The 55,495-nt window shown below is 71.9% G+C and carries 54 protein-coding genes, 2 tRNA genes and 3 pseudogenes; 35 read left to right on the top strand and 24 right to left on the bottom strand.

Annotation, left to right across the window (positions count from 1 at the left end; genetic code table 11):
* Positions 1 to 98: 98 nt before the first annotated feature.
* The 6 genes and pseudogenes from ISU07_RS23695 to ISU07_RS00270 all read left to right on the top strand — a co-directional run.
* Positions 99 to 725 (top strand): annotated as a pseudogene (locus tag ISU07_RS23695) (PhoH family protein); the annotation flags it as partial.
* A pseudogene (locus ISU07_RS24600) lies at positions 714 to 1,517 on the top strand (LAGLIDADG family homing endonuclease); the annotation flags it as partial. The pseudogenes ISU07_RS23695 and ISU07_RS24600, both read left to right, overlap by 12 nt.
* Positions 1,518 to 1,796: 279 nt before the next feature.
* Positions 1,797 to 2,132, top strand: a pseudogene (locus ISU07_RS23685) (PhoH family protein); the annotation flags it as partial.
* A gap of 55 nt (positions 2,133 to 2,187) precedes the next feature.
* Positions 2,188 to 2,646, top strand: a complete 459-nt coding sequence (gene ybeY / locus ISU07_RS00280; protein WP_194705658.1) for an rRNA maturation RNase YbeY — start codon at positions 2,188 to 2,190, stop codon at positions 2,644 to 2,646.
* Positions 2,647 to 2,650: 4 nt separating this feature from the next.
* Positions 2,651 to 3,943, top strand: a complete 1,293-nt coding sequence (locus ISU07_RS00275) for a hemolysin family protein (RefSeq protein ID WP_194704763.1) — start codon at positions 2,651 to 2,653, stop codon at positions 3,941 to 3,943.
* Complete coding sequence (locus ISU07_RS00270; RefSeq protein WP_194704762.1) at positions 3,936 to 4,253, top strand: cytidine deaminase; 318 nt, start codon at positions 3,936 to 3,938, stop codon at positions 4,251 to 4,253. Before ISU07_RS00275 ends, ISU07_RS00270 begins: the two co-directional genes overlap by 8 nt.
* 15 nt (positions 4,254 to 4,268) lie before the next feature.
* On the opposite strand, the gene ISU07_RS00265 is transcribed toward ISU07_RS00270, so the two are convergent.
* Together ISU07_RS00265 and ISU07_RS00260 are read right to left on the bottom strand one after the other, a co-directional pair.
* Positions 4,269 to 4,409, bottom strand: coding sequence for a hypothetical protein (locus ISU07_RS00265; protein ID WP_194704761.1), 141 nt, complete (start codon positions 4,407 to 4,409; stop codon positions 4,269 to 4,271).
* A gap of 10 nt (positions 4,410 to 4,419) precedes the next feature.
* Positions 4,420 to 4,881, bottom strand: coding sequence for a hypothetical protein (locus tag ISU07_RS00260; protein WP_194704760.1), 462 nt, complete (start codon positions 4,879 to 4,881; stop codon positions 4,420 to 4,422).
* Between the two features lie 158 nt (positions 4,882 to 5,039).
* Here ISU07_RS00260 and ISU07_RS00255 point away from each other — a divergent pair, with 158 nt between their 5' ends.
* Genes ISU07_RS00255 through ISU07_RS00235 form a run of 5 tightly spaced genes read left to right on the top strand, consistent with a single transcriptional unit; the run spans position 5,040 to position 11,672 of the window.
* Positions 5,040 to 7,034, top strand: a complete 1,995-nt coding sequence (locus tag ISU07_RS00255; RefSeq protein ID WP_194704759.1) for a sensor histidine kinase — start codon at positions 5,040 to 5,042, stop codon at positions 7,032 to 7,034.
* On the top strand, positions 7,031 to 7,675 hold the full coding sequence (locus ISU07_RS00250; RefSeq protein ID WP_194704758.1) for a response regulator: 645 nt from the start codon (positions 7,031 to 7,033) through the stop codon (positions 7,673 to 7,675). Before ISU07_RS00255 ends, ISU07_RS00250 begins: the two co-directional genes overlap by 4 nt.
* Positions 7,676 to 7,717: 42 nt before the next feature.
* Positions 7,718 to 9,022, top strand: coding sequence for a hypothetical protein (locus ISU07_RS00245; protein WP_194704757.1), 1,305 nt, complete (start codon positions 7,718 to 7,720; stop codon positions 9,020 to 9,022).
* A complete protein-coding gene (locus tag ISU07_RS00240; RefSeq protein ID WP_194704756.1) occupies positions 9,019 to 10,392 on the top strand; it encodes an FAD-binding oxidoreductase in 1,374 nt (457 codons plus the stop codon). The genes ISU07_RS00245 and ISU07_RS00240 overlap by 4 nt, the downstream gene beginning before the upstream one ends.
* Positions 10,393 to 10,406: 14 nt before the next feature.
* A complete protein-coding gene (locus ISU07_RS00235; RefSeq protein WP_323742334.1) occupies positions 10,407 to 11,672 on the top strand; it encodes a cyclopropane-fatty-acyl-phospholipid synthase family protein in 1,266 nt (421 codons plus the stop codon).
* Here the strand turns inward: ISU07_RS00235 and ISU07_RS00230 are convergent.
* Complete coding sequence (locus ISU07_RS00230; RefSeq protein ID WP_194704754.1) at positions 11,600 to 12,670, bottom strand: phosphatase PAP2 family protein; 1,071 nt, start codon at positions 12,668 to 12,670, stop codon at positions 11,600 to 11,602. The two genes, ISU07_RS00235 and ISU07_RS00230, sit on opposite strands and share 73 nt — an antisense overlap.
* Positions 12,661 to 13,392, bottom strand: coding sequence for a hypothetical protein (locus ISU07_RS00225; protein ID WP_194704753.1), 732 nt, complete (start codon positions 13,390 to 13,392; stop codon positions 12,661 to 12,663). The genes ISU07_RS00230 and ISU07_RS00225 overlap by 10 nt, the downstream gene beginning before the upstream one ends.
* Before the next feature lie 37 nt (positions 13,393 to 13,429).
* Between ISU07_RS00225 and ISU07_RS00220 the strand changes: the two genes are divergently transcribed.
* Positions 13,430 to 14,203, top strand: coding sequence for a siderophore-interacting protein (locus ISU07_RS00220; protein WP_194704752.1), 774 nt, complete (start codon positions 13,430 to 13,432; stop codon positions 14,201 to 14,203).
* Positions 14,200 to 15,120, top strand: coding sequence for a GTPase Era (era, locus tag ISU07_RS00215; protein WP_194704751.1), 921 nt, complete (start codon positions 14,200 to 14,202; stop codon positions 15,118 to 15,120). The genes ISU07_RS00220 and era overlap by 4 nt, the downstream gene beginning before the upstream one ends.
* A 25-nt stretch (positions 15,121 to 15,145) precedes the next feature.
* On the opposite strand, the gene ISU07_RS00210 is transcribed toward era, so the two are convergent.
* From ISU07_RS00210 to ISU07_RS00200, 3 genes are read right to left on the bottom strand one after another with little or no spacing between them, the layout of a single operon-like run.
* Positions 15,146 to 15,997: a septum formation family protein gene (locus ISU07_RS00210; RefSeq protein WP_323742333.1), complete on the bottom strand. Its 852-nt coding sequence runs from the start codon at positions 15,995 to 15,997 to the stop codon at positions 15,146 to 15,148.
* Positions 15,994 to 16,800, bottom strand: coding sequence for a septum formation family protein (locus ISU07_RS00205; protein WP_323742332.1), 807 nt, complete (start codon positions 16,798 to 16,800; stop codon positions 15,994 to 15,996). The genes ISU07_RS00210 and ISU07_RS00205 overlap by 4 nt, the downstream gene beginning before the upstream one ends.
* A 29-nt stretch (positions 16,801 to 16,829) precedes the next feature.
* A complete protein-coding gene (locus tag ISU07_RS00200) occupies positions 16,830 to 17,324 on the bottom strand; it encodes a flavodoxin family protein (RefSeq protein WP_194704749.1) in 495 nt (164 codons plus the stop codon).
* A 107-nt stretch (positions 17,325 to 17,431) separates the two neighbouring features.
* On the opposite strand from ISU07_RS00200, the gene ISU07_RS00195 reads away from it, so the two are divergent.
* Complete coding sequence (locus ISU07_RS00195) at positions 17,432 to 18,001, top strand: hypothetical protein (RefSeq protein WP_194704748.1); 570 nt, start codon at positions 17,432 to 17,434, stop codon at positions 17,999 to 18,001.
* Positions 18,002 to 18,042: 41 nt separating this feature from the next.
* Positions 18,043 to 19,275 carry a serine hydrolase domain-containing protein gene (locus ISU07_RS00190; RefSeq protein WP_323742331.1) on the top strand — a complete coding sequence of 411 codons (1,233 nt, stop codon included), beginning with the start codon at positions 18,043 to 18,045 and terminating at the stop codon, positions 19,273 to 19,275.
* On the opposite strand, the gene ISU07_RS00185 is transcribed toward ISU07_RS00190, so the two are convergent.
* Positions 19,272 to 20,033, bottom strand: coding sequence for an SAM-dependent methyltransferase (locus ISU07_RS00185; RefSeq protein WP_194704747.1), 762 nt, complete (start codon positions 20,031 to 20,033; stop codon positions 19,272 to 19,274). The genes ISU07_RS00190 and ISU07_RS00185 overlap by 4 nt on opposite strands.
* Positions 20,034 to 20,214: 181 nt before the next feature.
* On the opposite strand from ISU07_RS00185, the gene leuA reads away from it, so the two are divergent.
* Positions 20,215 to 21,945, top strand: coding sequence for a 2-isopropylmalate synthase (gene leuA / locus ISU07_RS00180; RefSeq protein ID WP_228521065.1), 1,731 nt, complete (start codon positions 20,215 to 20,217; stop codon positions 21,943 to 21,945).
* Positions 21,946 to 22,384: 439 nt separating this feature from the next.
* On the opposite strand, the gene ISU07_RS00175 is transcribed toward leuA, so the two are convergent.
* The 3 genes from ISU07_RS00175 to ISU07_RS00165 form a co-directional block, all read right to left on the bottom strand.
* Positions 22,385 to 23,947: a peroxidase family protein gene (locus ISU07_RS00175; protein WP_194704746.1), complete on the bottom strand. Its 1,563-nt coding sequence runs from the start codon at positions 23,945 to 23,947 to the stop codon at positions 22,385 to 22,387.
* Positions 23,948 to 24,022: 75 nt separating this feature from the next.
* The gene (locus ISU07_RS00170) at positions 24,023 to 24,484 is read right to left on the bottom strand and encodes a GNAT family N-acetyltransferase (protein WP_194704745.1); all 462 of its coding nucleotides are present in this window, start codon (positions 24,482 to 24,484) and stop codon (positions 24,023 to 24,025) included.
* 4 nt (positions 24,485 to 24,488) lie between these two features.
* A complete protein-coding gene (locus tag ISU07_RS00165) occupies positions 24,489 to 25,280 on the bottom strand; it encodes a GNAT family N-acetyltransferase (RefSeq protein WP_194704744.1) in 792 nt (263 codons plus the stop codon).
* Positions 25,281 to 25,332: 52 nt separating this feature from the next.
* On the opposite strand from ISU07_RS00165, the gene ISU07_RS00160 reads away from it, so the two are divergent.
* Positions 25,333 to 26,196, top strand: a complete 864-nt coding sequence (locus ISU07_RS00160) for an alpha/beta fold hydrolase (protein ID WP_323742330.1) — start codon at positions 25,333 to 25,335, stop codon at positions 26,194 to 26,196.
* A gap of 29 nt (positions 26,197 to 26,225) precedes the next feature.
* Positions 26,226 to 26,966 (top strand): DNA repair protein RecO, encoded by a 741-nt coding sequence (recO, locus tag ISU07_RS00155; RefSeq protein WP_194704742.1) that lies wholly within the window; start codon positions 26,226 to 26,228, stop codon positions 26,964 to 26,966.
* Between the two features lie 8 nt (positions 26,967 to 26,974).
* Here recO and ISU07_RS00150 read toward each other — a convergent pair whose 3' ends face one another.
* The gene (locus tag ISU07_RS00150) at positions 26,975 to 27,538 is read right to left on the bottom strand and encodes a hypothetical protein (RefSeq protein ID WP_194704741.1); all 564 of its coding nucleotides are present in this window, start codon (positions 27,536 to 27,538) and stop codon (positions 26,975 to 26,977) included.
* A 92-nt stretch (positions 27,539 to 27,630) separates the two neighbouring features.
* Here ISU07_RS00150 and ISU07_RS00145 point away from each other — a divergent pair, with 92 nt between their 5' ends.
* On the top strand, positions 27,631 to 28,389 hold the full coding sequence (locus ISU07_RS00145) for an isoprenyl transferase (protein WP_194704740.1): 759 nt from the start codon (positions 27,631 to 27,633) through the stop codon (positions 28,387 to 28,389).
* A gap of 84 nt (positions 28,390 to 28,473) precedes the next feature.
* On the opposite strand, the gene ISU07_RS00140 is transcribed toward ISU07_RS00145, so the two are convergent.
* The 4 genes from ISU07_RS00140 to ISU07_RS00125 form a co-directional block, all read right to left on the bottom strand.
* The gene (locus ISU07_RS00140; protein ID WP_194704739.1) at positions 28,474 to 28,884 is read right to left on the bottom strand and encodes a Fur family transcriptional regulator; all 411 of its coding nucleotides are present in this window, start codon (positions 28,882 to 28,884) and stop codon (positions 28,474 to 28,476) included.
* Entirely contained in the window at positions 28,871 to 29,887 is a 1,017-nt protein-coding gene (locus tag ISU07_RS00135; protein ID WP_194704738.1) for a metal ABC transporter permease, read from the bottom strand. Before ISU07_RS00135 ends, ISU07_RS00140 begins: the two co-directional genes overlap by 14 nt.
* Before the next feature lie 73 nt (positions 29,888 to 29,960).
* Positions 29,961 to 30,740, bottom strand: a complete 780-nt coding sequence (locus ISU07_RS00130; protein ID WP_194704737.1) for a metal ABC transporter ATP-binding protein — start codon at positions 30,738 to 30,740, stop codon at positions 29,961 to 29,963.
* Entirely contained in the window at positions 30,725 to 31,582 is an 858-nt protein-coding gene (locus tag ISU07_RS00125) for a metal ABC transporter substrate-binding protein (RefSeq protein WP_228521064.1), read from the bottom strand. Before ISU07_RS00125 ends, ISU07_RS00130 begins: the two co-directional genes overlap by 16 nt.
* Positions 31,583 to 31,668: 86 nt before the next feature.
* Between ISU07_RS00125 and ISU07_RS00120 the strand changes: the two genes are divergently transcribed.
* Complete coding sequence (locus ISU07_RS00120) at positions 31,669 to 32,328, top strand: Clp protease N-terminal domain-containing protein (RefSeq protein ID WP_194705654.1); 660 nt, start codon at positions 31,669 to 31,671, stop codon at positions 32,326 to 32,328.
* Here the strand turns inward: ISU07_RS00120 and ISU07_RS00115 are convergent.
* Positions 32,312 to 32,812 carry a MarR family winged helix-turn-helix transcriptional regulator gene (locus ISU07_RS00115; protein WP_194704735.1) on the bottom strand — a complete coding sequence of 167 codons (501 nt, stop codon included), beginning with the start codon at positions 32,810 to 32,812 and terminating at the stop codon, positions 32,312 to 32,314. The genes ISU07_RS00120 and ISU07_RS00115 overlap by 17 nt on opposite strands.
* A gap of 39 nt (positions 32,813 to 32,851) precedes the next feature.
* On the opposite strand from ISU07_RS00115, the gene ISU07_RS00110 reads away from it, so the two are divergent.
* From ISU07_RS00110 to dusB, 5 genes are read left to right on the top strand one after another with little or no spacing between them, the layout of a single operon-like run.
* Positions 32,852 to 33,820 carry an EamA family transporter gene (locus ISU07_RS00110; RefSeq protein WP_194704734.1) on the top strand — a complete coding sequence of 323 codons (969 nt, stop codon included), beginning with the start codon at positions 32,852 to 32,854 and terminating at the stop codon, positions 33,818 to 33,820.
* A 9-nt stretch (positions 33,821 to 33,829) separates the two neighbouring features.
* Positions 33,830 to 34,150: an antibiotic biosynthesis monooxygenase family protein gene (locus tag ISU07_RS00105; RefSeq protein ID WP_194704733.1), complete on the top strand. Its 321-nt coding sequence runs from the start codon at positions 33,830 to 33,832 to the stop codon at positions 34,148 to 34,150.
* 58 nt (positions 34,151 to 34,208) lie between these two features.
* Positions 34,209 to 35,621 (top strand): glycine--tRNA ligase, encoded by a 1,413-nt coding sequence (locus ISU07_RS00100; RefSeq protein WP_194704732.1) that lies wholly within the window; start codon positions 34,209 to 34,211, stop codon positions 35,619 to 35,621.
* A gap of 5 nt (positions 35,622 to 35,626) precedes the next feature.
* A complete protein-coding gene (locus ISU07_RS00095; protein WP_194704731.1) occupies positions 35,627 to 36,319 on the top strand; it encodes a hypothetical protein in 693 nt (230 codons plus the stop codon).
* Between the two features lie 36 nt (positions 36,320 to 36,355).
* Positions 36,356 to 37,501, top strand: coding sequence for a tRNA dihydrouridine synthase DusB (gene dusB, locus ISU07_RS00090; RefSeq protein ID WP_194704730.1), 1,146 nt, complete (start codon positions 36,356 to 36,358; stop codon positions 37,499 to 37,501).
* Positions 37,502 to 37,579: 78 nt separating this feature from the next.
* Here dusB and ISU07_RS00085 read toward each other — a convergent pair whose 3' ends face one another.
* Positions 37,580 to 39,355: an ABC transporter ATP-binding protein gene (locus tag ISU07_RS00085; RefSeq protein ID WP_194704729.1), complete on the bottom strand. Its 1,776-nt coding sequence runs from the start codon at positions 39,353 to 39,355 to the stop codon at positions 37,580 to 37,582.
* Positions 39,352 to 41,181: an ATP-binding cassette domain-containing protein gene (locus ISU07_RS00080; RefSeq protein WP_194704728.1), complete on the bottom strand. Its 1,830-nt coding sequence runs from the start codon at positions 41,179 to 41,181 to the stop codon at positions 39,352 to 39,354. Before ISU07_RS00080 ends, ISU07_RS00085 begins: the two co-directional genes overlap by 4 nt.
* A gap of 224 nt (positions 41,182 to 41,405) precedes the next feature.
* Here ISU07_RS00080 and ISU07_RS00075 point away from each other — a divergent pair, with 224 nt between their 5' ends.
* Positions 41,406 to 42,329 (top strand): mucin-2 protein, encoded by a 924-nt coding sequence (locus ISU07_RS00075; protein ID WP_194704727.1) that lies wholly within the window; start codon positions 41,406 to 41,408, stop codon positions 42,327 to 42,329.
* A gap of 28 nt (positions 42,330 to 42,357) precedes the next feature.
* Entirely contained in the window at positions 42,358 to 43,578 is a 1,221-nt protein-coding gene (locus ISU07_RS00070) for a deoxyguanosinetriphosphate triphosphohydrolase (RefSeq protein ID WP_194704726.1), read from the top strand.
* Here the strand turns inward: ISU07_RS00070 and ISU07_RS00065 are convergent.
* Positions 43,575 to 43,907, bottom strand: coding sequence for a hypothetical protein (locus ISU07_RS00065; RefSeq protein WP_194704725.1), 333 nt, complete (start codon positions 43,905 to 43,907; stop codon positions 43,575 to 43,577). The genes ISU07_RS00070 and ISU07_RS00065 overlap by 4 nt on opposite strands.
* A 127-nt stretch (positions 43,908 to 44,034) precedes the next feature.
* Between ISU07_RS00065 and dnaG the strand changes: the two genes are divergently transcribed.
* The 3 genes from dnaG to ISU07_RS00050 all read left to right on the top strand — a co-directional run bounded on the left by dnaG (position 44,035) and on the right by ISU07_RS00050 (position 46,524).
* Positions 44,035 to 45,912: a DNA primase gene (dnaG, locus tag ISU07_RS00060; protein WP_194704724.1), complete on the top strand. Its 1,878-nt coding sequence runs from the start codon at positions 44,035 to 44,037 to the stop codon at positions 45,910 to 45,912.
* Positions 45,909 to 46,406, top strand: coding sequence for a hypothetical protein (locus ISU07_RS00055; RefSeq protein ID WP_194704723.1), 498 nt, complete (start codon positions 45,909 to 45,911; stop codon positions 46,404 to 46,406). Before dnaG ends, ISU07_RS00055 begins: the two co-directional genes overlap by 4 nt.
* 45 nt (positions 46,407 to 46,451) lie before the next feature.
* Positions 46,452 to 46,524, top strand: a tRNA-Asn gene (locus ISU07_RS00050).
* A gap of 60 nt (positions 46,525 to 46,584) precedes the next feature.
* Here the strand turns inward: ISU07_RS00050 and ISU07_RS00045 are convergent.
* Complete coding sequence (locus ISU07_RS00045; protein ID WP_194704722.1) at positions 46,585 to 47,334, bottom strand: PIG-L deacetylase family protein; 750 nt, start codon at positions 47,332 to 47,334, stop codon at positions 46,585 to 46,587.
* A 59-nt stretch (positions 47,335 to 47,393) separates the two neighbouring features.
* On the opposite strand from ISU07_RS00045, the gene ISU07_RS00040 reads away from it, so the two are divergent.
* The gene (locus ISU07_RS00040; RefSeq protein ID WP_194704721.1) at positions 47,394 to 48,389 is read left to right on the top strand and encodes a GNAT family N-acetyltransferase; all 996 of its coding nucleotides are present in this window, start codon (positions 47,394 to 47,396) and stop codon (positions 48,387 to 48,389) included.
* Complete coding sequence (locus ISU07_RS00035; RefSeq protein WP_194704720.1) at positions 48,382 to 49,401, top strand: aminoglycoside phosphotransferase family protein; 1,020 nt, start codon at positions 48,382 to 48,384, stop codon at positions 49,399 to 49,401. Before ISU07_RS00040 ends, ISU07_RS00035 begins: the two co-directional genes overlap by 8 nt.
* A 1-nt stretch (position 49,402) precedes the next feature.
* Here ISU07_RS00035 and ISU07_RS00030 read toward each other — a convergent pair whose 3' ends face one another.
* The gene (locus tag ISU07_RS00030; RefSeq protein ID WP_194704719.1) at positions 49,403 to 49,615 is read right to left on the bottom strand and encodes a hypothetical protein; all 213 of its coding nucleotides are present in this window, start codon (positions 49,613 to 49,615) and stop codon (positions 49,403 to 49,405) included.
* Between the two features lie 318 nt (positions 49,616 to 49,933).
* Here ISU07_RS00030 and ISU07_RS00025 point away from each other — a divergent pair.
* Together ISU07_RS00025 and ISU07_RS00020 are read left to right on the top strand one after the other, a co-directional pair.
* A tRNA-Ile gene (locus tag ISU07_RS00025) sits at positions 49,934 to 50,007 on the top strand.
* 1 nt (position 50,008) lies between these two features.
* Positions 50,009 to 50,833, top strand: a complete 825-nt coding sequence (locus tag ISU07_RS00020) for a dioxygenase family protein (RefSeq protein WP_194704718.1) — start codon at positions 50,009 to 50,011, stop codon at positions 50,831 to 50,833.
* Positions 50,834 to 50,847: 14 nt separating this feature from the next.
* Here the strand turns inward: ISU07_RS00020 and ISU07_RS00015 are convergent, their stop codons facing one another.
* Positions 50,848 to 52,350, bottom strand: coding sequence for an alpha/beta hydrolase (locus tag ISU07_RS00015; protein WP_194704717.1), 1,503 nt, complete (start codon positions 52,348 to 52,350; stop codon positions 50,848 to 50,850).
* 50 nt (positions 52,351 to 52,400) lie between these two features.
* Positions 52,401 to 53,867, bottom strand: a complete 1,467-nt coding sequence (locus tag ISU07_RS00010) for a serine/threonine-protein kinase (RefSeq protein WP_194704716.1) — start codon at positions 53,865 to 53,867, stop codon at positions 52,401 to 52,403.
* An 89-nt stretch (positions 53,868 to 53,956) separates the two neighbouring features.
* On the opposite strand from ISU07_RS00010, the gene tyrS reads away from it, so the two are divergent.
* On the top strand, positions 53,957 to 55,228 hold the full coding sequence (tyrS, locus tag ISU07_RS00005) for a tyrosine--tRNA ligase (protein WP_194704715.1): 1,272 nt from the start codon (positions 53,957 to 53,959) through the stop codon (positions 55,226 to 55,228).
* The last annotated feature ends 267 nt before the right edge of the window (positions 55,229 to 55,495 follow it).

Genomic DNA, 55,495 nt, shown 5'->3' with positions numbered 1-55,495 from the left:
CCATGACCGACAGCCACCAGCGCGTGGACGACGAACCGAACCAGGTCGAGAAGACCGCAGGCACCAAGCACGTGGTCGTCGTCCCGAACAGCATCAACATGGTCAGCCTGCTGGGTCCCGGCGACGAGCACCTCGCACTCCTCGAGAAGGCGTTCAACGCCGACGTGCACGTGCGCGGCAACCAGATCACGCTCACCGGCGAGCCCGGTGAGATCGCCCTCGCGGAACGGCTCCTCGACGAGCTCGTCACGATCATCCGCACCGGCCAGGGCGTCACCGTCGAGACCGTCGAGCGGGTGCTGCACATGCTGCGCGCCGAGACGACCGAGCGGCCCGCCGACGTGCTGAGCCTCAACATCCTCAGCAACCGGGGCCGGTCGATCCGCCCGAAGACCCTGAACCAGAAGCGGTACGTCGACTCGATCGACAAGCACACGATCACGTTCGGCATCGGCCCGGCCGGCACGGGCAAGACGTACCTCGCGATGGCCAAGGCCGTGCAGGCCCTGCAGGCCAAGAAGGTCAACCGGATCATCCTCACCCGGCCCGCGGTCGAGGCCGGCGAGCGGCTCGGGTTCCTGCCCGGCACGCTCAGCGAGAAGATCGACCCCTACCTTCGCCCGCTCTACGACGCGCTGCACGACATGATCGACCCCGAGTCGATCCCCAAGCTGCTGGCGGCCGGCACCATCGAGGTCGCGCCGCTCGCCTACATGCGCGGTCGCGCCCAGCCGTACGACGCGAAGGTGCTGACACCCGAGGGCTTCCAACCGATCGGTGCTGTCGCCGTGGGAGACCTGGTCATCGGCTCCAACGGACTGCCGACGCCCGTCCTCGGGGTCTACCCGCAGGGAAGCAAGGACGTGTACCGGGTGACAGCCCAGGACGGCGCGACAACCTTGTGCTGCGGTGAACACCTGTGGACGGTTCGCACGCCCGAGGACAAGCGCGCCGGCAAGGTCCGAACCCTTGAGACGCGCGAGATGATCGGCAACCTCCGTCGCGGGCACGCTCGGCGGTTCGAGCTGCCCTTGCTGGAACCAGCCGAGCTGGAGCCGCAGCCGGTGCCGATGGACCCCTACGCCCTGGGTCTGCTCCTTGGTGACGGCTGCCTGACGACCAGCACGACTCCGTCTTTCGCCACGAACGACGCCGAGCTCGCCCTTGCCCTGGAGGAGCGACTTCCAGGCATCGAGGTCGCCCATCGCGGTGGAGTCGACTACGTGTTGCGCCATCGCAACGGTGGACGCGGAGGGCTGCGTATCGCGAACCCCGTCACCGTCATCCTGCGCGAGCTCGGTCTCGCGGGAACTCGGTCTGGCACGAAGTTCGTGCCGGACGTCTTCAAGCACAACTCGGCCTGGGTACGCCTGTGGTTGCTCCAAGGCCTGCTCGACACCGACGGTGGTCCGGTGACTCAGCGTGGCCGCACGTGTCGCATCCAGTACACGACGACCTCGCCTCGGCTGCGTGACGACGTCATCTGGCTGGTCAGGTCGCTGGGTGGGGTCGCGTATTCGCGCACGCGTCTGGCTGGCGGGCGTAGGCCGGGCCTGGCGAACGGGCGGGAAGTTGGCTACAACTCGGACGCCTTCGTCCTGGACATCAGGCTGCCGGAGGGTCTGCGTCCATTCCGCCTCTCCCGCAAGGCGGAGCGCTATGGCCAGCCGGGTGGCGGGCGGCCGACGAGATTCGTCGAGCGGATCGACTACGTCGGGCAGCAGGACACGCTGTGCATCCAAGTGGCCGCCGAGGACTCTCTCTACGTCACCGATGACTTCCTCGTCACGCACAACACCCTGAACGACTCGTTCATCGTGCTCGACGAGGCCCAGAACACCTCGCCGGAGCAGATGAAGATGTTCCTCACCCGGCTCGGCTTCGGCTCGAGGATCGTGGTGACCGGCGACGTCACCCAGGTCGACCTCCCTGGAGGCGTGAAGTCCGGCCTCAAGGTCGTCGAGGGGATCCTCGACGGCATCGAGGACGTCTCCTTCCAGCGGCTCAACGCCCACGACGTCGTGCGGCACCGGCTGGTCGGCAAGATCGTGGCGGCGTACGACGAGTTCGACGCCCGCAACGAGGTGGCGGTCCAGCGGGAGCAGCGCGACCACCGCGACCAGCGCCGGTGAACCCCGGCAGAGGGACCGGCAGAGGGGCCGCCAGATGGACCAGGACGACGCGCTCATGAGCATCGAGGTGCTCGACGAGTCCGGGCACGACCTCGACGTGCGCGAGCTCGCCCGGCTCAGCCGGTTCGTGCTGGACGTCATGCGCGTCCACCCGCAGGCCGAGCTGTGCATCAAGGCCGTCGACGAGTCGACCATCGCCGAGCTCAACGAGCAGTGGATGGAGAAGGAGGGGCCGACCGACGTGCTCGCCTTCCCGATGGACGAGCTGCGGCCGGGTCTCGTCAACGAGGAGCCCGAGGAGGGCGTCCTCGGCGACCTGGTGCTCTGCCCCGCGATCGCGGAGCAGCAGGGGGAGGCTGCGGGCCACGGCAAGGAGGCCGAGCTCGAGCTGCTGACCGTGCACGGGATCCTGCACCTGCTGGGGTACGACCACGCGGAGCCCGAGGACCACCAGGTCATGTTCGGGCTGCAGGACGACCTCCTCGCCCAATGGCGATCACGCCCGACGCCCTGACGCCATGACGAGTGCTGACATCTGGCTGCTGCTGACCGCGGCGGCGTGCGTCGTCCTGGCCGGCGTCTTCTCGGCCGCCGACGCCGCGCTGGCGGCGTTCAGCCGCGCCCGAGCCCAGGAGCTGGTCGCCGAGGGGCGGCCCGGTGCCCGGCGGCTGGTCGTGCTGCTCGACGACGCCCCGCGGTACCTCAACACCGCCCTGCTCATGCGCCTGCTCTGCGAGATCGCGGCCATCGTGATCGTCACCCAGCTCGTGCGCGACGCCTACGACGGCGCGTTCTGGCCCTCGCTGGCCACCTCGATCGGCGTGATGACGCTGGTCTCGTTCGTGGTCGTCGGCGTCGCCCCTCGTACTCTCGGCCGCCAGCACGCCCAGCGGGTCGCCCTCGCGACGGCCGGGCCGATCTCGTCGATCACCTCCGTGCTCGGCCCGATCCCGCGGCTGCTGATCCTCGTCGGCAACGCGATCACGCCGGGCCGTGGCTTCCGCGAGGGCCCGTTCTCGACCGAGACCGAGCTGCGGGAGCTGGTCGACCTGGCCGAGGCGTCGGCGGTCATCGAGTCCGGCGAGCGGAGGATGATCCACTCGGTCTTCGAGTTCGGCGACACCATCGTCCGCGAGGTGATGGTGCCGCGCGGTGACGTCGTCTACATCGAGCGCTACAAGAACCTGCGCCAGACGATGTCGCTGTTCCTCCGCAGCGGGTTCTCCCGTGTGCCGGTCGTCGACGAGAACCTCGACGACGTCGTCGGCATGGCCTACCTCAAGGACGTCGTCCGCCGGGACTTCGAGGCCCCGGACGTGGAGTTCACCCAGCGCGTCGACGAGATCGCGCGGCCGGCGTTCTTCGTGCCCGACTCCAAGCGCGTGGACGCCCTGCTCTCGGAGATGCAGGCCAACCGGCAGCACATCGCGGTCGTCGTGGACGAGTACGGCGGCACCGCCGGCCTGGTCACCATCGAGGACCTGCTGGAGGAGATCGTCGGCGAGATCACCGACGAGTACGACCCCGAGCAGGTCGACGTCGAGCGCCTCCCCGACGACGTCGTGCGGGTCTCGTCCCGTTACCCCATCGACGACCTCGACGAGCTCTTCGGCGTCGACGTCGAGGAGGAGGACGTCGACTCGGTCCTCGGCCTGATGGCCAAGCACCTCGGCAAGGTTCCGATCCCCGGCTCGTCGGTCGAGGCACACGGGCTGCGCTTCGAGGCCGAGCAGGCCACCGGGCGCCGCAACCGCATCGAAACGGTGCTGGTCAGCGCCGTACCCGCCCCCGAGGAGACCCCGGATGACTGACGCGACGGGTGAGCTGTCCCCTGAGGACGCCAAGCTCGTCGTCCTCGCCCGCGCCACGCTGGCGCGCACGGGCGCGGCCGAGGCGGCGGCGATCCGCGACCTCGACGGCCGCACGTACGCCGCCGCCGCGGTCGACATGCCCTCGCTGCACGTCTCCGCCCTCGGGGTCTGCGTCGCGATGGCCTACTCCTCGGGCTCCCGCGGCGTAGAGGCCGTCGTCGTGATGGGCGGCGGGTCCGAGCTGGCTCCCAACGACGCGGCGCTGCTGCACGAGTTCGAGGGCGACCACGTGGTGGTGCACCTGCTGTGACGACCTAGTCGCAGCTCATCTCGTCGCGCTCTGCTCGCTGCCGTCGAAGACCTCGGGCACCGAGACGCGCACGGCTCCGGCGGCCACGGCAGGGGCGGTGAGTCCGCCGCCGAGGCCCAGCAGCCCGACGGTGGCCAGCGTGCGGACGAACCTCATCGTGGCCACCTCAGCCGACGACACAGATGACGGCGGAGGCGACCAGGGCCAGGGCGCCGAGGAGCGCGGCGACCCCGGTCATCGCACCGAACCCGCCGACGCGGCGCCGGTGCTCGAGCGCGGTCGTGACGGCCACGGCGCCCAGCACGTGCGGCCAGCCGCTCCAGAACACGACGAACGTGGCGGCCGAGGCCAGGGCCAGGCCGAGCGCGTAGCGCGCCATCCGGTCCGGGTCGGCCGACCGGGCGCGGGTGCCCAGCCAGGTGGCCAGCGCGACGGCGGCGAGCACGATGCCGGCGTACGCGGCGACATCGCCCCAGCTCGTGGACGAGGACCCGCCCGGGTCGGCGTTGAGGTCGAAGACCTCGCCGGCGGTCATCGTGGCGGCGAAGAGCGCGGCCCCGGTCAGGGCGGCCGGCAGCGGTCGGGGCAGCTCGCGGCTTCCCGGTCGGGTCTGGGAGATGGCGGTCATGGTGATCCTCTCGGTCGTGGTGACGTGGTCCACCCAGGGCACCAGTGACCGGCCGCGCCCACATCGGCCGGCGATCGCACCGGGGCCGGGAGATCTGCCCGGGCGGCCCGGGACGCCGGACCCGGGACACCACGCCCCGAGCGGTCCACACTGCTGCCATGCCCGACCCTCGGACGCTGCGCCTCGGTGGCTGGGCGCTGGCCGCGCTGGCCCTCGCCGAGCTGGTGAGCGTGCCGTTCTCGATCTCGGGCGGCGTCTACGAGCGACCGGGAGTGGTCGGGGAGCCGCCCGGGTGGCTGGTCGCTGTCGTCGTCCCTGCCTTCGTGGTGTCCGGCGCCGTCCTCGTGCACGTGCGGCCGCGCAACGTGATCGGCTGGCTGCTGCTCGTCTCCGGGCTCTTGCAGGTCACCAACGTCGCGGCCGACGCCTATGGCACCCGGGCCCTGACGGACCCGGACGGGTCCCTGCCGTGGGGGCTCGCGGGCGCCTGGGTCGCGTCGTACACCTGGTTCCCCTCCTTGATGCTGCCGGCCCTCGTCCTGCCGGCGCTCTACCCGACGGGGCGCGCACAGGGACGCTACTGGCGCTGGCACGTACGGATCGCGGTCACGGGGATCGTGGCCGCGGTGGTCTTCGTCGCCGTGGGCGGGGCGGTGGACGACACCGTGTCCTTCGCCCGGATGCCGTGGCAGCTGCCCGGCTGGCTCGGGTACGTCGTGGGGATCCCCGTCGTCGTCCTGCTCGGCGCCGCTGCGATCAGCGTCCTGGTGGGAACGCTGGTCCGGGTCGTCCGTGCGGTGAGCCCGGAGCGCCAGCAGCTGCTGTGGCTGCTGGCCGTGGTGGTGGCCATGATCGCGACGGTCTTCGTGTCCAGCCGCTGGCTCTTCGCGCTGTCGTACTCCCTGGTGCCCGTGGCGGTCACCGTCGGCGTGCTCCGCTACCGCCTGCTCGGCATCGAAGTCGTGCTGCGCCGCACGCTCCTGTACGTCCCGCTCACCCTGCTCGTCGCCCTGGTCGTCGGGGGTCTGACCACCATGCTGGCCCGGTTGACGCCCGACGGCCCGCTGCCACTGCTGCTGTCCTCGGCGGTGGTCGCGGTGCTCGTCATCCCGGTGGCGAGCCGGCTGCGCGTGCTGGTGGACCGCTTCGTGCGCGGCCGACCGGCGGACCCGCTCGGCGTGGTCGACCGGGTCGGCTCGGGACTCGAGGCCGCCCACGAGGACCCGGTGGCCTCGATGCTGGAAGCGGTCGCGTCCGCCACCGGCTCGTCGTACGCCGAGGTCGACGGCCCGGACGGGCACCGGCTCGCGGTCGTCGGCCAGCAGGCGGACGGGACCGCCGTGCTGCCCCTGCGGCACGCCGGCGCCGACCTCGGCACCCTGACCATCGGGCCGCGACCGGGCGGGCTGCGGGTCACCGAACCCGACCTGCGGATGGCGAGCGTGCTGGCGCCGCACCTCGCGGTCGTGGTGCGCTCGCAGGCGCTGACCCGCGAGCTGGAGCACGAGCGGACCCGGGTCGCGGCGGCCACGTCGAGCGAGCGCGACCGCCTGCGGCGCGACCTGCACGACGGCCTGGGGCCGTCCCTGTCCGGCATCGCCCTGGGGCTCGAGGCGGCGTCCGGCGCGCTCGAGTCGGACCCGGCGGCGGTCGCGCCCCTGTTGCTGCGGACGCGCGAGGAGGCGGCAGCGGCCGTGCGGGAGGTACGGCGGGTCCTCGACGGGCTGCGACCCGGGGCGCTCGACCTCCACGACCTGTCCGGCGCGGTGCGCGACACCGCACGATCTCTCGGGATGGGCGCGTCAGGCGGCCCGACGTTCGAGCTCCGGGCCGAGCCGCTCCCGGACCTCAGCCCCGCCGTCGAGGAGGCAGCCTTCCGGATCGTCGCGGAGTCGTTGACGAACGTGGCCCGGCACGCGGGAGCCCGCCACTGCGCCGTCACGCTCGCCCGCGCCGACGGCCACCTGCGCATCGCCGTCGTGGACGACGGTCAGGGGCCGAACGGCAGCGACCGCCACGGGCACGGACTGGAGTCGATGCGCCGGCGCGCCTCGGACCTCGGCGGAAGCGTCACGGTCGGCCCGGCGAGCCCGCGAGGTACGTCCGTCGACGCCGTACTGCCTCTGGCCGGCGCGGCGGTGAGCGCGCCATGACGCTGCGCCTCGTGCTGGCCGACGACCACCCGATGTACCGCTACGGGCTGTCCGCCGTCCTCGACCAGGCCGACTCCGTCGACGTGGTGGCGTCGGTCGGCGACGGCGAGGCGCTGGTCTCGGCCGTCCTGGAGCACGAACCGGACGTGGTGATCACGGACCTCTCGATGCCCTCGCTCGACGGCGTCGCCGCCACCCGCCGGCTGCTCGAGCTGCGACCGGCCCTGCCCGTGCTGGTGCTGACCATGCACGAGGACGACGAGCACGTGTTCACCGCGCTGCGTGCGGGGGCCCTGGGCTACCTCGTCAAGGGCTCGGACGGGGAGGAGATCCTGCGTGCCGTGCACTCCGTGGCCAGTGGCGAGGCCGTGTACGGCGCCTCCGTCGCCCGCCGGATCGTCTCCTTCTACGCCGGTCGCAGCGAGTCGTCGGCCGCCGAACGCGCGTTCCCCGACCTCACCCCGCGCGAGCTCGAGGTGCTGGAGGTGCTCGCCACCGGTGCCCGCAACCACGAGATCGCCCGTCGCCTCGGCATGTCGGAGAAGACCGTCCGCAACCACGTCTCCCAGGTGCTGGCCAAGCTCCAGGTCCCGGACCGCACCGCTGCCGCCCTGCGGGCCCGGGAGGCGGGGTTGGGGTAGCGCGCGGAGGAATCCCTGGAAGCTCGCCGGTAACGTCGGAGCGTGACCGTCACCGACCCGTGGGGGCTGCCGATCTCGTGCGCGGCCGAGGTCGCGCCGATGTACGGCGAGGCGCTGCGGCGCTTCCACGACCAGCGGTCCGGCGAGGCCGAGCGACTGGCCGAGGTGGTCCGGCAGGACCCCGGGTTCGCGGTCGGGCACGCGACGGCGGCGCTGATGGCCGCGTTCGGCAGCGAGGACTTCGACGCGCAGGCGGAGATGAAGGCGGCCGAGGAGGGCCGGGCCGATCACGACTGGGAGCGGTCGTTCGTGGCCGCCACCCGCCACCTGGTCGACGAGGGGATGTGGGGTGCGCAGGGCCGTTGGCTCGCCCACCACGACGCGTACCCCGCCGACCTCGTGGGCATGACGGTCGCCGCGTTCACGCTGCTGATGGACACCGACCCCGAGCACGAGGCCGAGGCCAAGCGCCGGCTCGAGCGCACCATGGACACCGTCGAGGAGGACCCAGCGCTGCTCGGCTTCCTGGCCATGTTCGAGCAGGACTTCGGGAACCTCGACCGCGCCCACGAGCTGGCCCAGAGGTCCCTCGACCTCGACCCCACGGGCTTCGCCGGCGGGCACCCGCTGTCCCACGTGTACTTCGAGACCGGCGACCACCAGAACGGCCTGGCCTGGCTCGACCCGTGGCTCGCCACCACCGACAGCGAGGCCACGTTCAAGGGACACCTGGTCTGGCACGGCGCCCTGCACGCCCTGGCGCTCGGCGACGGGGAGGGCGCGTTGGCGCGGTACCCGCACTGCGGCGGCAGCAACGCCGGCGGCATGCTCATCGACGGCCCGTCGCTGCTGTGGCGCTGCCAGCTCCTCGGGCACGTGCCCAGTGGTACCGACCCCCTCGACCCTCGCGTCAGCACGCTGGCCGCGCCGCTGATGGACAAGGTCCCCTTCACCTTCGTCGGCGTGCACGTCGCCCTCGCCCTGGCGACCGCCGGGGACGCCGACGGGCTGCGCCAGTACGCCCACAACGCGCGCGGCTTCGACGCACCGGGCGCCGCCGAGATCCTGCCCGGGCTGGCGAACGGCCTCGCGGCGTACGTCGAGGGCGACCACGCCCGCGCCGTGGAGATCCTGCTGCCGCTGGAGCAGCGGCTCTGGCAGGTCGGCGGCTCGCGCGCCCAGCGCGAGGTCTTCGAGGACACGCTGATCCACGCGCTGATCCGGGCCCAGCGGTACGACGAGGCGGCCACCCGGCTGCAGGTCCGGCTCGACCGGCGGGAGGGTCCGCTGGACCAGCGCCTCCTGGCGGAGACCGTCTCCGGGGGACACGCTATTTTGGACCCGTGACTGCCGGGGAAAGTGCCTGGACCCTGCACGCGGCAGCAGTCGATCGACTGCGCGCGTCGTACGCCGCCATCCCCTCCGGCCAGCCGGTCCGGCTGGCCAAGAAGACGTCGAACCTCTTCCGGCCGCGCAACGCCACGCACGCGCCCGGCCTCGACGTCAGCGGCCTGGACGGCGTGATCTTCGTCGACCCGAAGAACCGCACCGCCGACGTCGCCGGCATGACGACTTACGAGCACCTCGTGGACGCGACGCTGCCCTACGGCCTGATGCCGTTCGTCGTCCCGCAGCTGCGCACGATCACCCTCGGCGGAGCCGTGTCCGGGCTCGGCATCGAGTCGACCAGCTTCCGCAGCGGACTTCCCCACGAGTCCGTGCTCGAGATGGACGTGTTCACCGGAGCCGGCGAGGTCGTCACCACGCGGCCCGGCGAGGAGCTGTTCGACGCCTTCCCCAACTCCTACGGCTCTCTCGGCTACGCCACCCGGCTGCGCATCGAGCTCGAGCCGATCCGCTCCCACGTCGCGCTGAGGCACATCCGCTTCGACGACGCCGGGCTGCTGGCCAAGACGATCGCGATGATCACCGAGACCCGCGAGTACGGCGGCGAGCAGGTCGACGGCCTGGACGGCGTGGCCTTCGAGCCGGGGGAGTACTACCTGACCCTGGCCCGCTGGAGCGACCACCCGGGCGCCGGCGCGACGGCCAGCGACTACGCCGGCCAGCAGATCTTCTACCAGTCGATCCAGCAGCGCGAGACCGACCTGCTGACGACCTACGACTACCTCTGGCGCTGGGACACCGACTGGTTCTGGTGCTCGGGCGCGTTCGGCGCCCAGAACCCGCGGCTCCGCAGGGTGTGGCCGCGCCGGTACCGCCGCTCGGACGTCTACTACCGGATGGTCGGCTGGGACCACCGCTTCCACATCGCCGACAAGCTCGACAAGCGAGCCGGCCGTCCGCTGCGCGAGCGGGTCATCCAGGATGTCGAGATCCCGGTCGACCAGCTCCCGGAGTTCCTCGACTGGTTCGACGCCGAGGTCGGCATGCGGCCGGTCTGGCTGTGCCCGCTGAAGCTGCGCCGGCGCGAGTGGCCCACCTATCCGCTGACGCTCGACACGACCTACGTCAACGTCGGCTTCTGGGGCACCGTGCACGTCGGTCCCGGCCGCGAGGACGCCCCCATGAACCGCGCCATCGAGGCCAAGGTGCACGAGCTCGGTGGGCACAAGTCGCTGTACTCCGAGGCGTTCTACGACCGGGAGACCTTCGACCGGCTGTACGACGGCGCCCACCTGGCCGCGGTGAAGCAGACCTACGATCCCGACAACCGGCTGACGAGCCTCTACGACAAGGCAGTGAGAAGGCAATGACCCAGAGCAGTGGATTGAAGATCGGAGACGCCCTCGGCATGCTCCTCACCCAGGAGCTGCCCGGTCGGTTCACGTTCTACGACGGCAGCTCCGTCGGCACCGGCGAGGTCCCGATCACGGTGAACCTGAAGAACCGCCGCGGGCTGGCCTACCTGCTCACCGCGCCCGGTGACCTCGGGCTCGCCCGTGCGTACGTGATGGGCGATCTCGACATCGAGGGCGTGCACCCCGGTGACCCGTACGACGCGCTGGTGCTGCTCTACCGCAACCTCAAGTTCCGCGCGCCGACCCCGGCCGAGGCGCTGCAGATCGTGCGCGGACTGGGCTGGTCGAACCTCAAGCCGCCGCCGATCCCGCCGCAGGAGACGCTCCCGCGCTGGCGTCGTACGGTCGAGGGCCTGCGCCACTCCATGGGCCGCGACGCCGAGGCGATCCACCACCACTACGACGTCTCGAACCGCTTCTACGAGATGGTGCTCGGCCCCTCGATGACCTACACGTGCGCGGTCTACCCGCACGAGGGGGCGACGCTCGAGGAGGCGCAGAACTACAAGTACGACCTGATCGCGCGCAAGCTCGACCTCAAGCCCGGCATGCGACTGCTCGACGTCGGCTGCGGCTGGGGCGGCATGGTCCGGTTCGCCGCGCGCGAGTACGGCGTGAAGGCGCTCGGCGCGACCCTCTCGGTGGAGCAGGCGTCGTGGGCGAAGGAGGCCATCGACCGCGAAGGCCTGGCCAACCTGGCCGAGGTGCGCCACTCCGACTACCGCGACGTGCTGGAGTCCGACTTCGACGCGATCAGCTCGATCGGGCTGACCGAGCACATCGGCGTGCGGCAGTACCCGGCGTACTTCGGCTTCCTCAAGGACAAGCTGCGCCCGCAGGGCCGGCTGCTCAACCACTGCATCACCCGCCCGCACAACCGCAAGCAGGAGACGGGCGCGTTCATCGACCGGTACGTCTTCCCCGACGGGGAGCTCACCGGCGTCGGCCGCATCATCACCGAGGCCCAGGACGTCGGGCTCGAGGTGATGCACGCCGAGAACTTCCGGCTCCACTACATGCGCACCTGCGCCGCGTGGGGCCAGAACCTCGTCGACAACTGGGACGAGTGCGTCGCCGAGGTCGGCGAGGGCACCGCACGGGTCTGGGGCCTCTACATGGCCGGGTCACGCATGGGCTTCGAGCTCAACGAGATCGAGCTCGATCACGTGCTCGCGGTGAAGACCGGCTCGGACGGCGTCGACGGGTTCCCGCTCCGCTCCAACGACTTCCTCTGACGTCGTCGGCGCACCGCGCCGAAGGCCATCAGGACCACCAGCGCGTACGCCGCGCCGGCGACCTCGTCGAGCACGTAGTGCTCGCCGGCGTACGCCAGGCTGAAGCACATCATCAGCGGGTAGACCGGGAGCAGGAACCGCCACGGCCGGCGCACGCGTGACCACCAGAACACCGCGGCCAGCGTGGCGAAGGCGACGTGCAGCGACGGCATCGCGGCGACCGGGTTGACCAGGTGCTGCCCGAGCGTGAGGGCCGAGCCGACCATCCGCAGCCCGATCTGCTCGAAGCCCTCGGACGTCAGCCGGAGCACCGGCGGACCGCCCAGGTCGCCCTGCGTCGAGGCCAGCCACGGCGGGGCGGTCGGCAGCAGCACGTACGTCGTCAGGCCGGCCACCGCGAGCGTCACGACCGCCGACATCCAGCGCCGGAACTCCAGGCGGTCGCGCATCCAGAGCACCACGGCGGTCACCGGCGTCACGAGGTAGTGCGAGGAGTAGACGAGGCTGACCACGATCGCGAACCACGGGATCGCGCTGCCGTCCACCGGCCCGGGATGGAGGTGACCCTGCAGCCACTGGGTCGGGGTGGTGTCGTGCGCACCGAACAGCCCGGCGAACCAGCGGTCGAAGTCGATCGGCGCGCGCACCTGGAGGGGCAGGCCGAAGGCGTTGTGGACGTCGTGGGTGGGGTAGTCGCGGGCGGCCATCTGCGCGTCGGAGTACGGCGACGCGAAGCCCCGGCTGTAGTCGTAGGCCAGCAGCACCGCCTGGAACGGCAGCCAGTCGAGGAGCATCCGGCCCCAGGCCCGCCACCCCATCCCGAGCAGCCCGATCGACAGGAAGCCGGTGGCCAGGGCGGCCAGGCCGAGGCGGTCGGTCGGGATGCCGAACAGGACGACGAACCCGGTCAGACCGACCGCGAACCCGACGTACGCCCAGCGCCTGCGTGCCTGCCAGGCGTCCTCGTACGCCGCGGGCTGCTCCTGGGTCACAGCCACATCAGGTCGTCGGGGCCGCCGTCGTCGCGCGGCGGGTCGGTGATCACCGGCGCGGGCCGGCGACGGCGCACGGTCCGCGCGGCGCGGCCGGCCACCAGGCCGCCGACACCCTCCCGGCCGGCCCTGAGGCGGGTCAGGTCCTTCGGTGAGGGGCCGACCGGCATCCGCTTGGGTAGCACCCAGGCGCTGACCAGCCAGGTCGGCAGACCGAGCAGGGACAGCACGCGGGTCAGCCGCTCGGACTCGATCTCCTCCTCGGGGTCCAGGCCCTCGGCGAGCAGCTCGGCCAGCTCCTCGCCCACCTCCGGGCGGCCGCAGGTCTCGGCGAGCGCCGCGGCGCCCTCGACGCCGATCGGCTCGTCGAGCACGTCCCAGGCGGCGCCGGGCTCGCGGGACGGGTCGCTGACGTACCTCGCCACCTCCTGCCCTCCGGACCACGCCACGATCGCGAGCTGCCGGTCGTCCAGCACGCGCACCGCGAGCACCGTGGCACCGGTGCCGGCGACGGACTCCCCGACCTCGACCACTCCGCGGCGACCCTGGGCGACGGCGTCCTCGGCGTACGCGGCGACGGCGACGACCCAGCCGTCCTCCGGGGGCGCGACCCAGCCGCTGAAACCGATCTCCTGCAGCACCGCCAGGAGCGCGTCCCGCTCCGACCGCGCGACGACCGCGGCGTAGCTGTAGCCGGACGGCCCTTCGGGCTCCGAGCTGACGGTCACGCGCAGCAGACTAGTCGCGGGGCACTAGCGTGGTCGGGTGACTGCCAGGGCCCGCGAGTACGCCGCGACCGTGCTGCGCCGCGAGCGCGTGTCCGCGCACCTGGTCCGCCTGGTGCTCGGCGACCTGCGCGGCCCGGACGCCTTCGGCTCGACGGGGATCCCCGACGAGTGGGTCGGCCTGGTCGTGCCCGGGCAGTTCCAGTCGCGCTACTACACGGTCCGCTCCTGGGACGGCGCCGAGCTGGTGCTGGACGTGGTCGTGCACGAGGAGGGCCTGGTCACCGAGTGGGCGTCCCGCGACTGCACGGGCGAGACGGTGACCATCCAGGAGGCCAAGGGGTCGTTCGCGATGCCGGACGCCGCCGCCTGGCTGCTGCTCGTCGGCGACCTGACCGCGATGCCGGCCATGGCGCGGATCCTGGAGAGTGTCCCGGTCCCCACGCGGGTCTGGGCCGAGGTCGCCGACGACCTCTCCGGCTACCTGCCGGACGGCGCCGACGTCACCTGGCTGACGCCGCCCGGAGAGGGCGAGTCCGCCCTGGCCGCGGTCGTCGAGGGGATCGACTGGCCGGAGGGCGACGGGTACTTCTGGATGGCGGGGGAGTCCGCCCAGATGCGCGCGATCCGCAAGCACCTGATGCGATCCGTCGGCCTGCCGAGCACGGCGTACGACGTGATGGGCTACTGGCGCGGCAGCGGTCGGCGACAGCCGCGTGCGGTCGACCCGGGCCCGATCTGGCGAGCCGGCAAGGCGACCGGGAAGTCCGACGAGGAGATCTGGGCGGCGTACGACGCGGAGGTGTCCCGATGACGGAGCCGTACCGGTCCGGGTTCGTGTCGTTCGTCGGCCGACCGAACGCCGGCAAGTCGACGCTGACCAACGCCCTGGTCGGCCAGAAGGTCGTGATCACCAGCGACAAGCCGCAGACCACGCGGACGGTGGTGCGCGGCATCGTGAACCGTCCCGACGCGCAGCTCATCCTCGTCGACACCCCCGGACTGCACCGTCCGCGCACGCTGCTCGGCGAGCGGCTCAACGACCTGGTGAAGACGACGCTGTCCGAGGTCGACGTGGTCGCCGTCTGCTTCCCGGCCAACGAGAAGATCGGGCCGGGCGACCGGTTCATCGTGCAGGAGATGGCGAAGGTACGTCGCACGCTCAAGGTGGCGGTGGCCACCAAGACCGACCTCGCCACGCCCGAACAGATCGCCCAGCACCTGCTGGACATCGCGGCGCTCGGGGACTCCACGGGGACCACGTGGCAGGAGGTGGTCCCGGTGTCGGCGGTCTCCGGCAGCCAGGTCGAGCTGCTCGCCGGCCTGCTCACCGCGATGCTGCCCGAGGGGCCGCAGCTCTACCCCGACGGCGACCTCACCGATGCCCCCGAGGAGATCCTGGTCGCCGAGCTGATCCGCGAGGCGGCGCTGGACGGCGTGCGCGACGAGCTCCCGCACTCCATCGCCGTCGTCGTCGAGGAGATGGGCCTGCGCGAGGACCGGCCCGAGGACAAGCCGCTGCTCGACATCCACGCCAACCTGTACGTCGAGCGCTCCTCGCAGAAGGGCATCGTGATCGGCCACAAGGGCGCCCGCCTGCGCGACGTCGGCTCGCGTGCCCGCCAGCAGATCGAGGCGTTGCTGGGCACGCCGGTGTACCTCGACCTGCACGTCAAGATCGCCAAGGACTGGCAGCGCGACCCCAAGCAGCTCAGGAAGCTCGGCTTCTGACGACACCTCCTCGATCAGGGGGGCGTCAGGCGGGCGCCCAGCAGATGCCGTAGTGCTGGCCCTTCGCCCACTGGTCGGCCGTCGGCCACTCGTAACCCCAGCGGTAGTTGAGCGGGTCGTCGGCGACGCCGGCGGCGGCGTCCTGGCAGGGCTGCTGGCCGGCGGCCCTGGCCTGTTCCACGCCGGGGTACGCCGCGCCGGCGATGTCGACGGTCGAGAGCGCGCGCCAGGAGTGTCTGCCGGAGCAGATGACCCTCCGGAAGTCCGCGGTGCCGGGCTCGGCGGTGCCGCACATGGCGTACCGCTCGCGCGCCAGCGGGCGGCCCAGCACGCCCTGGAGCCGGCCGACCAGCGGGGCGAGGGTCTCGTCGGCCGCGATGGCCACGGCGTCGCAGCGGTACCAGTCGGCGCCCTGGTCGGACTGGCTCAGGCTGGGCGTGAACCAGACGGGACGCAGCATCGTCAGCCGTCGGGCCTCGTCCGTGCCGCCGACGAACCCGGCGAACGCCTTCGGGCAGGCGTCGGCGACCTGCGCCTGCACGTGGTCGGAGTCGACGGACAGCAGGTGTCCGTCCACGACGCTGTCGAGCTCGCCGACGCTGAAGGTGATCGCCGTGTGGGCGTGGTCGCACGGCACCGGCTTCCCGTGGGCCACCGGGGCGACCGCGTCGTCGTAGCGGTAGGCGTAGCAGGCCCGGTCCTTCGGGCGCGGGACGGCCTTGGCCGTGGCCGGGGTCGCGCTCGACGGGCTGGTGGGGGAGTCGGTGGCCGATGAGCCGCCGTCCGGACCCGGCGGCGTCGTGCCGGCACCGGACTCCCCCGACGAGCAGCCGGCCAGCAGGAGGGCCGCCGCGGCCAGGGCCAGAGCGCGTCTCACTGGCTCGTCTTCGCCCAGCACACCGACCGGCGGTTGCCGGCCTTCCACTCGGCCTCGTGGAACCAGGTGTAGCCGTAGTCGTAGTCGACGGGGTACCCGAGCCACGCGGCGACCGACTTCGAGCAGTAGTCGCGGGTGGTCTTCTCCGCGGCCGCGTCGCCGGGGTAGGCGTCGTCGGGCTCGCCCAGCTTGATCGTCGACACCGCGCGCCAGTCGTGCGCGGTCGAGCACGGCACCTTGACCGACCCGTCGACCGTCGGCCCCTCCGCGCAGACCAGCCACTTGTCCTCGGTCTGGGCCAGCAGTCCCTCGACGTCCGGCGGCAGGTCCACCAGGCGCTTGCTCTGCTCGTTGCCCCCGACGACGTCGCAGCGGTACCAGCGCGCCCCGTCGTCCCAGGCCGGCTTCGACGGCCTGAACCAGGCCCACGTCAGGATCGTGCGCATGGCCAGGCTCTCGTCGGCGCCGAGGTACTCCATGAACGCCGACGAGCACTGGTGGAACGCGAAGTCACCGACCTCGTCGGAGTCGTAGTCCGCGTCCTCGAGCGCGTCGGGCAGCGAGCCCACGTCGTAGGTCTGCGCCGTGTGCTTCTCGCTGCACTCGACGGTCTTCGTGGCGTTGCTCGCCTGGGCGATGTCGTCGGTCGTCAGCAGCCGGCAGGCCCCGAGGTCCGGCGCCTCCACCGCGTCCACCTGCTTCGGGTCGACGTCCGGCGGCAGGTCCTCCTTGCACCCGGCCAGCACCAGCGCCGTCACCACCGCCACGAGGGCAGCGGCAGCACGACGGGCGGGACGGGTCACGGGGGGCGATCCTACTGAGGGGTCGTGGGTCACCCGGCGGCCAGCAGCGCGGCCAGCGTCGCGCCGAGCTCGTACGCCCCCGCGAGCTGTTCCTCGCTCGGCTCGCCCAGCACCTCGAGCACCGGCGCCGCCTGCCGCCAGGGCAGTGCGCCCACGATCGTCTCCACGCTGCGCACCGCGCCGGTCGTGTCGTACCGCCCGTGCACGAACAGCCCCCACGGCCGCTTGCCCCGGCCGGTCGGTCCGTCGGCGGCGGACCCGTCGTCGCTCAGGGCACCGCCCGCCTCGAGGAAGATCGTGTCGAAGAAGTGCTTCAGCGCCCCGGACATGTACCCGAAGTTCGCCGTGGTCCCGAGCAGGAACCCGTCCGCGGCCAGCACGTCGTCGGCGTGGGCCTCGAGGGCGGCCCGCACGACGACCTCGACCCCGTCGATCGCCTCGTCGCCCGTCCCGGCCACGACGGCGTCGGCCAGCCGTCGCACCGTCGGCGTCGGCGAGTGGTGGACGACGAGCAGGCGGGCCATGCGGCCGACGCTAGCCCGGCCGGACCTCGCGCCTCAGGGTTACCACGGATGCCCGGCGACGGAGCCGGACCTAGCGTCGTGCGGAACACCGACACAGGGGGTTCCAGATGACACGTCATCGATCTGCTCGCACGACTCTCGGGATCCTCGTCACCACGGCCGCCGTGGTGGCTCTCACCGGTTCGCCGGCATCTGCCCGGATCATCGACGGTGACAGCTTCGACGACCACATCACCGGCACCAACACGAACTTCTGCGGCGTCGCCGGCCTGGACGCGACGTTCGACGTCACGGTGACCGGTCGCTTCAAGGTCAACGAGCGCGCGCCGGGCGGTGCCGCCTACTACTTCGAGAAGCGCCGGGTCGTGAACGTCCTGACCGATCCCGCGACGGGCTGGACGGTCACCGACATCTCGCCCAACATCCTCGACAAGGACCACTCGATCGTCGACAACGGCGACGGCAAGACGATCACCATCGTGGAGCTGCTCACGGGGGGCAACCGAACCCTCGGCCACGACGGTCACCTGATCGCGAGCAACGCCGGCCAGATCCGGTTGGAGATCGTCTACAACTACGTCGACGAGACGGAGGTCTCGAACACGCTGATCTTCGGGTCCACGGGCACCAACGACGACTTCTGCGAGGCCGTGCTGGCCGACTGGGGCTACAACTGACGAATCTCCCGTCCGGGAGAAGGGCGGCTACCGTCGAGTAGGTGACTGCTCGACGTGCCGCCCTGTCCGGACTCGCCCTGCTGGGCGTGGTCGCGATGGCGGCGTGCTCGGCCGGCGACGAGTCGAGCGAGGCGCTCGCCGTCCCCGAGAGCCGGCTCACGTCGGCCGCCACGAGCGCCGCCACGACGAACGACGACGGCTTCCCCGCACCGCCGAGCGACCTCCCGACGAAGGCCGCCGACGGCACCCGCTTCCCGGGTGCGGAGTGGGTGCACGCCGACCCGGCCAGTATGGGGTTCGACCCGAAGGTCCTGCGACGCATCGCACGTGCGGCCAAGCCGTCCCAGACCACCTGCCTGCTCGTCGCGCGCAAGGGCAAGGTCGTGGGGGAGTGGAACTGGCTGGACTTCGCGCCCGACCAGCCGCGCGAGGTCTACTCGATGACCAAGTCGGTGACCAGCACGCTCGTCGGCCAGGCACAGGCCGACGGCGACCTCGACATCGACGACCCCGCCAAGCAGTACGTCGAGGAGTGGCGCGGCACGAGGTCCCGGACCGTCACGATCCGCGACATCCTCAGCAACGACAGCGGCCGCTACTGGGACGCCGGCACCGACTACGGCCAGCTGCCCCAGGCGTCCGACCGCACGCAGTTCGCGATCGACCTGAAGCAGCAGTACCCGCCCGGGAAGGTGTGGGCGTACAACAACGCGGCGATCCAGACCCTGGACCGGGTGATCTCCCGGGCGACCGGCGAGCCGACGCGGGACTACGCCGAACAGCGGCTGTTCGGACGGATCGGCATGACCCACACGCGGATGACCGCCGACCCCGCGGGCAACACCAACACCTTCTTCGGCGTGCAGACGACGTGCGAGGACATGGCCCGCTTCGGCTACCTCTTCCTGCGGCGGGGCCGCTGGGGTGACGAGCAGGTCGTGCCGAGGTCCTGGGTCAAGGCGGCCGTCGGGCGACCCAGCCAGGAGCACAACGCGGCGTACGGCTTCCTCTGGTGGCTCAACCGCTACGGGCCGGTCATCGGCCCGCTCGCCACCGACGCCCCCGGCCAGCCGGAGCCGCCGGTCGGCCGGATCATCCCCGGCGCCGCGGCCAACCTCTTCACCGCGCAGGGCCTGGGCGGGCAGACCGTCCTGGTCGACCCGGGGTCCCAGACCGTGGTGGTGCGCATCGGCCAGTTCGTCCCCGGGGGAGAGGACCTCTACGGCGCTCGCGACGCCGCCCGTTTCGTCACCGAGGCGCTGGTCGACCCCTAGACCGCCAGCAGCTCCAGGTACCCCAGCCCGAGCACGCCGCGGTACCCCGAGAAGTACGCCGTGCGCTGGCGGTCGGCCAGCTCCCTTACCTGCGCGACGTCCGGGTCGTCGGCGTCGTGCTCGGCGAGCCAGCGGGCGTACGCCGCGGCGTACCCGCTCTCGAAGACGTCCCACTCGTCCAGGCTCGCCTCGTGGGCGGCCAGCGGGGCGAAGCCCGCGGCCACGGCGAGGTCGACGACCTCGCCGAGGGTCCGGAACTCGTCCTCGCGTCCGGCCAGCGGCGCGATGGCCGCCGGCGTGGGCGGGCTCGACCAGATGCCGTCGCCGTAGACCACGCGGCCGCCCGGCGACACGAGCGCGCGCAGTGCGGCGAACGCGGCGGCGTACGGCAACGGCTGCGCCTCCTCGACGGGGGCACCCCACACCTGGGATGCGCCGATGCAGATGACGGCGTCCCAGCCGCCGGCGAGGTCGCGGGCGTCGTCGACGTGCAGGTCCACGCGGTCGGTCAGCCCGCGCAGGACCGCCACCGACTGGCCGTGGGAGATCGCTTCCTGGTCCAGGTCGATGCCCTCGCCGACGGCGTCCGGGACGGCCTCGAGCACGCGCAGCAGCAGGGCAGCCCATCCGCACCCGATGTCGAGGACGCTGCCCGGCTGCCCTGCGGCGAGGAAGGACACCAGCCGGTCCGCCCGCTGCTCCGACAGCGGGGCCATGTACGTGAGGTCGTGGTGGGGCGGCGTGAAGGTCAAGCTCACGCCCACAGTGTGACAACCGGTCGCGCCGTCCACGGGTACCCCGTTATGGTGACGGGGTCATGAGCGTGCGCCTCCTCCTCCTTCCTTGCCGTAGCGAGGTCTGAACCGTCGGACCCCCTCGCTGCGGAGGTCACCACGCGCGCCGACGTCCCGATCGCTCCCCGATCTCCCGAGGACAGTCATGACTCTGCAGCACAGCGGCTTCACGAACACCCAGCGTTCGAGCGGCATGCCGATCCACCGGTACAAGCCGTTCCCGCCGATCGACATCCCCGACCGCACCTGGCCGACACGCACGATCACCCAGGCGCCACGCTGGCTCTCCACCGACCTGCGCGACGGCAACCAGGCGCTCATCGACCCGATGAGCCCGGCCCGCAAGATGAAGATGTTCGAGCTCCTGGTGCGGATGGGCTACAAGGAGATCGAGGTCGGCTTCCCGAGCGCGAGCGAGACCGACTTCGGGTTCGTGCGTCAGCTCATCGAACAGGACAAGGTGCCCGAGGACGTCACCATCTCGGTGCTGACCCAGGCCCGTGAGGACCTCATCGAGCGCACCGTGCAGTCACTGGTCGGCGTGCACCACGCCAACATCCACCTCTACAACGCGCTCGCGCCGCTGTTCCGCCGCGTCGTCTTCCACGCCAGCAACGACGAGGTCAAGGACATCGCGGTCCGCGGCACCGAGCTGGTCATGAAGCACAGCGAGAACATCCTCGACAAGACGATCATCGGCTACGAGTACAGCCCCGAGATCTTCACCGGCACCGAGCTGCCGTTCTCGGTCGAGGTGTGCGAGGCCGTCTCCGACGTCTGGCAGCCCGACGACGGCCGCGAGATCATCCTCAACCTGCCGGCCACGATCGAGATGGCGACGCCGAACGTGTACGCCGACCAGATCGAGTGGTTCTCCCGCCAGCTGACCCGCCGCGAGTTCACCACCATCAGCCTGCATCCGCACAACGACCGCGGCACCGCCGTGGCCGCGACCGAGCTGGCGATGATGGCCGGCGCCGACCGCGTCGAGGGCTGCCTCTTCGGACACGGCGAGCGCACCGGCAACGTCTGCCTGGTCACCCTCGGCATGAACCTGTTCAGCCAGGGCGTCGACCCGCAGATCGACTTCAGCGACATCGACGAGATCCGCCGGACGGTCGAGTACTGCACGCAGCTGCCCGTCCACCCGCGGCACCCGTACGCCGGCGACCTGGTCTACACGGCGTTCTCCGGCTCTCACCAGGACGCGATCAAGAAGGGCCTGGAGGACCTCGACCGGATCGCCGCCGAGCAGGAACGGCCGGTCTCGGAGATCCCGTGGGAGGCGCCGTACCTGCCCATCGACCCGAAGGACGTCGGCCGGTCCTACGAGGCCGTCATCCGGGTCAACAGCCAGTCCGGCAAGGGCGGCGTGGCCTACATCCTCAAGGCCGAGCACAAGCTGGACCTGCCGCGCCGCGCGCAGATCGAGTTCAGCCGCGTCATCCAGCAGCACACCGACGCCGAGGGCGGCGAGATGACGCCCGAGCAGATCTGGACGGCGTTCCGCTCGGAGTACCTCGACCGCGAGGCCCCGCTGCGGCTCGACTCGGTGCACACCTCGGCGGCCGCGGGTGAGAAGGACCAGCTGTCGGTGAACGTCTACGTCGACGGCGACCTCACCACGTTGACCGGCGAGGGCAACGGCCCGATCGCGGCGTTCGTGGCGGCGCTCAACTCGCTGCCGCAGGAGTACGACGTGCGCGTGCTCGACTACGCCGAGCACGCTCTCAGCTCCGGTGGCGACGCCATCGCGGCGGCGTACGTCGAGTGCCTCGTCGGCGACCAGGTCCTCTGGGGAGTCGGCCTCGACCCCAACATCGTCACCGCCTCGCTGAAGGCCGTCATCTCGGCGGTCAACCGGGCGACGGCCTGACCGCTGCTCGCAGCATGTTGGTCGAGCCCGCGAGCGCCAGCGAGCGGAGTCGAGACCCGGTGACCTGACCGGGGGTCTCGACACGCTCGGCCGTGGCCGGCCTCGCGGCTCGACCACCAGGCAGATCGGTTACGCGCCGCCGAGGGGGTTGATGCCGGAGGCCTGACCGCTGCTCGCAGCATGTTGGTCGAGCCCGCGAGCGCCAGCGAGCGGAGTCGAGACCCGGTGACGTGACCCGGGGTCTCGACACGCTCGGCCGTGGCCGGCCTCGCGGCTCGACCACCAGGCAGGTCGGTCACGCGCCGCCGAGCGGGTTGATGCCGGAGGCCTGACCGCTGCTCGCAGCATGTTGGGCGGAGTCGAGACCCGGTGACGTGACCCGGGGTCTCGACACGCTCGGCGGTGGCCGGCCTCGCGGCTCGACCACCAGGCAGATCGGTCACGCGCCGCCGAGGGGGTTGATGCCGGAGGCCTGCCCGCCGAACGCGACGAGCAGGAGGTCGGTCATCTCGAAGGTGTTGCCGCGGTCGCCGAGCTCGGGGGTGAAGCCCTTGCTGCGCACGATCGAGAACGTGGAGCCCTGCATGGCCCGGTGCATGGTCTCGGCGACGATGCGACCGCCGACACCGGTCAGCCGGCCGTTGTTGAGCTCGGCCTCGCGCAGGAGGTAGAACCAGAGCGGCGCCTTCTGCACCAGGGCGGTCTTCTGCGCACTCGTGAGCCCGGTGACGACGGCGCCGTTGTCGCCGTCGACCAGCTGCGCCTGGGTGAGCGGGGTGACAGGAACGCCGTTGTTGGCGAGCTTCTGCGCCATCTGCGGGCCGGTGGCCAGGCTGACCATGCTCGCCCTGGTGAGGTTGCGGAAGGCCAGGTTGCGCTGGGGGTTGTCGAACCCCATCGAGGCCTTGCCGCCGAACGTGCTCGGCGGCAGGTGCTTGAGCGGGTCGACCAGCAGGGTGTCGATGCGCTTGGCGAAGTTCACCGCGCTGGCGGGCTTGAGCTCGGGATGTCCCGCGGCGGCGAAGTCGTACATCCGGCGCCAGTCGGCCAGCCAGTTGCTGATCAGCACGGTGTCGCCGCCGAGGGTGCCGCCGAGCCCGGAGAACTCGAACATGTAGTCCAGGCTCCCCGCCTGGCCCGGGAAGCGACGGTTCCAGTTGTAGGAGTCGCGGACCATGCTGTGGCCCAGCCGGAACGCCGCGACCGAGAACTCGACCGGCATCGTCGGCACCTCGGTGGGGCCGGCGTCGGGCTGGACGATCTTGCGCCCGTTGGTGAACACGTCGGTCACGATCGCCGGGTCCACGATCCGCGGCAGGTAGTCGTGGCGGATCAGCCACTGGTAGTGCAGCGTGACCGCCTTGCGCGCCTGGCGGAACCGCTTCACCGACGGCAGGGACGTCGGCAGCGAGTCGACGACGGCGTTGTGGAAGCGGATGAACGCCACGTGGGTCTGCGCGACGATCAGGTTCTCGTCGTTGCGCGGGTCCGGGATCAGCGCCGTGCGGGCACCGTCCACCCGCGGCAGGTCGTGGCCCTGCTTCTTGGCGTCCGGGCCGATGCGGCGGGTGTCCCCGATCTTGAGGTGCACCCCGTCGTCCTCGTAGAACTTCGCGGACTTGGGGTCGCCCGGGCCGGCGCCGTACAGGGAGTCGAGGTCCAGCCGCGGCGAGCGGCCCTGCACGAGCTGGGCGGGAGGTACGTCGTCGCCGAGCTCGACCTCGGTCTTGTCCATGGTCAGGTCGTGGTCGATGAACTGGCCGAGGTAGGTGTACCCGGCCGGTACGTCGCCGGTGCCGCCGCCACCCTTGGCCATCGCCTCGGCCAGCTTGGCGACGACCGCCGGGCCGACGGAGGTCCCCTTCGGACCGCAGCGGCTGAACCTGAACGGCGGCACGCCCGCGGCGGCCGCGGCCCGGGCGTTCGGGCGACCGCCGGCCTGCTCGCCGACGATCCCCTCTCCCTCGATGAAGAACGTCTCCGACCCGTGATGTCCCGGCATGACTCCGACGGTAAGGACGTTCACAAAGTAAAGAAATGGCCCGATCGGGCCATGCCCCGGACGTATCAGGGGCGCTCAACCGATCTGCATCAGCTCGATGCGCTGGTCGGACCCGGGACGCAGCGGCTCGAGCTTCCCGGTCGCCACGAAGCCGTAGCGCTCGTACACCGCGCGGGCGACCGGGTTCGCGACGTTCACGTGCAGGGACACCGGCGTGCCGTCGGCGACCGCCCGGGCGACCAGTGCGTCCAGGAGTGCATGGGCATGGCCCCGACCGCGGTGCGCGGGGTCGGTCCACATGCCCCAGACCTGGGTCCGGCCGTCGTCGGTGAAGGCGCCGGCCATCGCGACCGCACGCTCGCCGTCGAGGACGGCGTACACGGGACGCACCAGCCGTCGCCGCCACTCCTTCTCCGGGAAGTCCCGCTCCCGCTCGATGGTGGAGCCGAAGGCGTCCGGGGAGTCGGCGAGGGCCCGCAGCCGGATGTCGCGCAGCACCGCCCAGTCGTCGGGCGTCAGCCGGCGGGGCGTGCTCACGGGCTCACCCACTCGAGACCTCGAGGATGCACGCCGTGCCGACGTCCACGAACCCGACCTGGCGGTAGATGCTCGCCGCGTCGTCGCTCCCGGCCGACAGCAGCACGGTGCGGGCGCCGCGGCCGCGGACGGCGTTGACCAGCCCGCGCGTGAGCGCGGAACCGAGGCCTCGCCTGCGGTACCGGGGAGGTACGGCGATGCCCATCAGCTCCGCTCCGTCGCCGCGCGGTGCGGACGTGCCACCACCGGCGACCTCGCCGTCGACGTACGCCGCCGCGACGACCAGCACCCCGTCGCGGACCATGTCGCGTTGCTTGCCCAGCGGTTTCTCGACGATCTCGTCGGAGTCCCCGAACGCCGCGTGCACGACGTCGTTGGACCGGCCCAGGTCGGGGTCGTCGGCGTCGAGGATGCGGACCTCGGGAGCATCCGGCACGTCGACGTCCGACGGCAGCACCAGCAGCGGGTACTGCCCGAGCTCGGCGCCGGGCATGCCGGACGTGGCCTCCTGCGCGGCGGCCAGCAGGCTGGGCGTCGTCTCGTGCACCCACTCGACGTTGCGGGGCGCACCGAGCTCCTCCTGGCGGGCGAGCAGGCGGCGTACGTCGTCGGCCGTGAACGCCTCGTCCCCGCCCAGCCGGGGGCGGGCGTAGAACTTCCAGCCCGTGCCGGCGTCCGGCAGGAAGAGCGTGAACGGCCCGACCTCCTCCCACGTCGTGATCGGACGCGGTACCGAGTCGTAGTAGCGCTCGATGTCGGCGAGCAGCTCGGCAGGGAGCCCGTCCCGGGACGTCATGTGCGTCACGCTTCCACCACTCTCGTGCGCGGCGCGACTAGGTTTCTGCCTTGTGCTGGTCTCAGAGCGCATCGGGCAGTTCTTCATCGCCAACCACACCGGCCAGGACCGCCTCGAGTACACCGAGTACGGCGGCGGCGACCGCTGGGTCGTGCTGCTGCACGGTCAGCTGATGCCGCGGCGGATGCAGCAACCGCTCGCGCGGGCGCTGGCCTCGCAGGGCCTGCACGTGGTCACCCTCGACCTGCTGGGCCACGGGCGCTCGGACCGGCCGGCCGACCCGCTGGTGTACTCGATGACCTCCTTCGCCGAGCAGGTGCTGGCGTTGCTGGACCACCTCGGGGTCGAGAAGGCCGTCGTGGGAGGGCTGTCGCTCGGCGCCAACGTGTCCCTGGAGGTGGCGTCGAACTGGCCGGACCGGGTGCAGGGCCTGATCATCGAGATGCCGGTGCTCAACAACGCGCTGCACGCCGGGATCCTGGCGTTCGTGCCGCTGATGTTCGCGGCGCGGTACCTGCCGTGGACGGTGTCCTCGGTGCGGGCCCTCACCCGGCCGATCCCGCGGGGTGTGGTGCCGTTCTGGGTGGGCATCGGCCTGGACACCCTCGACCAGCGGCCCGCATCGGTCGCGGCGGTGATCCACGGCGTGATCTTCGGCCGGGTCGCCCCTCAGGCCAACCAGCGCCGGACCATCCAGGCCCCCGCGCTCGTCGTCGGGCACCCGCGAGACCCGATCCACCCCTTCGCCGACGCCGAGATGCTGGCCGAGGAGCTGCCGAACGCCGAGTTCGTCGCGGCCCGCAGCATCGTCGAGTGGCGTACCCGCCCCGAACGTCTCGACGCGATCGCCGCGGAGTTCGCCCTGGCGTGCTGGGACGGTACGCCGACCGCGACCCGCCGTCGTACCCGCACCTGAGTGTCGGTGCCGTCGGGCAGACTCGGCACATGCCGCTCTACCGTGACGAGGCGGTGGTGCTGCGCACCCACAAGCTGGGGGAAGCAGACCGGATCGTCACCCTCCTGACCCGCCACCACGGGCGGGTCCGTGCCGTCGCGAAGGGCGTCCGCAAGACGACCTCGCGGTGGGGCGCGCGGCTGGAGCCGTTCACGCACGTGGACCTGCAGCTCGCCGTCGGTCGCAACCTCGACGTCGTGACGCAGGCCGAGACGATCGAGCCGTTCGCGTCCGGGCTGGGCGACCACTACGACCGCTACACCGCCGGCACGGTGATGCTCGAGACCGCCGACCGACTGGTCACCGAGGAGGGGCAGCCGGCGGTGCAGCAGTTCCTGCTGCTGGTGGGCGGGCTGCGCGCGATGACGGCCGGCGACCCCGACCAGCGACGGGGCGCCAACCAGGTCCTCGACTCCTACCTGCTGCGGTCGCTGGCGGTCGCCGGGTACGCCCCGTCGTTCTCGCACTGCGCCCGCTGCGGCGAGGAGGGCCCGCACAAGGCCTTCAGCCCGTCGGCCGGTGGCGCGCTCTGCCCCGACTGCCGGGTGCCCGGGTCGGCCTCACCGTCGGCCGGCACCCTGGACGTCCTCGGCGCCCTGCTCGCCGGTGACTGGGAGGTCGTCGGCGCGGCCGACCCGCGCTCACTGAGGGAGGCGTCCGGCCTGGTGTCGGCGTACCTCCACTGGCACCTCGAGCGCGGCCTGAAGTCCCTGGAGTACGTCGAGCGCTAGGTGGACAGCTAGGAGCAGCGGACGAGGTCGGCGGGCTCGACCAGCCAGCCGTCGTCGCGACGCCAGGCGCCGACCTGTCCGGCGACGACCGACGCGCCCACGAGTTCGTACGTCGCGTCGAAGAACTGCACGGTCAACACGGGCGTGTACGTCGCGTCGCCGTCCGGCAGGATCACGCTGACCGCGGGCAGGGCGGCCGGCCGGTCGTCGTACGCCGGGTAGAACGGCGAGGTCTCGCCCGTCACGACGGCGCCCACCTCGTCGGCCGCGCCGGCGGTGACGCGCACGTAGCGCCAGTCGTCGCCCATGCCCGGGTGCTCGTCGGCGGCCCACGCGAGGGCACCCGCGAACACCGCACGGCGGCCACGGGTGAGCGGCTCGCACTCGACCGAGGCCTGGCCGGCGTCGGTGGAGTCGGTGGGCGAGGACTCCTTCTCGCCGGCGAAGGTGAGCAGCTCGACGGTGCCGGCACCGCCGGTGGAGATGAGCGCGACGTCGGCCTGGGTGGGAGCCGGCACGAGAGTCGCGCAGGCCAGCACCGCGAGGGCGGCGAACGTGGCTCGGGCGCGCATCAGCTCTCCAAGGTCGGGGAAGGCCCCGCCCGAGCGAGACCCGTCGAGGCTAGGGGTCCGGAGCCTGTCTCCGCCACCCCTACGCTGGCGCCGTGAGCCCGCGTCCCCCGACCCCGCACCCGTCCGGTGCCCGGCCACCGGCGATCCCACGCGACCTGGTGCCCAAGCACGTGGCGATCGTGATGGACGGCAACGGACGCTGGGCCAAGCAGCGTGGGCTGCCGCGGACGCGGGGGCACGAGATGGGCGAGCACTCGCTGTTCGACGTGGTCGAGGGGGCCATCGAGATCGGGGTGAAGGCGATCTCGGCGTACGCCTTCTCCACCGAGAACTGGACCCGCTCCCCGGACGAGGTGAAGTTCCTGATGGGCTTCAACCGTGACGTCATCCGCCGCCGTCGTGACGAGATGCACGAGCTGGGCGTGCGGGTGCGGTGGGCGGGCCGGGCACCGCGGCTCTGGAAGTCGGTGATCCGCGAGCTCCAGGTCGCCGAGGAGCTGACGCGCGACAACAAGGTGCTCACGCTGACGATGTGCGTGAACTACGGCGGCCGCGCCGAGCTCGCCGACACCGCGCGCTCGATCGCCCGGGAGGTGGCGGCCGGTCGGCTCTCGCCCGACAAGGTGGACGAGAAGACGTTCGCGCGGCACCTCTACGTCCCGGAGGTCGGTGACGCGGACATGATCTGGCGGACGTCGGGGGAGCAGCGGCTGTCGAACTTCATGCTCTGGCAGGCGGCGTACGCCGAGCTGGTCTTCACCGACGTCCTCTGGCCCGACTGCAACCGCCTCGAGCTCTGGAAGGCGATCGAGCTCTACGCCCAGCGCGACCGCAGGTACGGGAAGGCCTAGCGGGGGCGTTTCTCGGACGAGCAACGCACCCTGAGGTCGTCTACTTACCTCGTATGTGGGGGTGGAAGACCTGCTACGGGTGCGTTACTCGCGACCGCACGTCCCGCAGGTGCCGAAGATCTCCAGCGTGTGCGAGACGTCGGTGAAGCCGTGCTCGGCAGCCATCGCGGTGGTCCAGCGCTCGACCGCGGGGCCCTCGACCTCGACCGTCGCGCCGCAGGAGCGGCAGACGAGGTGGTGGTGGTGGGTCTCGGAGCAACGCCGGTAGATCGCCTCGCCGTCCTCGCGGCGGAGCACGTCGACGTCGCCGGTGTCGGCGTACAGCTGGAGCGTCCGGTAGACCGTCGCCAGTCCGACCCCCGAGCCCGAGGACGCCAGGATCTCGTGCACCTCCTGGGCGGAGCGGAAGTCGGCGACGGAGCCGAGGGCCTCCAGGACCGCCCGTCGCTGCGGCGTCGGGCGAGGGCTCGTCGCGCCGTGGTCAGTGCTCGTCATAGTGCTCTCCGTGGGGGGCGTGCCGGTGCCCGTCGTGCACGTAGTCGACGTGGTCGCCGTGCGCGACGGCCAGGTGCCCGCAGTCCTCGCCGTGGACGTGCCCTTCCAGGTGGTCGTGGTCGTCGCTGACGTCGTGGCCCTCCGGCAGCACCGGCGCGAACGGCGCCCGCAGCCGGCGTCGTGATCGGAGCCAGACGCCGAGCGGCCACGCGGCCGCGAACCCGGCCAGCGCGAGCAGCACGATCGACGGGCCGGGGGCGACGTTGGCGGAGAACGAGGCGTACGCCGCCAGCAGCAGGCCGCCGACCGACGCGCCGATCCCGAGCAGCATCGCCGCCAGCAGCGTGGTGCGGAACGACCGGGTGAGCTGCTGGGCCGTCGCGACCGGCACCACCATGAGCGCCGAGACCAGCAGCAGGCCGACGGTCCGCATCGCGACCGTCACCGACACCGCGGCCAGCACCGCGACGGCCAGGTTGTAGGCGCCCACCCTGAGGCCGGCGACCTTGGCGAACTCGGGGTCCTGGGCGACGGCGTACAGCTGGGGCGCCAGCCCGACGCAGACCACGATCACCACGACCGTCAGTCCCACGGTCACCCAGACGTCGGTGGGGGAGATCGTGGTGATCGAGCCGAAGAGGTAGCTCTGCAACAGCGACGTGCTCTGCCCGCCGAGACCGGTGAGGAGCACACCGCCGGCCAGGCCGCCGTAGAACATCAGCGCCAGCGCGACGTCGCCGTTGGTGTGCCCGCGGCCGCGGATGACCTCGATGGCGATCGCGCCGAGGGCCGCGACGACGACGGCGGTCCACGTGGGCGAGGTACCGGTCAGCAGGCCGAGGGCCACACCGGTGACGGCGACGTGGCCGATGCCGTCGCCCATCAGGGAGAGTCGGCGCTGCACGAGGTAGGTGCCGACGGCTGGTGCGGCCAGGCCGGTGAAGACCGCGGCGATGAGGGCGCGCTGCATGAAGCCGAGGGAGAGCAGGTCCCAGATGTTCATGGTTTTTGGGGTCCCCGCGGAGTCGTGAGCCGGAGGAGCGAAGCGGGGGAGGAGAGCGACTTCGTGGGGTATTTCATCGGCGGTCCAAGGGGATGTCGAAGTGCGGGGTGTGGTCGTGCGGGGTGGAGGTCGGGTGGTGGTGGGTGTGCTGGTCGAGCACCTCGTGGTCCGCGAGCGGCGGGCCGTCGTAGGCGATCCGCCCGTCGCGCATCAGCACCGCACGGTCGACGAGCGGTGCCAGCGGGCCGAGCTCGTGGGCGACCAGCACGACGGTGGCGCCGTCGGCCTTGAGCCGCCCGAGGGCGTCGGCCAGCGCCTGCTGGCTGGGCAGGTCGACGCCGGCGGTGGGTTCGTCGAGCACCAGCAGGTCGGGTTCGCCCGCCAGCGCCCGCGCGATGAGCACCCGCTGCTGCTGACCCCCCGAGAGCTCGGTGACGCCGTCGTGCCGACGGTCGGACATCCGGACGACGTCGAGTGCGTGGTCGATGGCGGCCCGGTCGCGCTTGGACAGCGGCCGCAGCAGCTTGCGGTGCGTCAGCCGGCCGGAGGCGACGACCTCCCAGACCGAGGTCGGGACGCCGGACGAGGCGGTCGACCGCTGGGGGACGAAGCCGATCCGTGACCACGCGGCGTACTCCCGGATCGGCGTCCCGAAGAGCCGCAGCTCGCCGGCGCTCAGGGGAAGGAGGCCGGTGAGCGCGCGGACGAGGGTGGTCTTGCCGGAGCCGTTCGCGCCCATCAGGGCCACGAAGTCGCCGGTCTCGACGGTCAGGTCGATGCCGCGCAGGATGGGCCGGCCGCCGATGGCGACGGACCCGCCCGTCAGCTCGAGCGGACTCACGGGAGTGTGCATCCGTTGGCCTCCTGGAGGGCGGTGAGGTTCTCGCGCATCAGCGAGAGGTAGTTCTCCGAGCCGTCCTCGCTGGTCAGCCCCTCGACGGGGTCGAGGACGGCCGTGCGCAGCCCGAGGTCGCGGGCGAGGGTGTCGGTGAGCGCCTTGCTGGCGAGCCGTTCGCTGAAGACCGTGGTGATGCCCTCGTCGCGGATCAGCTGCTGGAGCCGGGCGATGCCGGCGGGCGTCGGCTCGGCGTCGGGGGTGAGGCCGGCGACGGGGGCGACCTCGATCCCGTACTTCGCCCAGTACCCGAAGGCGTCGTGGCTCGACACGATCACGTGCCGCTCGCAGTCGGCCAGGCCCCCGGTGAACTCCCGGTCCACCGCGTCCAGGTCGGCGTGGAGGGCGGCGGCGTTCTCCGCGTACGCCGCGGCGTGCGGCGGGTCGAGCTCGGCCAGGTCCGCGGCCACGGCGTCGCCGACGACGGCGAGCCGCTCGGGGTCGAGCCAGAAGTGCGGGTCGTCCCCGTCGAGCGGGGAGACGGTCGTGGTGTCGAGCACCCGCCCCTCGGCGTTCTGCTCGACGGCCTCGTCGATGGCGGGCTGGAGGCCGTGCTCCACGACCACCAGGTCGGCCCGGGCCAGGGCCACGGTGCGCGCGAAGGTCGGCTCGATGTCGTGCGGCTCGACGCCGGGGTCGGTGAGGCCGGTGACGCGGACGTACGGACCGCCGACCCGCTCGGCCACCCACGCGAGGGGGTAGAAGCCCGCGGTCACCTGGACGCGACCGTCGTCGTCGCTCGCCAGCGCGGCGCACCCGGTGAGGGGCACCACGAGGACGAGGGCGACGAGCCAGCGCATGAGAACCATTCTCACAAGAGTTGAGAATGGTTGTCAATCGTACGAATGCCTACCCCCATGCGGGGTACAGGGGTTATGTTGGGGGTATGTCGCCGAAGATCAACGTGTACCTGCCCGACGAGCTGGCCGCCGAGGTGAAGGCCGCCGGCATCCCGGTCTCCGCGGTCTGCCAGCAGGCGCTGGCCGACGCCGTCGCGTCGAGCCAGGGCGCGGACGCGACGACCCCGCCGGGGGAGGGTGCCCTGACACGGCGGGCCGCCGGCATGGTGGCCGCGGCCCGCGCGTCGGCGTCGGCCGAGCCCACGACCGTCGACCTGGTGGCCGCCATGGTCGACTCGGGCGGACTCGCCCTGAGCGTGCTGGAAGCCGCCGACATCACGCCCGAGGACCTGGTCGACGAGCTGCGCGCCCGGGCGGCTCGCGACGGGGGAGCGGGCACCTTGGACGCCGCTCTCGCCCTGGCGGTCGAGCAGTCCGAGGGACTGGGTCACTCCTACGTCGGCACCGAGCACTTCCTGCTGGCTCTGACGGCCGGTCCCACCCGCGAGCTGGCCCGTCGTACGTTGGCCGACATGGGCCTCAAGCACGAGCAGGCGCTGCGCGGCGTGGTGACCGCGCTGTCGGCGTACTCCTACGCACGGGAGTCCCTGACGTTCGCCGGTATCTCGGCGCCCATCCGCGCGGCCCTGGAGGACATCCGCTCGCGGCTGGTGCGGGTGGAGGCGGGGATCAGTCCTCGAGGCTGAGCAGCAGCTTGCTGAGCAGGCCGGCCAGCTGACGCCGCTCGTCGGCGTCGAGTGCGGAGATCAGCCGCTCCTCGTTGGCCAGGTGCTGGGGGTGCAGCTCCTCCTGGAGCCGCTTGCCCTTCGGCGTGAGGGCGACGACCCGGCCGCGCCCGTCGGTCTCGCTGACCGAACGCTCGACGAGGCCGTCCTTCACCAGCCGGTCGACGCGCTTGGTGACGGCGCCGCTGGTGACCATCGTGGTGCCGGCGAGCTCGGTGGGCGTGAGCTTGTAGGGAGCGCCGGCGCGGCGCAGCGACGCCAGCACGTCGAAGTCGCCGTTGCCCAGGCCCGCTCGGGCGAAGACCGTGCGCAGCTCCTGGTCGAGCAGGTCGGCGGCACGGTGCAGCCGGCCGACGACCAGCATCGGCCCCACGTCCAGGTCGGGACGCTCGTGGGCCCACTGCTCGGCGATGCGGTCCACGGCGTCCGGCTGCTCCTCGGTCATGCGTTGACTATATCTTCCAAGGAAGGTACATTAGTTTCCATGGAAGATACCTCGCTGAGGACGCTGCTCGTCACCGCGGTCGCTCCGATCGCCTGGGGCACGACGTACATCGTCACCGAGAGCTTCCTCCCGCCCGACCGCCCGTTGTTCGCGGCCGCCGCGCGAGCCCTGCCCGCCGGCCTGGTGCTGCTGGCGGTCCGACGCCGGCTCCCGCACGGGGACTGGTGGTGGAAGGCGATCCTGCTCGGCCTGTGCAACATCGGGCTGTTCATGCCGCTGCTGTTCCTGGCGGCGTACGAGCTGCCCGGCGGCCTAGCCGCCACCCTCCAGTGCCTCTCGCCGCTGGCCGTGATGGCCATCGCCCTGCCGGTGCTCGGGGAGCGCCCGGGTGTGCGCCGCGTGGTCGCCGGGCTCGTCGGCGTGGTCGGCGTCGCCCTGCTGGTCCTGCGGGCCGGCGGTGAGCTGTCCACCCTCGGCCTGGTCGGGGCGATCGGATCCGTGCTCGTCTCCGCGCTCGGCTTCGTGCTGGTGAAGCGCTGGCCGTCGCCGGCCGACATGCTCACGACCGTCTCCTGGCAGCTGGTCGCCGGCGGGCTCGCGCTGGTCCCGGTCGCGCTGCTGGTCGAGGGCCCGCCTCCGTCGCTGACCGTCGCCAACCTCGGCGGCCTGCTCTGGCTGACCACGGCGGGCACGGCGCTGGCGTACTTCTGCTGGTTCCGCGGCCTGTCCCGCCTGCCCGCCGGCTCGGTCGCCCTCGTCGGCCTGGTCAACCCCGTCGTCGGCACGCTCCTCGGCGTCGCCTTCGCCGGCGAGGTCTTCGGCTGGACCCAGGCCCTCGGCATGGTGCTGGTCCTCGGCGGCGTCGTGGCCGGCCAGAAGCGCCGGGGGCGGGTCGCGGTGGTGCCAGGAATCGCGCGATCGCAGCCGAACAGCAGATTTTCGGCCGCGGAACCCGCAGTTCCAGCGCGATCGCGCCACAACCGGCACCCCCAGGAGTGCGCCGCGTAACCTGCCCGCGTGATCGTGGTGAACCGCTTCCGGGTACCGATGGAGCAGCAGGAGCAGTTCCGCCGCGACCTCCAGGCGGCGGCCGACGTCCTCGCCGACCGACCCGGCCACGTCCGGGGCCGGCTGGGCCGCAACACCGACGACCCGGAGCTGTGGGTGCTGACCACGGAGTGGGAGAGCGTGGGGGCCTACCGGCGCGCGCTGTCGGCGTACGACGTCAAGCTCACCGCCGTGCCGGTGCTGAGCCGGGCGATCGACGAGCCGAGCGCCTACGAGGACGCCGGACCCGGGGCCGAACTCAACAGCGCGAGGAGCCGGTCGATAGGCTGACCGTTCCGCCAATCGACGTGGCCGGCAGCCAGCCGGCCAGACCCAGGAGAGCTCCCCCGTGGCCACCGCCAGCAAATCGTCCGGCACCCTGCTCGACACGATCGTCTCCCTCTGCAAGCGACGCGGGTTCGTCTACCCGTCCGGTGAGATCTACGGCGGCACGCGCAGTGCCTGGGACTACGGCCCGCTCGGCGTCGAGCTCAAGGAGAACGTCAAGAAGCAGTGGTGGCGCGCGATGGTCACCACCCGCGACGACGTCGTCGGCCTGGACTCCAGCGTCATCCTGCCGACCCGCACGTGGGAGGCCAGCGGTCACCTCAAGACGTTCAGTGACCCGCTGGTCGAGTGCCAGTCGTGCCACAAGCGGTTCCGCGCGGACCACCTCCAGGAGGAGTACGCCGGCAAGAAGGGCATCGACGACCCCGACACCGTCGACCTCAACGAGTCGGTGCCCTGCCCCAACTGCGGCAACCGCGGCACGTGGACCGAGCCGCGCCAGTTCAACATGATGCTGAAGACCTACCTCGGCGTCATCGAGGACGAGTCCGGGTTGCACTACCTGCGGCCCGAGACCGCCCAGGGCATCTTCATCAACTTCGCGAACGTCGTCACCAGCAGCCGCAAGAAGCCGCCGTTCGGCATCGCCCAGATGGGCAAGAGCTTCCGCAACGAGATCACGCCCGGCAACTTCATCTTCCGCACGCGCGAGTTCGAGCAGATGGAGATGGAGTACTTCTGCAAGCCCGGCGAGGACGAGGAGTGGCACCAGTACTGGATCGACGAGCGCACCCGCTGGTTCACCGACCTGGGCATCAACCCCGAGAACCTCCGGCACTACGAGCACCCGAAGGAGAAGCTCTCCCACTACTCGAAGCGCACCGTCGACATCGAGTACGACTTCGGGTTCTCCGAGCGCGGGTTCGAGGAGCTCGAGGGCATCGCCAGCCGCACGGACTTCGACCTGACCCAGCACAGCGAGTACTCCGGCCAGGACCTGTCGTACTTCGACCAGGCCACCAACGAGCGCTACGTGCCGTACGTCATCGAGCCGGCGCTCGGCCCGAACCGCGCCATGATGGCGTTCCTGATGGACGCCTACACCGAGGACGAGGCGCCCAACACCAAGGGCGGGGTCGACAAGCGCGTCGTGCTCAAGCTCGACCCGCGGCTGGCGCCGATCAAGGTCGCGGTGCTGCCGCTCTCGCGCAACGCGGACCTCAGCCCGAAGGCCAAGGACCTGGCCGCGTCGCTGCGCCACCTCGGCTGGAACGTCGACTTCGACGACTCCGGCGCGATCGGCCGCCGCTACCGTCGCCAGGACGAGGTCGGCACGCCGTACTGCGTCACGGTCGACTTCGACACCCTCGAGGACCACGCCGTCACGATCCGCGAGCGCGACACCATGAAGCAGGAGCGCATCACGATCGACCAGGTCACGGGGTACTTCGCCGAGCGTCTCGTCGGCTGCTGACCCGGATGTCGCTGCGCACGTCTCTCGGGAGGGTCGGCGCGCTCCTCGCCGCGGCCGTCCTGCTGCTCGGCGCGTGCACGGGCCCCGACGACTCGTCCGGGGGGTCGGGCGCCTCCGGGGACGGTACGCCGGTGGCCACCGACGACCCGGACGACGGCATCCCGCCGCCGTACCTCCCGGTGCCCGCCGGGGTCCAGCTCACCGACCAGGGCAGCGAGCTCGGGGTGGGGGAGACCGCGGTGGTCGCGTGGCGCATCGGCAGCGGTTCGGCGAAGGGCGAGGTCGCGGTGCTCTCGCTGAAGGTACGCCGGCTCCAGCGCGCGCCGATCAAGGCGCTCGCCGACTGGCAGCTCGACGCCGCCGGGCGGACCTCCTCGCTGTTCTACGTCACGGTCTCCGCCGCCAACCTCGGGGAGACCGACCTCGGCGGCACCCGCATCCCGCTGTACGTCGCATCCGGCCCGACCACGCTGGTCGAGTCCAACGCGTTCAAGACCGACTTCACACCCTGCCCGAGCCCCTCGCTGCCGGACGCCTTCGCGACCGGCGACAAGGCGACTGCCTGCCTGGTCTACCTCGTGCCGAAGCACGGCCGGCTGACCTCGGTCACCTTCCGGCCGAGCGCGAAGTTCAACCCGATCACCTGGGTCGGCGAGGTCGAGCAGCCGCCGAAGCCGAAGAAGAAGCCACGCGGCTGATTTCGGCGTCCGCCGCCACCACCGGACAATGGGCACGTGCCCGCCCTGCCCACGTCGCTGACCCTCGGGTCGCTGACCGTCGAGACCCCCGTGGTCCTCGCGCCGATGGCGGGCATCACCAACGCGGCGTACCGCCGCCTCTGCGCGGAGCAGGGTGCCGGACTGTACGTCTGCGAGATGATCACCAGCCGTGGCCTGGTCGAGCGCGACGAGACCACGCTGAACATGCTGGTCTTCGACGACCTGGAGAAGGTCCGGTCCGTGCAGCTCTACGGCACCGACCCGGTGTACGTCGGGAAGGCCGCCGAGATCCTGTGCGCCGAGTACGGCGTCGCGCACATCGACCTCAACTTCGGCTGCCCGGTCCCCAAGGTGACCCGCAAGGGCGGTGGGGGCGCGCTGCCGTGGAAGCGGGGGCTGCTCGCCGAGATCCTGACCGCGGCGGTCGGCGCCGCGACGCCGTACGACGTGCCGGTCACCATGAAGACCCGCAAGGGCATCGACGAGGACCACGTGACCTACCTCGACGCCGGCCGGATCGCCGAGGACTCCGGCTGCGCGGCGATCGCGCTGCACGGGCGGACGGTCGCGCAGTCGTACTCGGGCGAGGCCGACTGGTCGGCCATCGCGAACCTCGTCGACCACGTCTCGATCCCCGTCCTGGGCAACGGCGACATCTGGGAGGCCGGCGACGCGGTGCGGATGGTGTCGGAGACCGGAGCCGCTGGGGTGGTCGTGGGTCGTGGGTGCCTCGGCCGGCCGTGGCTGTTCCGCGACCTGGCCGCGGCGTTCGCGCCCTCTGGTCCCTCGGCCCCGGTCCTCCCGTCGCTCGGTGAGGTGCGCGACGTGATGCGCCGCCACGCCGAGCTGCTCAGCGAGCACATGGGGGAGGAGCGCGGCTGCAAGGAGTTCCGCAAGCACGTCTCCTGGTACCTCAAGGGCTTCCGCGCCGGAGGTACCTTGCGGCACTCCCTCGCCCTTGTCGACTCGCTGGCCTCCCTGGAACGGCTGCTCGACGAGCTCGACCCGTCCGAGCCGTTCCCGGTCTCCGAGCTCGGCCACCCCCGTGGCCGCCAGGGCTCCCCGCGCACCAAGGTCGCGCTCCCCGAGGGCTGGCTCGACGACGTCGACGGCGCCGGCGCCCACGTGCAGGAGGACTCCAACGAGACGACCGGCGGGTAGGGATACCCGCTCGGGCGGGTATCCCTGACGTTCGGCGTCGTTGCAACGGCGCCAAAGCGCCAGGAACGACGCCAAACCTCAGGCGTACCCCCGGGCCTGCAGCCCGTATAGCTCGGCGTACCCGCCGCCGGCCGCCATCAGCGAGGCGTGCGAGCCGACCTCGGCGACGCGACCATCGGCGAGTACGACGACCAGGTCGGCCGCGGCCACCGTCGAGAAGCGGTGGGTCACCAGCACGGTGATGGCGCCGTCTCGACCGGCCCGACGAGCGGCGTCGGTGTACCCCTCGAACAAGGCGTGCTCGGTCGCCGGGTCGAGCGCCGACGTGGGCTCGTCGAGCACGAGCAGCAGCGGACGGCGGCGCATCATGCCGCGGGCGATCGCCAGCCGCTGCCACTGGCCGCCGGAGAGCTCGGTGCCGTCGTCCCAGCTGGTGCCGAGCTGCGTGCCGAGGCCGGCCGGCAGGGCCGATAGCACGTCCGTGGCCGCCGCGTCGGAGAGGGCCTCGTGCGCGCGGGTGTCGGAGTCCAGCGCCGGCAGGTCGCCGGTCGTGATCGCCTCGCGGGCGACGAGCTCGAGGTTGACGTGGTCCTGGAACGCGCCGGCGCACCGCAGCCGCCACGCATCGCCGTCGAGCGACGCCAGGTCCACCCCGTCGACCAGCACCTGCCCGGACGAGGGCCGGTACAGCCCGGTGAGCAGCTTGACCAGCGTGGACTTGCCGGCGCCGTTCTCGCCGACAACCGCGACGACCGAGCCGGCCGGTAGGTCCAGCGTCACGTCCTCCAGCGAGGGCGAGGTCGCGCCGGGATAGGTGAATCCCAAGCCCCGGAGTGAGATCCCGTGCACGAGCCGTGACGGCGGCGCTCCCGTGCCGTCCAGCGAACGTGCCGCGGCGACGCCCGCCTCCAGCCGCTGGTAGCGACCGACCGTCCGCGCCACCTGGGCCATCATGTGCACGAACCAGCGCAGCGACGCCACCACGCCCTGCAGCTGCCCGATCACCAGGACCGAGGTCGCCACGGCACCGATCGGTACGTCGCCCCGCGCCGCGTCGCGCGCGATCAGCGTCAGCACCACGGCGGCGGCCCCGAGGTAGAACAGCCCGCACGCCGTGCTGGCCACGTTGTTGAGCACCTCTGCGCGCACGTGCGGCCGGCGCCAGGCCCAGCCCGCGGCGTGCAACCGACGAGCCACGACCGAGCGGGCACCCAGCACGCGCAGCTCGGAGGCCGGCCCCGGCTCGACGGCCAGCCCCACGAGGTGCTGGGTCAGCCGGCCCGGCTCGGCACCGTCCTCCTCGGCCGTCGCGTCCCACCGGATCAGCCACCGTCCCACCAGCAGACTCGGGACCGAGGCGGGCAGCAGCCACAGCAGGCGCGCGTCGGCCGAGATGGCCACGGCCAGCGTGACGACCGGCGTGGCCAGCTGCCGCAGGGCGTTGACGAAGCTGTTGTACGCGCCGCCCAGCGAGCCCTGCCGCTCGGTGACGATCTGCGCCTCGTTGCGGAACGTCGGGGACTCGAGGTGGTCGAGGGTCGGTACGGCGGCGACCAGCCGGGCCACGCGGCGGTCGAACTCGTGGCCGACCAGCTCGTTGAGCCGCAGCCGGGCCTCGACGCCGACCGTGGTGAGGTACGGGACCACGCCGAGCCCGGCCAGGGCCAGGGCCGCGCCGGCCACCAGCGGCGTCATCTCCTGGGTGGCCGCCCCGGTGACGAGCAGGCCGAAGGCCAGCGGCATCAGGTTGGTCAGCACGGCGCCGACCACCTCGAGGAAGGCCACGAGCGCCGCCCGGCGGTCCAGCTGCCAGGCCGCGCCGACGGGCAGGGCGAGCGAGCGCAGGAACCTCACGACGCCGCCTCCTCGGACGCGCCGGCGCCGGCCATCGCGAACCGCTCGGCCTGGAGCGCGAACATCCGGGCGTACCTGCCGCCGTGCGCGACCAGCTCCTCGTGCGTGCCGTCCTCCACGATGCGGCCGTGGTCGAGCACGACGATCCGCTCGGCGTGCCGGACGCTGGACAGGCGGTGGCTGACCAGGATCGTCGTCATCCCGCGGGTGACCTCCAGGAAGCTGTCGAAGAGCTCGGCCTCGGCCCGCACGTCGAGCGCGGCGGTCGGCTCGTCCAGCACCAGCACGCCGGCCCCGGCGTCCACGGCGGCGAGGGCGCGGGCCAGCGCCACCCGCTGCCACTGGCCTCCGGAGAGGTCGGTGCCGCCGTCGTACTCCGCCGACAGCACGCGGTCCCACGAGCCCACCCGGCGCAGCACCGGGTCGCCGACGGCGTCGTGCAGGGCGCGCGCCGCCGCCGCCTCGACGTCGGGGCCGCGCGAGCCGTCGAGCCGGTCAGCGAGCAGGGCGAGGGCGACGTTGTCGCGCAGCGGGAGCTGGTACCTCACGAACTCCTGGAAGATGACCGCCACCCGCCGCCGCAGCCGGTCGTCGACCCCGGGGTCCCCGCCGTCGACCAGCACCGTGCCGGACTCCGGCCGGTGCAGCCCGCAGAGCAGCTTGATCAGGGTCGACTTGCCCGCCCCGTTGGCGCCGACCACCGCCACGCTGCTGCCCGGCGCGATGTCCAGGTCCAGCCCGTCGAACGTCGGCTCGGTCCGGCCCGGGTAGGTGAACCGCACGCCGCGCAGGCTGACCGCGGCCGCCCCGTGCCCGACGCCGTCCGACGCCGGGGTCGAGGCCGGCAGCCGCGCGTCCAGGTCGTCGAGGTCCAGCAGCAGCGCCATCTGCCGGTTGACCATCGTCTGGTTGTCGCCCAGCATCCCGAGACCCTCCAGCTGCACCAGCGCCTGGGCCGAGGACAGCAGCACGGCCGTGGAGATCGCGCCGACCCACGCGTCGTGAGCGAGGGCGGACAGCGCGACGGCGTACGCCGCGAACATGAGCACGAGGGCGAACCAGATCGGCCGCCGCTTGAGCCGGCGTCCCTCCCAGATCACGACCATGGCCTCGCGCCAGGTCGCGGTCATCCGCGCCAGCCCGAAGTCGGTCAGCCCGAACAGCCTGATCTCCTTGGCGCTCTCGTGGTCGACGAGCAGGTTGCGGTACCACGTCGAGCGACGCCTCGTCCGGTCGCGGAAGATGTCCTCGAAGATCTGCTGGGAGTACGCCGACCAGGTCAGGTTGAGCAGGGACGTGCCGGCCAGCGCCAGCAGCGCCACCCACCACGACCAGGCAGCGAGCACGCCCAGGGCGGCCAGGCCCCAGAGCCGGTAGCCCAGGACCTGCCAGGTCGACTGGACGCCGAGGAAGTACTGCTGGTTGATCTCCTCGATCGCCGCGTCGATCGACTGGCGGACGTCGGCGTCCTCGAGGTGCTCGATGCCGTGCGGGCGCGAGGCGAGGGTCGCGACGCGCTCGAGCAGCAGAGGCGTGGCGCGGCCCTGCTCCACGCTGCCGACCACGTCGATCGCCGCGGTGGCCACGGGCTGGACGAGCAGCGAGACCAGCGTGACCGTCAGCCACAGGCGGTCGAGGTCGCCGTCGACCAGGCTCTGCAGCAGGCGCCCGGAGCCGATCATCACGCCGATCGCGGCCACGGCCTGCAGGAGTGACGTCACCACGCCCGCGACGGTCCAGGCGGGCGAGCAGGCCCAGAGCAGCCGCAGCAGCAGGGAATAGCCTCGCCGGAGGCGGGCGAGCCGGGCCGAGATCTGCGACGTCATGCGGTCACTCTGACATCAATCTGACATCATGACAATGTCGAATTGACGCCAGTCGTGCACCGGCCCGACGTGACCGGGATCATTGTCACCGAAAGGGGTCGAGATTGAGACACCCCCTGAGATGTGTGCTTGACTCGCGGCTTCGTGTCCGTTTCGTTATCAACTAGCTTCTCGCGGGGTTGCGGACTCGTCCCCCTGACGTCTACCAGCAAAGGATCAGCGCTGTGGCAGAGCATCGCCACAAGCGGGACACCGATGCCCGCGCCCTCTTCGCCCGCTTCACGAGCACCAGGATCTCCACCGGCAAGAAGGTCTCCGCCGGCATCGCCCTGACCGCGACCGGCTCCGTCGTCGCCTTCGGCGTGCTGTCCGCCACCCCCATGACCGCGGGTCTGGTGGCCGCCGACGTGAGCACGCCGTTCTCGGCCACGGCCTCCGCCGACGCCTCGGACCGCTTCGTCGTCTCGCGCTCCGCCTCCCGGGCCACGACCCAGCGTGACAAGAAGGCCCTCGTCAAGGAGGCCCGCGCCGACGGCGCCCTGGCCGCCACCGCCGAGGCGGTCAGCCGGGCCCTGAAGAACGGCGACAAGCTCTGGACCACGGCTCCCCTCAACCTCTGGACGGAGTCCGGCGACGGCGCCGTCCAGGTCGGCGAGGTCGCCGCGTCGCGGCAGGTGCTCGTCACCGGCCGCAAGGCCGGCGACCGCGTCGAGATCGTGGTCGACGGCAAGAGCCGGTGGGTCACCGACGGGTACCTCAGCCAGGACAAGCCTCTGGGCGTCGGCGCCGGCCTCTCGATGGCGCCGTGCCCGGACCCGAGCGTCGAGAACGGCCTCACCTCCAACGCCGTCTACGTCTACCGGTCCGTGTGCCACGCCTTCCCGCAGATCACGACGTACGGCGGGTGGGACAACCACGGCGAGCACTCGTCGGGCCGCGCGCTCGACATCATGACCAGCGACGTCGTGCTCGGTACCGCGATCGCGGACTTCCTCCGCGCGCATGCCTCCGAGCTGCACATCTACGACATCCTCTGGCGCCAGCACATCTGGACGCCGGTGCGCGCGGCCGAGGGCTGGCGGCTGTTCGCGAGCCGCGGATCGGCCACGGCCAACCACGACGACCACGTGCACGTCAGCGTCTACTGACCTCTAGGGTCGCCCCACAATGAAGGGGATGACTCTGTACGCCGCCGCCGACCATGAGCGGTACGTCGCCGAGCCGCCCAAGCGGGTCGTCGCTCCCGAGCGCACGCCGTTCGAGCGCGACCGGGCGCGGGTGGTGCACGCGGCGTCCTCGCGGCGGCTGGCGGCCAAGACGCAGGTGGTCGGCCCGCAGAGCGACGACTTCGTGCGCAACCGGCTGACCCACAGCCTGGAGGTCGCCCAGGTCGCCCGGGACCTCTCGCGCGCGCTCGGCTGCGAACCGGACATCGTGGAGACGGCGGCGCTCGCCCACGACCTGGGCCACCCGCCGTTCGGCCACAACGGCGAGCGGGTGCTGGCCGAGTTCGCGCAGGCGTGCGGCGGGTTCGAGGGCAACGCCCAGACCTTCCGGCTGCTCACCCGGCTCGAGGCCAAGACGTTCGGACCCGACGGTTCCGTCGGACTGAACCTCACCCGGGCCACGCTCGACGCCTGCACGAAGTACCCCTGGTCGTTGGCCGACGCCGACACGCACAAGTTCGGCGTTTACGACGACGACCGCCCCGTCTTCGACTGGGTCCGCGCCCCGGCCGAGGGCCGGCGCCGCTGCCTCGAGGCACAGGTGATGGACCTGGCCGACGACGTCGCGTACTCGGTCCACGACGTGGAGGACGGCGTGGTCGCCGGACGCATCGACCTGCACGCACTGGACCGCGAGGCCGTCTGGGCGACCGTGCGGGAGTGGTACCTGCCCGATGCCACCGACCCCGAGCTCGACGAGGCCCTGGCCGGGCTGCGGGCGGTCGAGGGCTGGCCGGACGCGGCGTACGACGGCTCGCGCCGCCACCTGGCCTCCCTGAAGAACCTCACCAGCGACCTCATCGGCCGTTTCTGCGGCGCGGTGCAGGACGCGACGTACTCAGCCGGCGACGGTCCCTTCGTCAGGTACGCCGCGGACCTCGCCGTCCCCGCCACGACGGGGCACGAGATCGCGGTGCTCAAGGGGATCGCCGCGCACTACGTGATGCGGGCCGACGACCGCGTGGAGGTCATGTCGCTCCAGCGGGAGCTGCTGGCCGAGCTCGTGGCCGGCCTCGAGGACCGGGGGCCGGACGCGCTGGACACGCCGTTCGCCGACGACTGGAAGGCGGCGCCCGACGACGCCGGCCGCCGCCGCGCGGTCGTGGACCAGGTCGCGTCGCTCACCGACGCCAGCGCGGTGACCTGGCACGCCCGCCTCGCGAGCGGCTAGGGCAGGTCGCCCTTCGGGTACGGGTCGTCCTGGAGCGCGGTGCTCTCGGGGTTGAGCTGCTCCCGGAGCTCGTCCTCGTGGGACGTGCCGAACGGCGAGCGGTCCGCGACGGCGGAGGCGGCCGTCGACGCGGCGGCTGCCACCTTGTGGGCGGCGACCGGTGCCTGCTCCTTGGCCGTCTCGGCCACCGTCGACGCGGCGGAGCGGACGTGCGGGTCGTCCTTGACCCGGTTCGCGGCGTTCATGATCTGCTCGTAGCGCTGGCGTCCGGCCTTCGCGCCCAGCACGTAGCCGGCGGCGAAGGCGACCAGCAGCAACAGCTTCTTCATGGGTTCCTCCTCGATCCCGAGTGATCCATCCTCTCCATCCTGCCTCGCTCCCCGAACCACCCGCACGGGTGCGTCCGCCCTCCACAGGCCCAGTAGGTGCCACGGGGGTGCGGCATAGACTCCGCGCGTGGCCGGTCGGATCCGTGAGGAGGACATCGCGGAAGTGCGCGACAAGGCGCACATCGACGACATCGTGTCCGGCTACGTCACGCTCCGGAAGGCCGGTGGCGGCTCGCTCAAGGGCCTCTGCCCGTTCCACGACGAGAAGTCCCCGTCGTTCCACGTCACGCCGGCCCGCGGGTTCTACCACTGCTTCGGCTGCCAGGAGAGCGGCGACGTCATCTCCTTCCTCATGAAGGTCGACGGGCTGTCGTTCACCGAGACCGTCGAACGGCTCGCGGACAAGTACGGCGTGACCCTGCGGCGCGAGGACGGCGACGACGCCCGCGACGACCGGCCCCGCGGTCCCCAGCGCGGCCGGCTGATCGAGGCCAACAAGGTCGCGCAGGTCTACTACGCCGAGCAGCTGGCGACGCCGGAGGCGATCGTCGCGCGGCAGTTCCTCGGCCAGCGCGGGTTCGACCAGGCCGCCGCCGAGCAGTTCGGGATCGGGTTCGCGCCGCGCGACGGCGAGGCCCTGGTCCGGCACCTGCGCCAGAAGGGCTTCAAGGACGAGGAGAGCGTCGCCGCAGGGCTCATCGCGATGGGCCGGTCGGCGTACGACCGGTTCCGCGGTCGCCTGCTGTGGCCGATCCGCGACGCCAGCGGCGACACCATCGGGTTCGGCGCGCGGCGGATCTTCGACGACGACAAGATCGAGGCGAAGTACCTCAACACCTCCGACACGCCGCTCTACAAGAAGAGCCAGGTGCTCTACGGCATCGACCTGGCCCGGCGCGACATGGCCCGCACGTCGCAGGCGGTGGTGGTCGAGGGCTACACCGACGTGATGGCCTGCCACCTGGCCGGCGTGCCGACGGCGGTGGCGACGTGCGGCACGTCGTTCGGAGACGACCACGCCCGGGTGCTGCGCCGCTTCCTGCACGACCACGAGGACTTCCGCGGCGAGGTGATCTTCACCTTCGACGGCGACGCGGCCGGCCAGAAGGCCGCCCTGCGCGCATTCGCGGGCGACCAGAACTTCGTGTCCCAGACCTACGTCGCCGTCGAGCCCAACGGCCTCGACCCGTGTGACGTGCGCATCCAGCACGGCGACGCGGCCGTGCGCGAGCTGATCGCCCGGCGCGTGCCGCTCTACCGCTTCGTGCTCGGCAACGTCGTCGGCAAGTACGACCTCGACCGCGCCGACGGTCGCGTCGACGCCGTCCGTGAGGGCGCCCGCCTGGTCTCCTCGATCCGCGACAAGTCCAAGGTCGAGGCCTTCTCGCGCGAGCTGGCCGGCATGGTCGGGGTGGACATCGAGCAGGCCCGCGAGGAGGTACGCCGCGCAGCCAACCGGCGTCCCGACCCGCGGCCCGACGAGCGCGCGACGGTCGAGGTGGCCGAGCGCCCGGAGCGGCCCGCGCTGCCGGACCCCCGTGAGCCGCGGTTCGCGCTCGAGCGGGAGACCCTCAAGCTCGTGCTCCAGCACCCGAGCGCGGTCGGCCGCACGGCCGCCGACGTCGGGGCCAACGACTTCACGCACCCCACGCTGCGATCGGTGTGGGAGCTCATCGAGAAGAACGGCGGTCCCGCCGCGGCCGACGCGGGCTGGGCCGGCCGGATCCGGGCCGACGCGGCCGACCCCGTCGTGCAAGCGGCGGTCAGCGCCCTCGGCGTGGAGCCGCTGAAGACGGCCAAGGAGCCCGACGCGGCGTTCGTCGCCGCCCACGTCTACCGGCTCCAGGAGCTGACCGCGCTGCGCCGAATCGCCGAGGTGAAGTCCCGCCTCCAGCGCACGAACCCGGTCGACCAGGCCACCGAGTACAACCGGATGTTCGGCGAGCTCGTCGCCCTCGAGCAGCACCGCCGTACCCTCCGCGAGCTCGCGATGGGCACGCAGTGAGGGGTCTCGGCAGGCGGCCCGCCGTCGAGGTGGCCCCAGGCGAGCGCGTGCTGGCGTGGACCGAGGCGACCACCGGCGAGGTGCTGGCCGGCACGCGCGAGGCGCTGTACCTCCCCGGCACGCGGCTCGCCTGGGAGGACGTCGAGGCCGCCGACTGGGACCGCGACACCGAGGAGTTCCGGGTGGTCGAGGTCGGCCACTGGGGAGAGCCGCGCGCCGAGCACCGCTACGCGATCGCCGAGCCCCGCCGCCTCCTCGAGCTGGTCCGCGAGCGGGTCACGGCGAGCGTGCTGCTCGTCCGGCACGTCCCGATCGAGGGTCGCCGCGGCGTCCGCGTCATCGCCCGGCGGGCGGCCGGGGGCGAGCGAGCCGTGCGGTGGATCTACGAGTACGACGAGGGCATCGACCCCGACGACCCCACCGTCCGGCTGGCCGCCGAGACCGCCCTCGCCGCCGCCCAGGACGAGGTCGGCCTGATGGAGCCGGGCATTTAGCACCGGCCTGCGGCGCTTGCTAACCTGTGGCCCGCTTCCCAGCGATCCCCTGTAGCTCAACTGGCAGAGCATTCGGCTGTTAACCGAAGGGTTGTTGGTTCGAGTCCAACCGGGGGAGCGACACACGACGGCGGGCCCCTCCGGGCCCGCCGTCGTCGCGTTCGCGCCTGCTCAGCCCCTACTCGTCGTCCCCGCCCCAGGTCAGCGAGTACACCTCCGCACTCGTCGCGAACGCCACGCCCATCCGCTGGCCGGTCTGCCGGCCGAAACCCTCGAGGAACTCGCGCGGGTCCCAGTTCTCCCAGCCGAGGCCATCGATGTACGCCGCGTGGGCGGCCAGCGACGCCACCCCGGCGTCGAACGTGTCGGTGGTGTCCACGCCATGGCCGGCCGCGGGGGAGCCGAACGCCCACACCGCCTCCACCCCGCCCCACGGCTCGAGCCCGTCGACCAGCTGGTCGTTGAAGATCCAGCGGTTGCCGGCGTCGCGTGCGGCGTCGAGAACCGCGCGGCCGACGGCGATGTGGTCGGCCTGGTTGAGGGCACCCGGTCCCCAGCTGTCGCGGAAGTTGCCGGTCAGGATGATCTCGGGGCGGTGCCGGCGGATCACCTCGGCCAGCGTGCGGCGCAGCGGGACGCCGTACTCGATGATCCCGTCCGGCAGCCCGAGGAACTCGACGGTCTCGACGCCGACGATCCGCCCGGACTCGATCTGCTCGGCCTCACGGACGCGGCGAGACTCCTCCGGCTCCATCCCGTCGATGCCGGCCTCCCCGCTGGTGACCATCACGTAGGCGATCTCCTTGCCCTGGCCGGTCCACCTGGCGACGGCGGCTGCGGCACCGAACTCCATGTCGTCGGGGTGGGCGACGATGGCGATCGCCTTGGACCAGTTCTCGGGCAGCGGCTTCAGCGGCTCAGGCTCCATGGCCCGAGCATGCCGGATTGCAGTTGCCGTGGGACACCGGGTTCGGCGAGGGTGCGCGGGTGATCCGCATCTCGGAGGTCGACCCCTGCGACGAGGCCACGCTCCGCGCGTTCTGGGAGGTCGAGCAGGAGGCCCAGCGGCACGACCGCGCGCAGCCAGTGCTGCGCTCCTGGACCCAGCTGACCAGCTCGCTCGGCACACCGAACCCGTACCACCGGCGTGACCTGTGGGTGGCCCGCGACGGGGACCGCGTCGTCGGCACCGCCGAGGTCGGCTCGCCGCTCCAGGAGAACGCCCAGATCGGCTTCCTCGAGGTCAACGTGCTGCCCGACGTGCGCCGCCGTGGCATCGGCACCCTCCTCCACGACACCGCCGTCGCCCATGGCCACGACGACGGGCGGCGGAGCATCTGCGGCGAGGTGTACGTGCCCGCGGGGGACACGTCGTCGGCGGCGCGGGAGTTCGCCGCGGGCCTCGGCTTCGAGGTCGTGCACGAGGAGGACCACCTGCTGCTGGACCTGCCCGTGCCTGCGGGCTCGATCGAGCGGCTGCGCGCCAAGGCCGACGGGTCGGCGTACGACGTCGTGACCTGGCAGGGCCGGTGCCCCGACGAGCACCTCGCCGCGTTCTGCGAGATGCGCACCCGGATGGAGAACGACGTGCCGACGGGCGACATCGACCTCGACCCCGTGGTGGTCGACGAGGAGCGGGTGCGCACGGGCGAGGCACGCCTCGCGCTCAGCTACCTCGGCATCACCGCGGCGGCCCGGCGCCGCGACGACGGCGTGCTCGGCGGGTACACCCAGGTCTACCTGCCCCACGGCGAGCCGCACGCGCTCCAGGACGACACGCTCGTCATGCCCGAGCACCGCGGCCATCGCCTCGGCACCCTCCTCAAGTGCGCGACGCTGGAGATCATCCAGCGCGAGCACGCCGACCGGGTCGCGATCCACACCGACACCGCCCTCGACAACCACGCGATGCAGGCCACCAACCGCGACTTCGGGTACCGGCCCGTCGAGCGGCTCCTCGAGATGCAGCGCCGCGATGCCTGATCTGCGCGACGACCTCTGGCCGCCGCCGACGCGCGGCGAGCCGGTGTCGCCGGTGTGGCGGTCGGCGGCGTTCGCGGCCGAGCTCGAGGACTGGTGCCGGTCGGTCCTGCTCGAGGAGGTGATCCTCGAGGAGGTGAAGATCCGCTGCTGGTCGGCGGTGTGGCGGGTCAGGACCCCCGGCGCGACGTACTACGCCAAGCAGAACTGCCCCGGGCAGGCCTTCGAGGCGGCCCTCATGCAGGAGCTGGCCCGCCTCTCACCCCGCGTGGTCCCGGTGACCGCCGTCGACCTCGACCGCGGCTTCCTGATGACGCCCGACCAGGGGCCGGTGATGCGCGAGGCCGTCGGTGACACGGAGGAGTCCTGGTGCGCGGTCGTCCGTGAGTCGTCCCTGCTCCAGCGCGAGGTCGCCGGGCACGTCGACGTCCTCGAGCGGGCGGGCCTGACGCGTCTGGGCGCGGTCGAGGCGCCGACGTACGTCGCCACGCGCCTCGAGCAGCTCGCCGCCCTGCCGGCGCGCGACCCGCGCCGGGTCGACGCCGAGGGGGCCGCCCGGCTGCGGGCCACGCTGCCCGACGTCGAACGGTGGTGTGAGCAGGTGCTCGCGCTGGGCCTGCCGGTCACCCTCAACCACAGCGACCTGCACTCCAACAACGTGTTCGCGCACCGCGACCGGATGCTGTTCTTCGACTTCGGCGACGCCGTGCTGAGCGACCCGCTGGCCGTGCTGCTGGCCACGCTCAGCTCGATGCGCTTCCACCTCGACTGCGGCCCGGACGACCCGCGCCTGGCGAAGGTCGCCGACGCCGCCATCGAGGTGTGGAGCGACCTCACGCCCGCCGCCGAGCTGCGAGCGGCGCTCGGCCCGGCTCTCCAGCTGGGCAAGCTGGCCCGGTGCGAGTCGTGGGCGCGCTGCCTGACGAACCTCACCGACGAGGAGCTGGTCGAGTTCGGCGACTCCGCGGCCTACTGGCTGCTGGACATCACCGAGCCGCCCCCGCTCACGGTGTGACCTACTCGGAGGGCTTCGGCGCCTTCACCTTGCTGCAGTCGACCTTCGGGTTGATGCCGATGTAGTTGAGCGGTCCCGCCACGATCGTGAGAGCGGTGTCGCCGAACTCCTTGCAGGAGACGTCGCTGTCCCCGCCGAAGTACCCCCGCTGTGCAGCCGCGACGACGCCGATCAGCAACCAGACGACGACGATGATGCCCAGAAGTCTTCCCATGAGGCCCACCGTGGCACCCCGCGCCCGACCTGAAACCACCCCTGGGGACGTACGGATCATGGCCGCCATGCCCCCCGGGGACACAGATGGTGGCCGTCCGACCACGGGGGGAGTCGGACGGCCACCGGGTGCCCACCTTGCTCTGAGACCGCTCCCGTGTCCAGAGAGCGCGCCGTCGGACCTGGGGTAGAAGTAGACCTACCCGGGTGCAGTGAGGTAGCCCTGTCCTAGTAGTCGGCCTCGCCCTTGCGACCGGGGGGACGCGGGCGGGGCCGACTCTGGGCGGATCGTGGGTGCACGATCGGTAGGCTCCCGGCCGGGGCGGTAGCTCAGCCGGTCAGAGCAGAGGACTCATAATCCTTGGGTCGTGGGTTCGAGCCCCACCCGCCCCACATGGGTGAGCTGTTCAGCGAGGAACGCTCGGGCGAGGTCGTCGCCGCGTCCTTCGAGGACACTCCCGACGAGCGGCTGCGCGAGGTGCTGACCTCGCTGGTGCGGCACCTCCACGCGTTCGTCAAGGACGTCGAGCTCACCGAGAGCGAGTGGGCCGCGGCCGTCGACTTCCTCACCCGCACCGGGCAGATGAGCGACGAGGTACGCCAGGAGTTCATCCTGCTCTCCGACGTGCTCGGCGTCTCGATGCTCGTGGAGACCCTCAACCACCGCAGCGGCGGCACGGCCACCGAGCAGACCGTGCTCGGGCCGTTCCACCTGGTCACGTCCCCGCCACGCGAGCTGGGCGACGACATCGCCCTCGACGGCACGGGCGAACCCTGCCGGGTCGAAGGCCGGATCACCGGTGTCGGCGGCGAACCGGTCGCCGGCGCGTCAGTGGACGTCTGGCAGGCGAACGCCGACGGCTTCTACGACGTCCAGCGGCCCGGCGTCCTGCCCGAGCGCAACCTGCGTGGCCTGTTCACCGCGGACGAGGACGGCCGCTACTGGTTCCGCTCGATCGTCCCGTGCTGCTACCCCATCCCGGTCGACGGACCGGTCGGCGAGCTCCTCCGCAGCACCGGCCGGCACCCGTACCGACCCGCCCACCTGCACTTCCTGGTCAGCGCGCCCGGCTACCGGACGGTCACCACGCACGCGTTCATCGCCGACTCGCCGTACCTGGACAGCGACGCGGTCTTCGGCGTCAAGGAAAGCCTGGTCCGCGAGGTCGTCGAGGGCGTGCTCACCTTCGACGTCACGCTCCAGCCGGACGACGCGTGACCCCCGGGCCGGCCTCACGCCGGGCACAGGGCCCCGTCCGCCGGGACCGTGAGCTCGAGCAGGTAGGCGTCCACGATCTCGTCCACGCACGGTGACTCGCGCAGGTACGCCGTGTGGCCGTACCCCTCCCACGTGAGCAGGTGTCCGGAGCCGAGCGTCTCCGCGAGGCTGACCGCGCCCGGGTACGGCGTGGCCGGGTCGTGCCGCGTGCCCACCACCAGCAGCGGCGGAGCGTCCGGCGCGGTGGGCTGCTCGAGCGGAACGCGGTCCGGGACCCAGCCCTGGCAGGCCATCAGCCACCAGGACCCGAGCGGCGCGTACGTCGGCGAGCGCCGCCCCATCGCCCGGGCCGCCGCCAGCACCTCGGCCCGTGTCGCGGCGCCGGCCTCGTCCGTGCAGTTGATGACCGCCAGCGCCTCCGACGCGTCGGGCCCATCGCCGTCGGCGACCCGGTGCGTGGTCTGGTCGATGGCCTCGTGCAGCGTGCCCGAGTCGCCCAGCAGCGCCTCGCCCAGCCCGTCGTCGAGCAGCGGCCACAGGTTGCTCGCGAACAGCAGCCCCGTGGTGCCTTGCAGCACGTCGATCCCTGACATGGGTACGTCGCCGTTCGGGCGGCCGCTCGGGACGGGCATGCCGTCGGCCCGGTCGACGAGGGTCGCGAGCGCCGCCCGCGGGTCGCCCAGGCGCGCGCAGGTCGGCCGGTTCGGGCAGTCGTCGGCGTACTCCTCGAACGCGCGCTCGAAGCCCTCGATCTGACGGACCATCAGGCCCAGCCAGTCCGAGCGGGGGTCCGACGGGGCGTCCAGCACCAGCGCCCGGACGCGGTCGGGGAACTGGTGCGCGTACGCCGCTCCCAGCTTGGCTCCGTAGGAGAACCCGACGTACGTCAGCTGCTCGTCACCGAGGGCCGACCGCAGCACGTCGAGGTCGGCCGCGGTGGCCGTCGTGCTGAACGCGGGGACGCGGTCGGCGCCGATCGCCTCCGCGCACGACTCGCTGCCCTGCCGGACCAGGTCGAGGGCGTACTGGTAGTCGTCCTCCACCGTCAGGTCGATGCGACGGGTCGGCTCGCCGGTGCTCGGCAGGTCCGGGCAGTTGATGCCCTCGGAGAGGCCGGTGCCACGCGGGTCGAAGGACACCAGGTCGAACCGCTCCAGCACCTCGTCCGGCATCCGGGCCGCCCATCCCGCGATCCACCCCAGTCCCGGGTTCCCGGGGCCGCCGGGGTTCAGCACGATCGACCCGATCCGGTCGTGCTGCCGGGCATCGCGCACGCGGACGACCGCCATGGGCAGCTGCTCGCCATCGGGCTCGGCGTGGAAGAGCGGGACGTCGAGCGTCGCGCACGTGAACGTCAGCGCGTCGGCACGCTCCGGGGGTACGGGAGTGGTGTCGACACGTTCGCCGCACTCACCGAACTCCAGCGCCTCGCGACGCGGCGCCTTCTCGTCCTCGGAGCAGGCCGCGAGCCCCGGCGCGAGCAGGACCGCCAGGGCGACGGCGGCGGGACCTCGCACGGCTGACCTCATCTCGGTGCCCCGAGACTCGTGCCGCCAGCGTAGTGGCGCTACCGGGCCCCGGCGATGAGGAAGCCGTCACCGTTCGGCTCGAGCTCGAGGGTGACGTCGTCGACGAACCCCTCGTCGTCCTTCTTGCCGTGGTAGCTGACCGTGTAGCTGACCGTGCCCGCACCGACGTCCGCGCTGACGTCGGTGACGTCGGCCGACTCCCACTGGTCCCAGAACTTCTTGTACTGGCCGAAGCTGCCGCTCGCAGCCTGGTACTCCGGCGTCAGCAGGTCCCACGACGTCCCCGGGTCGTCGACGGCGGCCTGCACGTACGACGTCGCGAAGTCCCGCATCGCGGCCTCCTGCTCGGCGGAGTCGGTCGCGCTGCTCGACGGCTCGCTCGGCGTCGACCCGGTGCTCTCCGACGACGGGCCCCCGCCGGGACCGGAGTCGCCGGCGGAGGAGTCCTGGGCGTCGAACGCGCCGAACATCCAGGCGAAGAGGAGGAACAACAGCACCACGCCGAGTCCCAGGAGGACGCCGATGATCGCGCCGCTCGGTCCCCGGCGGTGCACCGGGGTGGGAGGCGTCGGCGCCGCGGGCGTCGGCGCGAGCACCTGCGTGCCGCCCACGCCGCCGTACCCGACCGGCTCGGGCGCCGGCACCGGTGCGGGCACGGGGGTCGTGACCGCGGTCGCCGCCCGCTCCTGGGTGAGGGTCGCGGCGCCGGCGCTGGCGCCGACCGGGCCGCCGGCCAGGAAGTCGCGCACCTGGGCCATCGGCCAGCGGTGGTCGGGCTCTCGGTCCATCGTGTGCTCGAGCATCGGGGTCAGCCAGCCGGCGTCGTCGAGCCGCGGCGGCTCCTCGTGCACGATCCGGTAGAGCGCGCCCATCACGTTGTCGCCCACGTCGTACGGCGGCTTGCCGGACAGCGCGTGGTAGGCGGTCGCGCCCAGGGACCACACGTCGGCGGCCGGCTGGGCCGTCCGGCCCGAGGCGACCTCGGGGGAGAGGTACGCCGGCGACCCGGTCACCAGTCCCGTCTGGGTCAGCGAGGAGTCCTGCTCGGCGCGGGCGATGCCGAAGTCCGAGAGCTTCACCTGGCCGTCGGCCGACACCAGGATGTTCGAGGGCTTCACGTCGCGGTGCACGATGCCCGCCTCGTGTGCGGCGGCCAGCGCCTCGGCGGCCTGCCGCAGGAGTGGGGCGGCCTGGTCCGGGGTGAGCGCGCCGTCGCGCCGCACCAGCTCGGCGAGCGTCACGCCGTCGACGTACTCCATCACCAGCCAGTGGTCGTCGTCCTCCTCGACCAGGTCGAAGACGGCGACCACATGCGGGTGGTTGAGGCGCGCGGCCAGGCGGGCCTCGCGCTCGGCGCGCTCGAGGTCCGGGGTGCCGCCGGGAGCGAGTCCCAGGCGCTTGAGCGCCACCTGCCGGCCGAGCACCTGGTCGGTGCCGAGCCAGACGGCGCCCATGCCGCCACGCCCGACCTCGCGGTCGAGCGTGTACCTGCCTGCGATCTCCATGGACTCCCTTCCGGCCCCCACATCTTGACCGCCAGCCAGCCTACTTATCCGGGTGGGCGCTGGATTCACCCATACGGCAGGCTGAGGGCGTGACCACCGACCCACAGCTCATCGACGACCTGGAGTGGCGCGGCCTGCTGGCGCTCACCACGGATCGTGACGCCCTGCGCGACGCGCTGAGCGGCGGGAGCGTGCGGTTCTACGTCGGTTTCGACCCGACGGCCCCGAGCCTGCACATGGGCAACCTGGTCCAGATCCTCACCGCGCGGAGGCTGCAGCAGGCCGGCCACACGCCGTACGCCCTGGTCGGTGGCGCCACCGGCATGATCGGCGACCCCAAGGACTCCGGCGAGCGGACGCTGAACTCCCTCGACACCGTCAAGGACTGGGTCGCCCGCGTGCGCCGCCAGATCGAGCCGTTCCTGTCGTTCGAGGGCCCGAACGCCGCCACGATGGTCGACAACTACGACTGGACGGCCAGCCTGTCGACGATCGACTTCCTGCGCGACATCGGCAAGCACTTCCCGGTCAACCGGATGCTGGCGCGGGACACGGTGAAGCGGCGCCTGGAGTCGGGCATCAGCTACACCGAGTTCAGCTACGTGCTGCTGCAGTCCATGGACTACCTCAACCTCTACCGCGACCACGGGGTGACGCTCCAGCACGGAGGCTCCGACCAGTGGGGCAACATCACCGGCGGCGTGGAGCTGATCCGGCGGGTGACCGGCGTGCACGTGCACGCCTTCGGCACGCCGTTGATCACCAAGCCCGACGGCACCAAGTACGGCAAGACCGAGGCCGGTGCGCTGTGGCTGGACCCCGAGATGATGTCGCCGTACGCCTTCTACCAGTTCTGGCTCAACGTCGACGACACCCAGGTCGTGGACATGCTCAAGGTGTTCACGTTCCTCACCCGCGACGAGATCGAGGAGCTGGGCCGGCAGACCGAGGAGAAGCCGTTCCTGCGGGCGGGGCAGCGGGCGCTGGCCGAGCACGTCACCACGCTCGTGCACGGCGCCGAGGAGGCCGGCCACGTCCAGGCCGCCGCCGCGGCGCTGTTCGGCGGGGGAGACCTGCACGCCCTCAGTACGGCGACCCTGGGCGCCGCGCTGCGTGAGGCGGGCTCCGCGACCGTGGCCGGCGACATCCCCTCGTACGTCGACCTGATGGTCGAGACGGGCCTGGCCAAAGGCCGCGGCGAGGCGCGACGGACCATCGCCGAGGGCGGCGCGTACCTCAACAACCAGCGCGTCGAGGACCCCGAGCTGGTGCCCTCCCCGGAGGACCTGGTGGGGGGCTCCTGGCTGGTGCTGCGGAGGGGCAAGAAGACCTTCGCGGGCGTCGAGGTGACCCCGATTTGAGTTCGGGTGCTCTTGCTGTCTAAGGTTTCACCCGTCGCCAGGGTGCGGCGGGAGGCAAGACCGGTCGGTCGGGCCTCCGGCCTCGGGTGACGCTCTCGCAGGACTCACCTTCTCGGTGTGTGCCTGAGAGGCCAGCCACGGAGCAACGCCTGACGGTCGAGCACGTGTGCGTCTGATTTTTGAGAACTCAACAGTGTGTCATTTAGTCGACGAATTAGTTTGTCATGCCCTGATCTTTTTGGTTTGGGTTTGATGTTTGTTTTTTAC

The sequence above is a fragment of the Nocardioides islandensis genome (genome assembly GCF_015352455.1).
Taxonomy (GTDB): Bacteria; Actinomycetota; Actinomycetes; order Propionibacteriales; family Nocardioidaceae; genus Nocardioides; species Nocardioides islandensis.
Note: the sequence above shows the minus strand (reverse complement) of the source record. Positions and strands in the feature narration are given on the sequence as shown.

What these genes read in the sequence shown, in the direction of transcription:
- ISU07_RS00030 (WP_194704719.1), bottom strand. Translation starts at nt 49,615, where the DNA reads ATGGGAAGACTTCTGGGCATCATCGTCGTCGTCTGGTTGCTGATCGGC.
- ISU07_RS00150 (WP_194704741.1), bottom strand. Translation starts at nt 27,538, where the DNA reads ATGCGCGCCCGAGCCACGTTCGCCGCCCTCGCGGTGCTGGCCTGCGCG.
- ISU07_RS00125 (WP_228521064.1), bottom strand. Translation starts at nt 31,582, where the DNA reads ATGCGCTGGCTCGTCGCCCTCGTCCTCGTGGTGCCCCTCACCGGGTGC.
- leuA (WP_228521065.1), top strand. Translation starts at nt 20,215, where the DNA reads ATGACTCTGCAGCACAGCGGCTTCACGAACACCCAGCGTTCGAGCGGC.
- ISU07_RS00095 (WP_194704731.1), top strand. Translation starts at nt 35,627, where the DNA reads ATGTCGCTGCGCACGTCTCTCGGGAGGGTCGGCGCGCTCCTCGCCGCG.
- ISU07_RS00035 (WP_194704720.1), top strand. Translation starts at nt 48,382, where the DNA reads ATGCCTGATCTGCGCGACGACCTCTGGCCGCCGCCGACGCGCGGCGAG.
- ISU07_RS00065 (WP_194704725.1), bottom strand. Translation starts at nt 43,907, where the DNA reads ATGAAGAAGCTGTTGCTGCTGGTCGCCTTCGCCGCCGGCTACGTGCTG.
- ISU07_RS00130 (WP_194704737.1), bottom strand. Translation starts at nt 30,740, where the DNA reads ATGCACACTCCCGTGAGTCCGCTCGAGCTGACGGGCGGGTCCGTCGCC.
- recO (WP_194704742.1), top strand. Translation starts at nt 26,226, where the DNA reads ATGCCGCTCTACCGTGACGAGGCGGTGGTGCTGCGCACCCACAAGCTG.
- ISU07_RS00260 (WP_194704760.1), bottom strand. Translation starts at nt 4,881, where the DNA reads ATGACCGCCATCTCCCAGACCCGACCGGGAAGCCGCGAGCTGCCCCGA.
- ISU07_RS00265 (WP_194704761.1), bottom strand. Translation starts at nt 4,409, where the DNA reads ATGAGGTTCGTCCGCACGCTGGCCACCGTCGGGCTGCTGGGCCTCGGC.
- ISU07_RS00165 (WP_194704744.1), bottom strand. Translation starts at nt 25,280, where the DNA reads ATGACGTCCCGGGACGGGCTCCCTGCCGAGCTGCTCGCCGACATCGAG.
- ISU07_RS00110 (WP_194704734.1), top strand. Translation starts at nt 32,852, where the DNA reads ATGGAAGATACCTCGCTGAGGACGCTGCTCGTCACCGCGGTCGCTCCG.
- ISU07_RS00140 (WP_194704739.1), bottom strand. Translation starts at nt 28,884, where the DNA reads ATGACGAGCACTGACCACGGCGCGACGAGCCCTCGCCCGACGCCGCAG.
- ISU07_RS00275 (WP_194704763.1), top strand. Translation starts at nt 2,651, where the DNA reads ATGACGAGTGCTGACATCTGGCTGCTGCTGACCGCGGCGGCGTGCGTC.
- ISU07_RS00175 (WP_194704746.1), bottom strand. Translation starts at nt 23,947, where the DNA reads ATGCCGGGACATCACGGGTCGGAGACGTTCTTCATCGAGGGAGAGGGG.
- ISU07_RS00115 (WP_194704735.1), bottom strand. Translation starts at nt 32,812, where the DNA reads ATGACCGAGGAGCAGCCGGACGCCGTGGACCGCATCGCCGAGCAGTGG.
- ISU07_RS00200 (WP_194704749.1), bottom strand. Translation starts at nt 17,324, where the DNA reads ATGGCCCGCCTGCTCGTCGTCCACCACTCGCCGACGCCGACGGTGCGA.
- era (WP_194704751.1), top strand. Translation starts at nt 14,200, where the DNA reads ATGACGGAGCCGTACCGGTCCGGGTTCGTGTCGTTCGTCGGCCGACCG.
- ISU07_RS00255 (WP_194704759.1), top strand. Translation starts at nt 5,040, where the DNA reads ATGCCCGACCCTCGGACGCTGCGCCTCGGTGGCTGGGCGCTGGCCGCG.
- ISU07_RS00195 (WP_194704748.1), top strand. Translation starts at nt 17,432, where the DNA reads ATGACACGTCATCGATCTGCTCGCACGACTCTCGGGATCCTCGTCACC.
- ybeY (WP_194705658.1), top strand. Translation starts at nt 2,188, where the DNA reads ATGAGCATCGAGGTGCTCGACGAGTCCGGGCACGACCTCGACGTGCGC.
- ISU07_RS00135 (WP_194704738.1), bottom strand. Translation starts at nt 29,887, where the DNA reads ATGAACATCTGGGACCTGCTCTCCCTCGGCTTCATGCAGCGCGCCCTC.
- ISU07_RS00250 (WP_194704758.1), top strand. Translation starts at nt 7,031, where the DNA reads ATGACGCTGCGCCTCGTGCTGGCCGACGACCACCCGATGTACCGCTAC.
- ISU07_RS00010 (WP_194704716.1), bottom strand. Translation starts at nt 53,867, where the DNA reads ATGGAGATCGCAGGCAGGTACACGCTCGACCGCGAGGTCGGGCGTGGC.
- ISU07_RS00045 (WP_194704722.1), bottom strand. Translation starts at nt 47,334, where the DNA reads ATGGAGCCTGAGCCGCTGAAGCCGCTGCCCGAGAACTGGTCCAAGGCG.
- ISU07_RS00070 (WP_194704726.1), top strand. Translation starts at nt 42,358, where the DNA reads ATGACTCTGTACGCCGCCGCCGACCATGAGCGGTACGTCGCCGAGCCG.
- ISU07_RS00020 (WP_194704718.1), top strand. Translation starts at nt 50,009, where the DNA reads ATGGGTGAGCTGTTCAGCGAGGAACGCTCGGGCGAGGTCGTCGCCGCG.
- ISU07_RS00080 (WP_194704728.1), bottom strand. Translation starts at nt 41,181, where the DNA reads ATGACGTCGCAGATCTCGGCCCGGCTCGCCCGCCTCCGGCGAGGCTAT.
- ISU07_RS00270 (WP_194704762.1), top strand. Translation starts at nt 3,936, where the DNA reads ATGACTGACGCGACGGGTGAGCTGTCCCCTGAGGACGCCAAGCTCGTC.
- ISU07_RS00120 (WP_194705654.1), top strand. Translation starts at nt 31,669, where the DNA reads ATGTCGCCGAAGATCAACGTGTACCTGCCCGACGAGCTGGCCGCCGAG.